At 32.2% G+C, this 57,104-nt stretch carries 72 protein-coding genes, 2 pseudogenes and 1 riboswitch (2 of these 75 cut by a window edge); of the genes and pseudogenes, 28 read left to right on the forward strand and 46 right to left on the reverse strand.

Going from position 1 to position 57,104, the window contains the following annotated elements; all coding sequences use genetic code 11:
* From mnhD1 to M1D64_RS09730, 5 genes and pseudogenes are all read left to right on the forward strand, one after another.
* Positions 1-765, forward strand: the 3' portion of a protein-coding gene (gene mnhD1 / locus M1D64_RS09710) for a Na+/H+ antiporter Mnh1 subunit D (RefSeq protein ID WP_002483803.1). 732 nt of this gene lie to the left of the window's left edge; only the last 765 of its 1,497 coding nucleotides appear in the window; the start codon falls outside the window, past its left edge; the stop codon is at positions 763-765.
* Position 766: 1 nt separating this feature from the next.
* Positions 767-1,249, forward strand: coding sequence for a Na+/H+ antiporter subunit E (locus M1D64_RS09715; protein ID WP_011303517.1), 483 nt, complete (start codon positions 767-769; stop codon positions 1,247-1,249).
* Positions 1,246-1,539 (forward strand): Na(+)/H(+) antiporter subunit F1, encoded by a 294-nt coding sequence (locus M1D64_RS09720; protein ID WP_002483805.1) that lies wholly within the window; start codon positions 1,246-1,248, stop codon positions 1,537-1,539. Before M1D64_RS09715 ends, M1D64_RS09720 begins: the two co-directional genes overlap by 4 nt.
* A complete protein-coding gene (locus tag M1D64_RS09725; protein WP_037538893.1) occupies positions 1,517-1,873 on the forward strand; it encodes a Na+/H+ antiporter subunit G1 in 357 nt (118 codons plus the stop codon). Before M1D64_RS09720 ends, M1D64_RS09725 begins: the two co-directional genes overlap by 23 nt.
* Positions 1,874-2,430: 557 nt before the next feature.
* Positions 2,431-3,589 (forward strand): annotated as a pseudogene (locus M1D64_RS09730) (NAD(P)-binding domain-containing protein).
* Positions 3,590-3,757: 168 nt separating this feature from the next.
* Here M1D64_RS09730 and M1D64_RS09735 read toward each other — a convergent pair.
* The 6 genes from M1D64_RS09735 to M1D64_RS09760 form a co-directional block, all read right to left on the reverse strand.
* On the reverse strand, positions 3,758-4,135 hold the full coding sequence (locus M1D64_RS09735) for a hotdog fold thioesterase (protein WP_002483808.1): 378 nt from the start codon (positions 4,133-4,135) through the stop codon (positions 3,758-3,760).
* 30 nt (positions 4,136-4,165) lie between these two features.
* Complete coding sequence (locus M1D64_RS09740) at positions 4,166-5,482, reverse strand: Na+/H+ antiporter family protein (RefSeq protein ID WP_069825763.1); 1,317 nt, start codon at positions 5,480-5,482, stop codon at positions 4,166-4,168.
* Between the two features lie 250 nt (positions 5,483-5,732).
* Positions 5,733-7,214, reverse strand: a complete 1,482-nt coding sequence (locus M1D64_RS09745; RefSeq protein ID WP_069825762.1) for a M17 family metallopeptidase — start codon at positions 7,212-7,214, stop codon at positions 5,733-5,735.
* Between the two features lie 241 nt (positions 7,215-7,455).
* Positions 7,456-8,664, reverse strand: coding sequence for an NAD(P)/FAD-dependent oxidoreductase (locus M1D64_RS09750; protein WP_037538897.1), 1,209 nt, complete (start codon positions 8,662-8,664; stop codon positions 7,456-7,458).
* Between the two features lie 234 nt (positions 8,665-8,898).
* Positions 8,899-9,258, reverse strand: coding sequence for a HesB/IscA family protein (locus M1D64_RS09755; RefSeq protein ID WP_011303524.1), 360 nt, complete (start codon positions 9,256-9,258; stop codon positions 8,899-8,901).
* A gap of 12 nt (positions 9,259-9,270) precedes the next feature.
* Complete coding sequence (locus tag M1D64_RS09760) at positions 9,271-9,507, reverse strand: YuzB family protein (RefSeq protein WP_002483813.1); 237 nt, start codon at positions 9,505-9,507, stop codon at positions 9,271-9,273.
* A 420-nt stretch (positions 9,508-9,927) separates the two neighbouring features.
* Here M1D64_RS09760 and M1D64_RS09765 point away from each other — a divergent pair, with 420 nt between their 5' ends.
* Positions 9,928-10,992 (forward strand): NAD(P)/FAD-dependent oxidoreductase, encoded by a 1,065-nt coding sequence (locus M1D64_RS09765; protein WP_002483814.1) that lies wholly within the window; start codon positions 9,928-9,930, stop codon positions 10,990-10,992.
* A 144-nt stretch (positions 10,993-11,136) separates the two neighbouring features.
* On the opposite strand, the gene M1D64_RS09770 is transcribed toward M1D64_RS09765, so the two are convergent.
* Positions 11,137-11,448, reverse strand: coding sequence for a YuzD family protein (locus tag M1D64_RS09770; RefSeq protein WP_002483815.1), 312 nt, complete (start codon positions 11,446-11,448; stop codon positions 11,137-11,139).
* A 107-nt stretch (positions 11,449-11,555) separates the two neighbouring features.
* Between M1D64_RS09770 and M1D64_RS09775 the strand changes: the two genes are divergently transcribed.
* On the forward strand, positions 11,556-11,798 hold the full coding sequence (locus M1D64_RS09775; protein WP_002483816.1) for a NifU family protein: 243 nt from the start codon (positions 11,556-11,558) through the stop codon (positions 11,796-11,798).
* 249 nt (positions 11,799-12,047) lie between these two features.
* On the opposite strand, the gene dltD is transcribed toward M1D64_RS09775, so the two are convergent.
* The 8 genes from dltD to M1D64_RS09815 all read right to left on the reverse strand — a co-directional run bounded on the left by dltD (position 12,048) and on the right by M1D64_RS09815 (position 18,847).
* On the reverse strand, positions 12,048-13,196 hold the full coding sequence (gene dltD, locus M1D64_RS09780; RefSeq protein WP_011303526.1) for a D-alanyl-lipoteichoic acid biosynthesis protein DltD: 1,149 nt from the start codon (positions 13,194-13,196) through the stop codon (positions 12,048-12,050).
* Positions 13,193-13,429, reverse strand: a complete 237-nt coding sequence (gene dltC, locus M1D64_RS09785; protein ID WP_002483818.1) for a D-alanine--poly(phosphoribitol) ligase subunit 2 — start codon at positions 13,427-13,429, stop codon at positions 13,193-13,195. Before dltC ends, dltD begins: the two co-directional genes overlap by 4 nt.
* Positions 13,430-13,448: 19 nt before the next feature.
* Positions 13,449-14,663 carry a D-alanyl-lipoteichoic acid biosynthesis protein DltB gene (gene dltB / locus M1D64_RS09790; protein ID WP_480977475.1) on the reverse strand — a complete coding sequence of 405 codons (1,215 nt, stop codon included), beginning with the start codon at positions 14,661-14,663 and terminating at the stop codon, positions 13,449-13,451.
* Positions 14,660-16,123, reverse strand: a complete 1,464-nt coding sequence (gene dltA, locus M1D64_RS09795) for a D-alanine--poly(phosphoribitol) ligase subunit DltA (protein ID WP_115338621.1) — start codon at positions 16,121-16,123, stop codon at positions 14,660-14,662. Before dltA ends, dltB begins: the two co-directional genes overlap by 4 nt.
* Positions 16,124-16,137: 14 nt before the next feature.
* Complete coding sequence (locus M1D64_RS09800) at positions 16,138-16,284, reverse strand: teichoic acid D-Ala incorporation-associated protein DltX (protein WP_011303529.1); 147 nt, start codon at positions 16,282-16,284, stop codon at positions 16,138-16,140.
* Positions 16,285-16,659: 375 nt separating this feature from the next.
* The gene (locus M1D64_RS09805) at positions 16,660-17,619 is read right to left on the reverse strand and encodes a 2-hydroxyacid dehydrogenase (RefSeq protein ID WP_002483822.1); all 960 of its coding nucleotides are present in this window, start codon (positions 17,617-17,619) and stop codon (positions 16,660-16,662) included.
* 10 nt (positions 17,620-17,629) lie between these two features.
* Positions 17,630-18,409, reverse strand: a complete 780-nt coding sequence (locus M1D64_RS09810) for a TIGR01457 family HAD-type hydrolase (protein ID WP_041079612.1) — start codon at positions 18,407-18,409, stop codon at positions 17,630-17,632.
* Positions 18,410-18,415: 6 nt separating this feature from the next.
* On the reverse strand, positions 18,416-18,847 hold the full coding sequence (locus tag M1D64_RS09815) for a DUF86 domain-containing protein (RefSeq protein ID WP_002483824.1): 432 nt from the start codon (positions 18,845-18,847) through the stop codon (positions 18,416-18,418).
* Positions 18,848-18,995: 148 nt separating this feature from the next.
* Here M1D64_RS09815 and M1D64_RS09820 point away from each other — a divergent pair, with 148 nt between their 5' ends.
* The gene (locus M1D64_RS09820; protein ID WP_002483825.1) at positions 18,996-19,262 is read left to right on the forward strand and encodes a DUF3055 domain-containing protein; all 267 of its coding nucleotides are present in this window, start codon (positions 18,996-18,998) and stop codon (positions 19,260-19,262) included.
* A 126-nt stretch (positions 19,263-19,388) separates the two neighbouring features.
* Here the strand turns inward: M1D64_RS09820 and M1D64_RS09825 are convergent, their stop codons facing one another.
* From M1D64_RS09825 to M1D64_RS09855, 7 genes are all read right to left on the reverse strand, one after another.
* Positions 19,389-19,778 carry a YutD family protein gene (locus M1D64_RS09825; RefSeq protein WP_037538900.1) on the reverse strand — a complete coding sequence of 130 codons (390 nt, stop codon included), beginning with the start codon at positions 19,776-19,778 and terminating at the stop codon, positions 19,389-19,391.
* A gap of 152 nt (positions 19,779-19,930) precedes the next feature.
* On the reverse strand, positions 19,931-20,872 hold the full coding sequence (gene lipA, locus M1D64_RS09830) for a lipoyl synthase (RefSeq protein WP_002483827.1): 942 nt from the start codon (positions 20,870-20,872) through the stop codon (positions 19,931-19,933).
* Positions 20,873-20,953: 81 nt separating this feature from the next.
* Entirely contained in the window at positions 20,954-22,273 is a 1,320-nt protein-coding gene (locus M1D64_RS09835) for a bifunctional metallophosphatase/5'-nucleotidase (protein WP_041079614.1), read from the reverse strand.
* 22 nt (positions 22,274-22,295) lie between these two features.
* On the reverse strand, positions 22,296-23,120 hold the full coding sequence (locus tag M1D64_RS09840; RefSeq protein ID WP_011303534.1) for a sulfite exporter TauE/SafE family protein: 825 nt from the start codon (positions 23,118-23,120) through the stop codon (positions 22,296-22,298).
* A gap of 10 nt (positions 23,121-23,130) precedes the next feature.
* A complete protein-coding gene (locus tag M1D64_RS09845; protein ID WP_480977476.1) occupies positions 23,131-23,979 on the reverse strand; it encodes a DUF72 domain-containing protein in 849 nt (282 codons plus the stop codon).
* 198 nt (positions 23,980-24,177) lie between these two features.
* Entirely contained in the window at positions 24,178-25,245 is a 1,068-nt protein-coding gene (locus M1D64_RS09850; protein WP_041079618.1) for an NAD(P)H-dependent flavin oxidoreductase, read from the reverse strand.
* Between the two features lie 116 nt (positions 25,246-25,361).
* Positions 25,362-26,381: a hemolysin family protein gene (locus M1D64_RS09855; RefSeq protein ID WP_041079620.1), complete on the reverse strand. Its 1,020-nt coding sequence runs from the start codon at positions 26,379-26,381 to the stop codon at positions 25,362-25,364.
* A gap of 265 nt (positions 26,382-26,646) precedes the next feature.
* On the opposite strand from M1D64_RS09855, the pseudogene M1D64_RS09860 reads away from it, so the two are divergent.
* Positions 26,647-26,799 (forward strand): annotated as a pseudogene (locus M1D64_RS09860) (zinc ribbon domain-containing protein); the annotation flags it as partial.
* Between the two features lie 286 nt (positions 26,800-27,085).
* Here the strand turns inward: M1D64_RS09860 and sufB are convergent.
* The 5 genes from sufB to sufC form a co-directional block, all read right to left on the reverse strand.
* Positions 27,086-28,483: a Fe-S cluster assembly protein SufB gene (sufB, locus tag M1D64_RS09865; RefSeq protein WP_002483834.1), complete on the reverse strand. Its 1,398-nt coding sequence runs from the start codon at positions 28,481-28,483 to the stop codon at positions 27,086-27,088.
* Positions 28,484-28,672: 189 nt separating this feature from the next.
* The gene (sufU, locus tag M1D64_RS09870) at positions 28,673-29,122 is read right to left on the reverse strand and encodes a Fe-S cluster assembly sulfur transfer protein SufU (RefSeq protein WP_011303539.1); all 450 of its coding nucleotides are present in this window, start codon (positions 29,120-29,122) and stop codon (positions 28,673-28,675) included.
* Complete coding sequence (locus M1D64_RS09875) at positions 29,112-30,350, reverse strand: cysteine desulfurase (RefSeq protein WP_037538939.1); 1,239 nt, start codon at positions 30,348-30,350, stop codon at positions 29,112-29,114. Before M1D64_RS09875 ends, sufU begins: the two co-directional genes overlap by 11 nt.
* A 158-nt stretch (positions 30,351-30,508) precedes the next feature.
* Positions 30,509-31,816: a Fe-S cluster assembly protein SufD gene (gene sufD, locus M1D64_RS09880; protein WP_002483837.1), complete on the reverse strand. Its 1,308-nt coding sequence runs from the start codon at positions 31,814-31,816 to the stop codon at positions 30,509-30,511.
* 101 nt (positions 31,817-31,917) lie between these two features.
* Positions 31,918-32,679, reverse strand: a complete 762-nt coding sequence (sufC, locus tag M1D64_RS09885; RefSeq protein ID WP_002483838.1) for a Fe-S cluster assembly ATPase SufC — start codon at positions 32,677-32,679, stop codon at positions 31,918-31,920.
* 353 nt (positions 32,680-33,032) lie between these two features.
* Between sufC and popT the strand changes: the two genes are divergently transcribed.
* The 3 genes from popT to M1D64_RS09900 all read left to right on the forward strand — a co-directional run bounded on the left by popT (position 33,033) and on the right by M1D64_RS09900 (position 35,600).
* A complete protein-coding gene (gene popT, locus M1D64_RS09890) occupies positions 33,033-33,878 on the forward strand; it encodes a polyprenyl-phosphate transporter PopT (RefSeq protein ID WP_037538904.1) in 846 nt (281 codons plus the stop codon).
* A gap of 143 nt (positions 33,879-34,021) precedes the next feature.
* The gene (locus M1D64_RS09895; RefSeq protein WP_002483840.1) at positions 34,022-35,044 is read left to right on the forward strand and encodes a hemolysin family protein; all 1,023 of its coding nucleotides are present in this window, start codon (positions 34,022-34,024) and stop codon (positions 35,042-35,044) included.
* A gap of 133 nt (positions 35,045-35,177) precedes the next feature.
* Positions 35,178-35,600, forward strand: coding sequence for a hypothetical protein (locus M1D64_RS09900; protein ID WP_052463669.1), 423 nt, complete (start codon positions 35,178-35,180; stop codon positions 35,598-35,600).
* A gap of 368 nt (positions 35,601-35,968) precedes the next feature.
* On the opposite strand, the gene M1D64_RS09905 is transcribed toward M1D64_RS09900, so the two are convergent.
* The 7 genes from M1D64_RS09905 to M1D64_RS09935 all read right to left on the reverse strand — a co-directional run bounded on the left by M1D64_RS09905 (position 35,969) and on the right by M1D64_RS09935 (position 40,636).
* On the reverse strand, positions 35,969-36,784 hold the full coding sequence (locus tag M1D64_RS09905) for a MetQ/NlpA family ABC transporter substrate-binding protein (RefSeq protein WP_002483842.1): 816 nt from the start codon (positions 36,782-36,784) through the stop codon (positions 35,969-35,971).
* Between the two features lie 23 nt (positions 36,785-36,807).
* Positions 36,808-37,503 (reverse strand): methionine ABC transporter permease, encoded by a 696-nt coding sequence (locus M1D64_RS09910; protein ID WP_037538908.1) that lies wholly within the window; start codon positions 37,501-37,503, stop codon positions 36,808-36,810.
* Complete coding sequence (locus tag M1D64_RS09915; protein WP_041079624.1) at positions 37,496-38,521, reverse strand: methionine ABC transporter ATP-binding protein; 1,026 nt, start codon at positions 38,519-38,521, stop codon at positions 37,496-37,498. Before M1D64_RS09915 ends, M1D64_RS09910 begins: the two co-directional genes overlap by 8 nt.
* Before the next feature lie 89 nt (positions 38,522-38,610).
* A riboswitch (SAM riboswitch) is annotated at positions 38,611-38,718 on the reverse strand.
* 54 nt (positions 38,719-38,772) lie between these two features.
* Positions 38,773-39,072 (reverse strand): thioredoxin family protein, encoded by a 300-nt coding sequence (locus tag M1D64_RS09920; protein WP_037538911.1) that lies wholly within the window; start codon positions 39,070-39,072, stop codon positions 38,773-38,775.
* Positions 39,069-39,461, reverse strand: a complete 393-nt coding sequence (locus tag M1D64_RS09925; RefSeq protein WP_011303546.1) for a toprim domain-containing protein — start codon at positions 39,459-39,461, stop codon at positions 39,069-39,071. The genes M1D64_RS09920 and M1D64_RS09925 overlap by 4 nt, the downstream gene beginning before the upstream one ends.
* Before the next feature lie 265 nt (positions 39,462-39,726).
* A complete protein-coding gene (gene gcvH / locus M1D64_RS09930; protein WP_002483847.1) occupies positions 39,727-40,107 on the reverse strand; it encodes a glycine cleavage system protein GcvH in 381 nt (126 codons plus the stop codon).
* Between the two features lie 172 nt (positions 40,108-40,279).
* Complete coding sequence (locus M1D64_RS09935) at positions 40,280-40,636, reverse strand: arsenate reductase family protein (RefSeq protein WP_011303548.1); 357 nt, start codon at positions 40,634-40,636, stop codon at positions 40,280-40,282.
* 142 nt (positions 40,637-40,778) lie between these two features.
* Here M1D64_RS09935 and M1D64_RS09940 point away from each other — a divergent pair, with 142 nt between their 5' ends.
* Positions 40,779-41,099 carry a thioredoxin family protein gene (locus tag M1D64_RS09940; RefSeq protein ID WP_011303549.1) on the forward strand — a complete coding sequence of 107 codons (321 nt, stop codon included), beginning with the start codon at positions 40,779-40,781 and terminating at the stop codon, positions 41,097-41,099.
* Positions 41,100-41,198: 99 nt separating this feature from the next.
* Here M1D64_RS09940 and M1D64_RS09945 read toward each other — a convergent pair whose 3' ends face one another.
* Together M1D64_RS09945 and aroD are read right to left on the reverse strand one after the other, a co-directional pair.
* Positions 41,199-41,738: a nitroreductase family protein gene (locus M1D64_RS09945; protein WP_002483850.1), complete on the reverse strand. Its 540-nt coding sequence runs from the start codon at positions 41,736-41,738 to the stop codon at positions 41,199-41,201.
* A gap of 66 nt (positions 41,739-41,804) precedes the next feature.
* The gene (gene aroD, locus M1D64_RS09950; protein ID WP_041079626.1) at positions 41,805-42,524 is read right to left on the reverse strand and encodes a type I 3-dehydroquinate dehydratase; all 720 of its coding nucleotides are present in this window, start codon (positions 42,522-42,524) and stop codon (positions 41,805-41,807) included.
* 158 nt (positions 42,525-42,682) lie between these two features.
* Here aroD and M1D64_RS09955 point away from each other — a divergent pair, with 158 nt between their 5' ends.
* The 5 genes from M1D64_RS09955 to M1D64_RS09975 all read left to right on the forward strand — a co-directional run bounded on the left by M1D64_RS09955 (position 42,683) and on the right by M1D64_RS09975 (position 46,872).
* Positions 42,683-43,108, forward strand: coding sequence for an organic hydroperoxide resistance protein (locus M1D64_RS09955; RefSeq protein ID WP_011303551.1), 426 nt, complete (start codon positions 42,683-42,685; stop codon positions 43,106-43,108).
* Between the two features lie 476 nt (positions 43,109-43,584).
* A complete protein-coding gene (locus tag M1D64_RS09960; protein WP_041079628.1) occupies positions 43,585-44,121 on the forward strand; it encodes a GNAT family N-acetyltransferase in 537 nt (178 codons plus the stop codon).
* A gap of 231 nt (positions 44,122-44,352) precedes the next feature.
* On the forward strand, positions 44,353-44,619 hold the full coding sequence (locus tag M1D64_RS09965) for a hypothetical protein (protein ID WP_041079630.1): 267 nt from the start codon (positions 44,353-44,355) through the stop codon (positions 44,617-44,619).
* Between the two features lie 182 nt (positions 44,620-44,801).
* Positions 44,802-46,097: a CitMHS family transporter gene (locus M1D64_RS09970; RefSeq protein WP_480977477.1), complete on the forward strand. Its 1,296-nt coding sequence runs from the start codon at positions 44,802-44,804 to the stop codon at positions 46,095-46,097.
* A 538-nt stretch (positions 46,098-46,635) separates the two neighbouring features.
* Positions 46,636-46,872, forward strand: a complete 237-nt coding sequence (locus tag M1D64_RS09975) for a hypothetical protein (RefSeq protein ID WP_011303554.1) — start codon at positions 46,636-46,638, stop codon at positions 46,870-46,872.
* A 12-nt stretch (positions 46,873-46,884) separates the two neighbouring features.
* On the opposite strand, the gene M1D64_RS09980 is transcribed toward M1D64_RS09975, so the two are convergent.
* From M1D64_RS09980 to M1D64_RS09990, 3 genes are all read right to left on the reverse strand, one after another.
* Positions 46,885-47,100 carry a YozE family protein gene (locus M1D64_RS09980; protein WP_037538918.1) on the reverse strand — a complete coding sequence of 72 codons (216 nt, stop codon included), beginning with the start codon at positions 47,098-47,100 and terminating at the stop codon, positions 46,885-46,887.
* A gap of 367 nt (positions 47,101-47,467) precedes the next feature.
* Complete coding sequence (locus M1D64_RS09985; protein WP_002483856.1) at positions 47,468-47,674, reverse strand: TM2 domain-containing protein; 207 nt, start codon at positions 47,672-47,674, stop codon at positions 47,468-47,470.
* Positions 47,675-47,742: 68 nt separating this feature from the next.
* Positions 47,743-48,240 (reverse strand): hypothetical protein, encoded by a 498-nt coding sequence (locus tag M1D64_RS09990; protein WP_041079634.1) that lies wholly within the window; start codon positions 48,238-48,240, stop codon positions 47,743-47,745.
* A 255-nt stretch (positions 48,241-48,495) separates the two neighbouring features.
* On the opposite strand from M1D64_RS09990, the gene tsaT reads away from it, so the two are divergent.
* From tsaT to M1D64_RS10020, 6 genes are all read left to right on the forward strand, one after another.
* A complete protein-coding gene (gene tsaT, locus M1D64_RS09995) occupies positions 48,496-48,678 on the forward strand; it encodes a type II toxin-antitoxin system toxin TsaT (RefSeq protein ID WP_011303557.1) in 183 nt (60 codons plus the stop codon).
* Between the two features lie 575 nt (positions 48,679-49,253).
* Complete coding sequence (locus M1D64_RS10000) at positions 49,254-49,502, forward strand: hypothetical protein (protein ID WP_041079636.1); 249 nt, start codon at positions 49,254-49,256, stop codon at positions 49,500-49,502.
* Between the two features lie 121 nt (positions 49,503-49,623).
* Positions 49,624-49,758, forward strand: a complete 135-nt coding sequence (locus tag M1D64_RS10005; RefSeq protein ID WP_011303560.1) for a hypothetical protein — start codon at positions 49,624-49,626, stop codon at positions 49,756-49,758.
* 116 nt (positions 49,759-49,874) lie between these two features.
* Complete coding sequence (locus M1D64_RS10010) at positions 49,875-50,840, forward strand: arsenic resistance protein (protein WP_041079638.1); 966 nt, start codon at positions 49,875-49,877, stop codon at positions 50,838-50,840.
* A gap of 195 nt (positions 50,841-51,035) precedes the next feature.
* The gene (locus tag M1D64_RS10015; protein WP_002483862.1) at positions 51,036-51,179 is read left to right on the forward strand and encodes a hypothetical protein; all 144 of its coding nucleotides are present in this window, start codon (positions 51,036-51,038) and stop codon (positions 51,177-51,179) included.
* Positions 51,180-51,412: 233 nt separating this feature from the next.
* Positions 51,413-51,589 carry a hypothetical protein gene (locus M1D64_RS10020; protein ID WP_162835591.1) on the forward strand — a complete coding sequence of 59 codons (177 nt, stop codon included), beginning with the start codon at positions 51,413-51,415 and terminating at the stop codon, positions 51,587-51,589.
* 76 nt (positions 51,590-51,665) lie between these two features.
* Here the strand turns inward: M1D64_RS10020 and M1D64_RS10025 are convergent, their stop codons facing one another.
* Complete coding sequence (locus tag M1D64_RS10025) at positions 51,666-51,896, reverse strand: hypothetical protein (protein ID WP_011303563.1); 231 nt, start codon at positions 51,894-51,896, stop codon at positions 51,666-51,668.
* 408 nt (positions 51,897-52,304) lie between these two features.
* On the opposite strand from M1D64_RS10025, the gene vraX reads away from it, so the two are divergent.
* Positions 52,305-52,469 (forward strand): C1q-binding complement inhibitor VraX, encoded by a 165-nt coding sequence (gene vraX / locus M1D64_RS10030; protein ID WP_002483865.1) that lies wholly within the window; start codon positions 52,305-52,307, stop codon positions 52,467-52,469.
* A gap of 227 nt (positions 52,470-52,696) precedes the next feature.
* On the opposite strand, the gene M1D64_RS10035 is transcribed toward vraX, so the two are convergent.
* Positions 52,697-53,137: a GNAT family N-acetyltransferase gene (locus M1D64_RS10035; protein WP_041079640.1), complete on the reverse strand. Its 441-nt coding sequence runs from the start codon at positions 53,135-53,137 to the stop codon at positions 52,697-52,699.
* A gap of 80 nt (positions 53,138-53,217) precedes the next feature.
* Positions 53,218-53,604, reverse strand: a complete 387-nt coding sequence (locus M1D64_RS10040; protein WP_069825756.1) for a VOC family protein — start codon at positions 53,602-53,604, stop codon at positions 53,218-53,220.
* A 213-nt stretch (positions 53,605-53,817) separates the two neighbouring features.
* Between M1D64_RS10040 and M1D64_RS10045 the strand changes: the two genes are divergently transcribed.
* The gene (locus M1D64_RS10045) at positions 53,818-54,018 is read left to right on the forward strand and encodes a helix-turn-helix domain-containing protein (protein WP_011303566.1); all 201 of its coding nucleotides are present in this window, start codon (positions 53,818-53,820) and stop codon (positions 54,016-54,018) included.
* Between the two features lie 70 nt (positions 54,019-54,088).
* On the opposite strand, the gene M1D64_RS10050 is transcribed toward M1D64_RS10045, so the two are convergent.
* Both M1D64_RS10050 and M1D64_RS10055 read right to left on the reverse strand, forming a co-directional pair.
* Positions 54,089-54,271, reverse strand: a complete 183-nt coding sequence (locus tag M1D64_RS10050; RefSeq protein WP_041079644.1) for a hypothetical protein — start codon at positions 54,269-54,271, stop codon at positions 54,089-54,091.
* A gap of 107 nt (positions 54,272-54,378) precedes the next feature.
* Entirely contained in the window at positions 54,379-55,194 is an 816-nt protein-coding gene (locus tag M1D64_RS10055) for an alpha/beta hydrolase (protein ID WP_011303567.1), read from the reverse strand.
* Between the two features lie 153 nt (positions 55,195-55,347).
* Here M1D64_RS10055 and M1D64_RS10060 point away from each other — a divergent pair, with 153 nt between their 5' ends.
* Positions 55,348-55,845 carry a MepB family protein gene (locus tag M1D64_RS10060; protein WP_041079646.1) on the forward strand — a complete coding sequence of 166 codons (498 nt, stop codon included), beginning with the start codon at positions 55,348-55,350 and terminating at the stop codon, positions 55,843-55,845.
* A 103-nt stretch (positions 55,846-55,948) separates the two neighbouring features.
* The gene (locus M1D64_RS10065; RefSeq protein ID WP_041079648.1) at positions 55,949-56,221 is read left to right on the forward strand and encodes a hypothetical protein; all 273 of its coding nucleotides are present in this window, start codon (positions 55,949-55,951) and stop codon (positions 56,219-56,221) included.
* Between the two features lie 247 nt (positions 56,222-56,468).
* Here M1D64_RS10065 and M1D64_RS10070 read toward each other — a convergent pair whose 3' ends face one another.
* Positions 56,469-56,681, reverse strand: a complete 213-nt coding sequence (locus tag M1D64_RS10070) for a helix-turn-helix domain-containing protein (RefSeq protein ID WP_037538931.1) — start codon at positions 56,679-56,681, stop codon at positions 56,469-56,471.
* An 11-nt stretch (positions 56,682-56,692) separates the two neighbouring features.
* Positions 56,693-57,104 carry the 3' portion of a DUF2975 domain-containing protein gene (locus M1D64_RS10075; RefSeq protein ID WP_100217403.1) on the reverse strand. It continues 230 nt past the right edge of the window, so only the last 412 of its 642 coding nucleotides appear in the window; the start codon falls outside the window, past its right edge; its stop codon occupies positions 56,693-56,695.

Consider the following 57,104-nt stretch of genomic DNA (forward strand, 5'->3'; position numbering starts at 1 on the left):
ATTGCCTTCTTCGGTGCCTTATTAACTAAAGTAGGCATATATGCCATTGCTAGAACTGCCAGCCTATTTTTTAGAGATACATCGAACTTTTCATTCTATACTATACTGTTTCTCGCCCTACTCACAATCATCTTTGGTTGTGTTGGCGCCATAAGTTACTTTGATACTAAAAAAATCATACTCTATAATATCATGATTGCTGTAGGTGTCATTCTTGTCGGTGTAGCGATGATGAATCAAACTGGTATGATGGGTGCGATTTACTATACGCTACATGATATGTTAATCAAAGCAGCCTTATTTTTCCTAATTGGTGTCATGTATAAAATTACAAAAACACATGACTTACGTAAATATGGCGGTCTTATTAAAGACTACCCAGTGCTAGGTTGGACTTTCTTTATAGCAGCACTTAGTCTAGCTGGTATTCCCCCTCTTAGTGGATTTTATGGTAAGTACTATATCGTTCAAGCTACTTTTGAAAAAGGATTTTATTTAAGTGGTATTGTAGTCTTACTTTCAAGTCTGGTTGTACTTTATTCTGTGATACGAATCTTTTTACAAGGGTTCTTCGGTAAATCAGAAGGTTATCAAGTAAATCCTAAATTACAATATAAAGGGATTCTTACTGTATCCATTGTTGCTGTCGTTATTTCTGTAATATTTGGACTTTCTGCAGATTGGTTACAACCAATCATTAAAGATGCAGCAGAAACGTTTTACAATCCAAGTGTATACACTGACAGTGTATTGGGGGGAAAATAAAATGGCGATTCAAATATTAGTGAATTTAATTTTGTCTGTATTTTGGTTATTTGTTACAGGTAGTTATAATTTTAATAACTTCATTTTAGGCTATTTATTCGCATTACTTTTAGTTTATATTATGCGTGGTGTATTACCGGGTAGATTTTATCTCATTACAGTATATAAAATCATAAAACTTTTCCTTGTATTTTTAATAGAACTCATCAAAGCCAATATCGATGTCATACGTATTGTCGTTAAACCTAACATTGATAATGAACCTGCATTCTTTACTTACAACACAGATTTAAAAAAAGATTGGCAAATTGTATTACTGTCCAATTTAATTACACTAACGCCTGGTACAATTGTTTTAGGAATTAGTGATGATCGGACAAAAATTTATATTCATAGTATCGATTTCAGTACGAAAGAAGAAGAAGTTGAAAGCATCAAGTCTTCCCTTGAAAAAGTGGTCAGAGAGGTAGGAGAAAATGAATGAACTATAATATCATATTAGTAATTGCATTAGTTATCGTTGCGTTGTCAATGCTAGGCATGTTAGTTCGTGTAATTATCGGCCCTTCTCTAGCTGATAGGGTTGTTGCACTCGATGCGATGGGTATTCAATTAATGGCCATTGTCGCCTTATTTAGTATTTTCTTAGGTACTAAATATATGATGGTTGCTATTTTATTAATAGGTATACTTGCATTCCTTGGTACAGCAGTATTTGCTAAGTATATGGATAAAGGTAAGGTGATTGAACATGATAACAACGATCGTCATTAGCATAGCGCTTATCTTGGTTATAATAGGTTCACTCATCAGTGCTCTTGCTGCCATTGGTATCTTACGTCTGGATGATGTCTATGCTAGAGCGCACGCGGCAGGTAAAGCTGCAACATTAGGCGCAATGTTATTAATCAGTGGTGTGTTCTTATTCTTTATTGGACGTGAAGGGTACGTTAATATGCAATTAATCATCGGTATCTTGTTTATTTTAATTACCGGACCATTAGCCAGTCACCTTATTATTAAATCTGCATATAATTTAAATACACCCGCTTCAAAAAGAACGAAGCACGATGAAATCAAAAAAGATTTAAAAAATACAAAATTATAATACAGGGTATTTTTAGAACTTGGAATATACCTATTCTTAAAATTGAGGAGTCTGGGACATAAATAGTTGTCTCAGACTCTTTTTCGTTTAGGCAGTATATGACTGAATTGAAAATGTAAAGTCTCACTGCTTTAAAGAATTACTTATTTTATGAAAATGAGTAGTTCTTATACAAAAGTATATGAGGTATGTCACATAAAAATGCTAGTGAGACTTATACATGAGCGTTAGCTCAGGTAAACCTTTATCCTAATCATACTTGCCTTGATTGCATAGGTGGGACTACGAAATCTCTATTAAAAAATTTGATTTCTGTCCCACTCCCCTCTTTGTTTTTAAAATCTTATGCACTTGACCACGCATCGCATGGTTATCAAAGTTATGTATCGAACTAAAATGCTCGTGCTCAAATTACGCGTCTATGCATCGACACTTTGTCTAGTCGTAATAAGATGCATGTAAATGTTCAAAAATGTTTATAACATACTATTGTCATCGTTAGCAGTCCATGATATATTAAATCGTAATTATTACGATTAAAAAAGGAGTGTTTTTATTTGTCATCATGGACAATTATCGGCGGTGGCATCCACGCCGTGACAATTGCAATCAAATTAAGATCGCTTGGTCTAGATTGCACAAAGTTAACAATTATAGACCCACATACCAATTTGTGTGAGCAATTTGATCATTTCACAAAAAGCATTGATATGCCTTATTTACGCTCACCATGTGTACATCATGTACATCCCGACCCTTTTCACTTAAAACAGTATGGTAAGAAAAAACAATACACCCATGCTTCATATGGTCCATATAAGAGACCGAATCGCGACATCTTTATGGAACATACACACGATTTAATACATAGCTACAATTTAAATGATTGTCACGTTCAGGGTACTGTTTCTCAAATTAAACGCGTACAATCGCAATGGCACATACTGTGTCATAATCAATGGATCAAATCAACACATTTAGTTATCGCATTTGGTTGCAATCATGACCCCTTTATACCTGAATTATTCCATAATCAACCAGATGTTACGTATATATTTCAAAACGAGCATTGTTTGACCCATCATGCATCTCACATTATAGGTAGTGGCATTTCTGCTGCACACCTTACATTAAAATTATTAAAAAAGAATAACACTGAACCAATACATTTATGGATGAAAAAAAGACATTACCATACATGACTTTGATGCTGATCCAGGCTGGTTAGGCCCCAAAAATATGAAATACTTTAGCCAAATGACATCTTCAAAGGCGCGCTTTAATTTGATTAAACAAGAAAGACACAAAGGCTCTATGCCAAAAGAACTGGAACTAAGATTAAAAAAATATATTGCACAAGGTCGCTTAATCATTCATAAAAATGAAATCACAGATATAGCCAACCATGCTATACATACGAAACAATATTGTATGTATTATGACCATTTACTACTTGCTACGGGTTTTAAAGAAAGTATCATGCAACAGCCAGTGATCAAACAACTTGTCGATAGTTACCAAGCCCCCATTACTCACTGTGGTTTGCCATCCATTAATGCTAATTTAGAATGGCTGCCAAATCTTTTTGTCAGTGGCGGCTTAGCTGATTTGGAATTAGGTCCATTTGCTAGAAATATTATGGGCGGACGAGAAGCTGCTTTACGTATTTCAGAAGTCTATGAAAAGACAACTTCAAACGACGCCACATTTATCTAAAACATAAAACTATGTCATCTAAATATATTGATTTACTTGAATCCTGAAATATAAAAAAGCGTCCAAGACATGTATTTTGTCTCGGACGCTTTCATTATTATTGCTATGATTTGATTAGAAAATAAAATGATTTGTGTTTGTTTTTCAATTTTTATTGTAAAATATCTTTTAGCGTTTAAGCGGTTTAATCGCAATCGTTCCACGCATCACACAAATCAATCTATCTGTGTCATCTTTAATATCTATATTCCAAACTTGTGTTGTTTTTCCTTCATGAATAATTGTTGCTGTCGCATATATGGTTCCCTCGGTTGTTGAACCAATATGGTTACCATTCATTTCCAATCCAAGGGGAACATACTTTTCAGTATCGATTAAATAAGCAGCTCCCATAGAACAAGCAGATTCTCCGAGCGCAAGACTCGCACCACCGTGTAAATAGCCAAAAGGTTGTTTCACCTTATCTGTTACCGGCATTGACATCACCATTAATCCACGTTCTTGCTTTTCTACTTTAATATCTAAAGCATCTAGCATATTTTCCATAACGTACACCTCATTTGCATAGAATTAATACTATAATATCATAGCTGCAATTGTTCCAAAAATAATCAATGGTATATTATAGAACACAAAATTAGGTATACATGTATCTCTAATATGATCATGCTGTCCATCAATATCTAAACCTGCTGTCGGTCCAAGTGTTGAATCACTCGCTGGTGACCCTGAATCACCTAAGGCACTCGCAGTACCTATTAATGCAATAAGCGCCATCGTACTTAAACCTAATGACTCTCCTAGTGGCACAAACAATGTGGCAATGATCGGTATTGTGGCAAATGAAGAACCTATACCTAATGTGACCACTAATCCAATAATATACATAACAATAATGCTCAATAATTTATTGTCTCCTACAACACCACTTAGACTATCCACTAATTTGCTGATATCCCCTGTTTCATTCATTACACCTGCAAAACCATTTGCAGATAATATGACTACGCCGATAAATGACATAATTTTGATTCCATCAACAAACTGTTTATCCAATTCCGTCCATTTATACGCTCTTGAAACAAAGAATACAAGCACACCTGCGAGCGCGCCAAATATCATTGAATCCGTAACGAGTTGTACTAAAAAAGTAGCTAAGATTGAAATCACAGTTACTATAAGTACGTAAGGTTTGATGACAATTGAATCATTATTTTTAATTTTTTTATGTTGGATATATTTTCTTGGTTTTCTATAATAATAAATACCTAATATCAACCCAACAATATAACCTAACGATGGGATAATCATAGCCTTCCAAATCATACCCATCTCAATTGGGTGATGTGCTTTGGTAAAGCCATTTTGTATGATTTGGTGGAAAATTTGACCAAAACCAAAAGGTAATAATACATAAGGCCAACACAAACCAAAACCAATGATAATAGCGATTTGTCTTCTGTCCACATTAAGTTCATTAAATAAACTAATTAATGGAGGTATGACAATTGGAATAAATGCAATATGTACGGGAATTAAATTCTGACTCATTATGCTCATGACAAGTAAAGCAATGATAATAATGATTTTCACTTTAATTCGTGACATCTTACTGTTTTCTGCATGAATTCCATCTATAATTTTATTCACTAAGAAGTCAGTAATACCACTATAAGAAATCAATGCTGCAAACCCACCAAGCAATGCATAACTAAGTGCCACCTCTGCACCATCTACTATATTTTTACCAAATACGGATACAATTTCAGAAACACTCATACCCGCTATTAATCCACCTACAAGTGCACTGACAAATAAACTAATAACTACATTTAATCTACATAAACATAAGACAATCATCAGTACAACGGCTATAACAACTGCATTTATCACAAAGCATAACTCCTTTATCACGTTATCGAACTAAAGTATCATGTGATTTATAATATCAATAACGATAGTACTTGTCAAACACATTATTAACTTTAATATTATTATTTAAAAGACTATGTAAACTTGGTTTATAAATCTATCTTTAAGTCATTGTCTTTTATAGACATTAATAACAAAAAAATGGACAACCATTAACGTTAATTACATCATGTTGCCCATTTTTTATAGTATTAAAATATTACAAATCTTACTATTTCAGATGACGCATCCATTCTACAATAGTAGGAACAAGATAACCTGTCGGCCCTTTAGGACCTTTATGTGTATGTTTATTTATCGTTGCTGGACCAGCTATATCAAAGTGCATATGTGGCGTTTCTCCCGCAAAATGATTAATAAATGTTGCCGCAAATAATGCCTTTCCTTGACCATTCGTATGGTTAACGAGGTCTGCAACATCACTATTTCTAATTAATTTTTGCTCTGTTGAAGTCATTGGTAATTCAAAAACAAATTCATCCATTTGACGTGCGCAGTTTAGTATATGTTGTAAAGTTTCATCTGCATTATGATTAAACACAGCCGCTTTATCATCGCCTAATGCCGCTACTGCAGCACCAGTTAATGTTGCAAAATCAAGAATCAATTTAGGTTGGAATTGATTCGCATAAAATACTGCATCTCCTAATACTAAACGACCTTCAGCATCCGTATTTAATACTTCAACCGATTCACCACTCAATGCAGTATATACATCATCCGGTTTCATCGCGATTTCATTAACCATATTTTCAGCAGCAGCAATAACACCAACAATATTAATCTTTAGTTCAAGTTTACGTGCTGCGTCAATCATGGCTACGACATTTGCAGAGCCACACATGTCATATTTCATAGTTTGCATACCTATTTTAGATTTAATAGAATAACCGCCAGAATCATATGTAATACCTTTTCCAACCAATGCAATCGGAGCATCATTTACGTTGCCACCGTTATATGACAAAGTAATGACTCTAGGACCATGCTTAGAGCCTTTTCCAACAGCATGTATTAAGCCAAATCCTTCTTCTTGAAGTGTTTTACTATCTTTTATATCAACGCTAACCTCAGTATGATTGAAATGTTTCTGTATCATTTCAGCATAAAAGCTTGGTGTCAATATATTAGGGGGTATATTACTATAATCTCTAGCAATATTGATGGCTGATGCAATAGCTTGTCCATGTTCAATTGCAGCTTCTATACCCCCTTCTTTGGAAGTACTGATATCTAAATCGATTTGATATGGTGCAGATTTATCGGTTTTATAATTATCAAATTCATAAATTGATTGCATACTTTGTTGACCTAATATTTCAGCAATTGTTTCTCTTGGTAACTCATGCGCTTGAAATGTATCAAACAATAATGAAACATGACTAATTCTGTTTTTCTTTAAATATTGAAATAAATGACCAAATACTTTTAAATAATCACTGTGATGGGTTGATTTTACATTACCTAAGCCAACCGTAATTAATTTTACAAATTTATCATTTAAATTGATCATTGTTGTAGAAATAGCAGCAATATTTGTACTTATAATTTGATGTTGCTTTAATGTTTTAAGCTTGTCATTTAAGTTTTCATTTCCAACGACTACTGTTTCTAGTTGATTTAAATGCTCAGGTACTCCGATTACTAATGTATCCGTGTCACTTTCTTGATGATTACTAATATTAAATTTCATAATAGTTTCTCCTCTTTTCTGCTTAATTAATATCTTATATTGTTTATGTAATTTTCAAAATTTCTATTTTCTGTAGATTAAAAACAGAAATTATATTTGTCTAAAGTAATTTCTTGATACTGCTTATGTAATTCAAATAAAAACATCTATATGCTTAATGAGGCCGGAACATAATGATATGTCCCGGCCTCATTGCATCTCATACGACACATTCAAAAATGTATCTCAATGGATTTATTTATTAAAATTTACCTTTTTTAAACGCTAAACCAATACCGCCAAGTTTGAATACCGCACGTGTATCGATTACTTTCTTCATGAAGGCAGCTTTTTTACCTTGAATATCTCTACCATAAACAACACCAACGCCATCATGAGCGCCTAATGAACATACAGTACCGCGATCAACGTATTCAAATTCGTTTGTAGGTTGACCTTCTAAAATGTTTTTAACATTTTTAGCTGTGTGTTCACCTTGTTGCATAGCAATTTGTGCTGTAGTTGGTAATGGACGTTCTTCTCCTGCAGGAATAAACGCAGAACAATCACCAATAACAAAGATATCATCGTATCCTTCAATTGTTAAATCTTGTTTAGTAACAATACGTCCACGTTTAACGCCTTCAAATGACTCTTCCATTAATTTGCTACCACGCACACCAGCAGCCCATACTACTGTATTAGCTTCTAATTGTTGTTCTTCATCATTTACTTTTACTACGAAACCTTTTTCGTTAGCAGCAACGATTGGTGTACCAATTTTAAATTCTACACCTTTGTTTTCTAAGTAATTTACCGCATGATTAACTAATTCATCAGAGAACATTGGTAACATTTTTGGTGCTGCTTCAACACAAGTGATTTTCACTTTGCTTTGTTCTACACCATATTTGTTACATAATTCAGGAATACGGTCTGTTAATTCACCTAAGAATTCCACACCAGTAAATCCAGCACCACCAACAATAATAGCTAAATCTTTATCATCTTTTTGTTTTGAAGATGCATAATTAGCAAACTTGTCTTCAATGTGACGAGATAATTTACGTGCAGTTAATACATTTTCAATTTGGAAAGCATAATCTTTCATACCTTTGATACCAAATGTTTCACTTTCGAAACCTAATGAAACTACTAAAATATCAAAATCAAAGATTCCAGCGTCAGTTTCAACTTTTTTAGCATTGCGATCAATTTTAGTTACTTCTGCTTTTACAAAGTTAACTTTATCTTTGTTAACAACACTTTCAACTGGATATAGTAAATCTTCATAGCTAATTGTACCTGCTGAAGCTTCATGTAACCAAGTTGCTTCATAGTGGTAGTCATTTTTATTAATTAAGGTAACCTCAGCCTCATCTGCTGAAATTTGCTTTTGTAATTTTGTAATAGTTTGTAAACCAGCGTAACCAGCGCCTAGAACTAATACTTTTTTACGATCTTGAGCCATTTCATTCACCTAAGCTTTCATAATTTTTTTGTTGCAATCGTCTTTTATTTACCCAATCTTTAAAAAGTAATTCACAAAAAAGACAATTTTCATCCAATACCAATTTTATAGTTTTTATCGTTGATTTTCAAGCGCTAACGACCATATTGTTTATTATTTCACATAAACGTACAAAAGACTATAGTTTACACTTATTGTTTAAGTGAACCATAGCCTTTTTATCAATTTATTTAATTAGCAATCTTCAGGCGTCCCAGCCACTTTAGCAGTTCTAAACGAACTACCGCAACCACATGCTGCAATGGCATTCGGGTTATCTATTTGGAAGCCGCCTCCCATTAAAGATTGTTTAAAATCGATTGTCGTACCATCTAATACTGGTTTATCGTACTTATCAACTAATACTTTCAAACCATAAAATTCGAATATTTCATCGTTCTCGCCAGGTTCTTCTTCAGCAGACATGCCATAAGTTAGGCCTGTACAGCCACCACCATTTACTTTCACTTTTAAATAGCCATCAGGCATATCGTTCTGTTGTAACATGTCTTTAACTTCATAAGCTGCTGACTCTGTCATATTAATCACTGTCATAACAATTACCTCCTAAAAAATCCATGTTTCTTCTATATGTGCGTATATTTTTTGTAATAAATCATCTGGAGATTCACCTTCAACGATATCACCATTCACTAATGCATACAAGCCGCTAGAACATATACCACAATTTTGTAAACACCCATATTCTAAAACATCTATGCCTGGATCATTTTCAAGCTGATTGTATACATAATCTCCGCCCTTCGCTAAATTCGAAATGCAGAACTCAACTATTGGATTCATATTACACCCTCTCATTAATTATCAGTTAAACAATTATAACAAAAACACTGGGGCTATATCTACATACTAGCTTACAGAAATTTTGATTAACGCTTCAATTGATCATTAAGTTGACCTTTATCAATGTATGCCCAGTCTCAATCACATTTGATTATTTGATTTTCAAAGTTAATATTTACTTATCTAAAAATTTTGTAATGACAAATTAGAATGCGTCTACTTTATTTGTAGTAGTAAACAAAAAAGCATATAATATATCTAAGTAAGCTGATTATAGAAAATTGGTATATCGATGCAGAATAAAACATGATTTAATCACATTTTATTTACATTGAAGTGCAATGGACATGTTCTACAATGATTTAAAAATTTATCATATCTTTTCTGCTCAATACAATTTTTATTAGAGGGGTATCACAAATGAAAAACTTAGTATTACTAGGTGGTGGCTATGGTAATATGCGCATCATGTCTCATATTTTACCATCAGCACTTCCAGAAAATTATTCAATTACATTAATTGATCGCATGCCATACCATGGTTTAAAACCAGAATTTTATGAATTAGCTGCGGGAACAAAATCTGACAAAGATATCCGCATGAGTTTTCCTGATTCAGATAGAATCAATAACGTTTATGGCGAAATTACTGATATTAATTTGGATGACCAAATCGTATCTGTAGGGCACACCAAGGTTGATTATGATGAACTTGTTATCGGACTTGGTTGTGAAGATAAATATCATAATGTGCCAGGTGCAGAAGAATACACACATAGTATTCAAACACTTTCTAAATCGCGTGAAACATTCCATCATATTAGTGAACTTCCAAATGGTGCTAAAGTAGGTATTGTAGGTGCAGGTTTAAGCGGTATCGAATTAGCTAGTGAATTACGTGAAAGTCGCAGTGATTTACAAATTTTCCTGTATGATAGAGGAGAACGTATTTTACGTCGTTTCCCTGAAAAATTAAGTAAATATATAGAGAAATGGTTCAAAAAACATGATGTCACAGTTGTACCAAACTCTGATATCAACCGTGTTGAACCCGGTTGTATTTACAATAATGACGTACCAGAAGAACTTGATTTAATCGTGTGGACTGCAGGTATCCAACCAGTAGAATTAGTTAGAAACCTACCTATTGATATCAGTAAAGGCGGGCGCGTCATTTTAAATCAATATCATCAGGTGCCTACTTACAAAAATGTTTACGTGGTCGGCGATTGTGCAGATTTACCTCATGCACCAAGCGCGCAATTGGCGGAAGCTCAAGGTGATCAAATTGCTGATGTGATGAAATTACAATGGCAAAACAAACCACTTCCTGAAAAAATGCCAGAAATTAAAATTCAAGGTTTCCTTGGATCACTTGGTGATAAAAAAGGGTTCGCATACATTATGGACCGCACCGTTACTGGTCGTCTAGCTTCTATCTTAAAATCAGGCGTCCTATGGATGTATAAATACCATAACGGTTAAATCGTTTTGAAGCTCCAAACTAAGCCTTTTATCTTGGCTTAGTTTTTTATCAAATATGCTAATGATCACTGAGATCAATATATTTACAGCTAATTTTAGAGGCGTCTAGGACACATCATCAAATGACCTAGACGCCTTCTTTTTTTACTGTAATTCCATAAATTTAGTAATATCTTTTAACTGAACATAACCATCTGAAACATATTCGTCATTCATCGTAACTAAGGGATAAAATAATTCATCCTCTTGGATGCGTTCAATATATTGTTGATCATGATCTGTTAGATTTTCTACATCTTTTTCTATATCGATATACGTAAATTCAAATTGTTTGTCCGGATATTTACGTTTTAATAAAGGCTGTAACCAATCAAATGTGTTACGAGAAGTAGGTGCATTGACACAACTCGCACATACAACATCTGCTCCATAAACAACGACGCTCACTTTATCCATATATCTTTCTCCCCTTTTGTTTTGATTTATAGATTTTTCCCTATTTTTCTATTATAATAAAAAGATAAGTAGAAAATGAAATAATTTACTTGAAAGGAGGCATTTTTATGCCAACTGAAAACGTAACGATGTTTGATCAAGTAGCAGAAGTTATCGAAAAACTACGTCCCTTCCTATTACGCGATGGTGGCGACTGTTCACTTGTAGATGTAGAGGATGGTATTGTTAAATTACAATTACATGGCGCATGTGGTACATGCCCAAGTTCAACTATCACATTAAAAGCAGGTATCGAACGTGCTTTGCATGAAGAAGTACCAGGAGTAATCGAAGTAGAACAAGTATTCTAATTGATAGACTTACTATATATATAATAACATCAAAAATTGAATGGCTTTCGAACACTTTTTAACCTAGAACACGAAAACTGTGTACTAGGTTTTTTAATTTTAATATTTCACCATCCATTTTAAACTAAATGTTTTATACACTTATAATATGACATTATTTAGCTTATTTTACGTTTTAAACCCATTAAATAATCCTTTCAAAAATTCACATAAACTGTGAAATTTGAAAGGATTGTTTAATTTTATACGTTATTTTTTATGCATGTGTTGTTCAATACGTTCTGCGATATCAACCCAGCCTTTCCAGCCAATATGCACCGCATCACTTACCACATATGGTTCATAATCTTTATCGGTCATATTATAGGTATGTCCACCATGATCAATAATCGTATTGTCAATCTTGTCATATATTTTTTGACGTCTCTCTTGTTTGATTCCGATGTGATCATACCATTTACCATTAGAAGGTAAAATCACATATTCAACATCTGCGCCACCTTCACGTAACGTATCTACAAGTAATTTTAAATCATTAAATTCAGGAGAATTTTGTCTGAATTCGTAATTTCGGTTAATTTTACGTTTATGCTGTTTGATTAAACCCCAATATTCATCTCGAATACCAAATTGATTTGACTTGGTACGCGCTTCACCGTATGATTCCGCTGCTGACTCAATGTTATGCCACGAACTATTTTTATGTGTAACAGGATCGATATGTGATAAAGGAGACGTTCTTAATGGATATATTGATTTAATTGCTTCAATTTTTTTCAATTGATTATCTTGAAATTTTGAAAGATATTGAGTTTCTTTTGGCATATGGCCTGCTGCTACTTTTTCTAAATAAGGTCTGTTTTCAACATCTTTGAACTGTAATAAACGTTTCGCATAACGTTGTTTCAACTTAGGGCTTAATTGATTTTGATTAAATAATCTATTTAATTGTCCCTTTGAAATTCGTGCTTTGAAATTATCATGTGTTAATCCATGTTTTGTAAACCACTGTGGTGACACAATAAAGGCCATCTTTTTGCCTCTTAAGTTTTCATATTGCGAACCAAGTTCCACGGCATTGACTAAGTCGGTTGATCCACCTGTCCCAATTAAAAACGGTTGCTTCGGAACATCTTTTCTACCATTTAGTAAAAACGCCGGGTTAAATGGATCATCTTTTTCTAATTCACTGGACCCATAAATAGGATAATATGCATTGGATTGATACATTTTATCTTGTATTAAAGTACCTTTTAATACTTGATCAGTCAGAGCAACACGTTGCGTAGCTAATGTTTTGGAATTGATTAAACCAGTAAACCAACTCGCTGGCAACATTACAAAGATGCCAAATAGCACAAGACTTACAATGATTGGTATAAATGGTTTTAGTTTCATCGTAATTCTTCTAATACCGCTACAATCTTATTAGGTGTCGCCCACTCATCTCTGTCAAAATCCATAATTGAAACTTCAATATCTAATTTATTTTGAATTTCTAGTAATAACCCTACCGTTTGGAATGAATCAATAATACCTTCCTCGAATAATTCCACATCAGGATTTTCCTTAATCACATTAGTCTCAGCTACTTCAGTTAATAAATCTAATACTTGATCTCTAAATTCCATAATATTTTCCTCCTAAATTTTAAAACAATTTCCCAGAAAAGATGAAAAAGCCAAATGTTACAAAATGGAATGTAACGATAATACTTAATAGTGCCGTAAATTGATTTGACCATTTTGGCGGATGTTTTTTACGCCATTTTTCATAATAACCATAACCAATAAATAAAACTGCATGATATAAGCCATACAAAATATAATAAACTTCAATGCCATGCCAAATTCCCATTATTAAAAAGTTTAATGAAAAGGCAATATTAGACATCGTGAACTGACTTTTTAACAATCTCTTTTTCGACATAAAGAATAACGATCTCATATAAATACAATCTCTAAACCAGAATGACAATGACATATGCCATCTATTCCAAAAATCTTTAATATTCTTTGCTTTAAAGGGTTGTTTAAAGTTTTGCGGTGTTTGTATTCCATATAAATAACTAAAGGCCATAGCAAATAAAGAATAACCAGCAAAGTCAAAAAATAAATACAGACTATACGCATACATATAAAGCCATTTAGCAGTAAAACTATTAAAATCCAACAACAGTGGGTTTATAGCATAAACTTGAATTAAATAGGCAATGATATATTTATATAAAAATCCAAGCATAATATAATGAATTGCCTTATGTAATAATTCTTGATATTGGTCACTGGATGGAATCTTTGCTTCATCTTTAACAAATCGTTTATAACGATCTATCGGACCTGATGAAATGGTTGGAAAGAACGATATAAATTGAAATACTTTCGATACTTTAACTTCTTTAATCGAACCATCTCGTATTTCCATTAATAGTTGTACACTTTTGAACGTGACGTATGAAATACCTAAAAAACCAATAAATTCAATAACTTTATTTTCATGTAATTTCAATTGTGCTGCACCAAACCACGAGCTTTGCATGACTTTGACAACCACTAACGGCAATATCGATAAAACAATAACGACAAAAAATTTACTGAATGTATTATTTTTTTCACGTGATTTCCAGTAAAACATGATAATGGCTACTTGCCAGAGAATGTATAAGATAAAATTAATTAACTGTACACTTAAAAATGATAGTCCAAAAAGATTGTGTTTTTCTGAAGAAAAAATGACAACAATCATCACCATGGTACTGATACCATTATAAATTCGACTTCTCTTGCCAACTAACCCCATGATAATGACAGGTAATAGTACAATGAACGCTATGAGAAAAAATGTAAATGTGCCATATGGAATCATGCTTGTATATCCTCAGCGATTTGTTTTCTATCTAGTTTTCCATTTGCCGTTAATGGAAATTTATCTTTAAATATTATTTTTTTAGGAATCATATAATCTGGAATTGATTTTTTAAGCGCTTGTTTAATGTTATGTATCATAGCTTGTTCAGCATCGATATCTACTTCCTCATTTAAAATGACTACACCTTGCAATTGCACAACTTTACTATTTTTATAAATTGGAACAACAACCGCTTCTTTTATTACATTAACCTGTCGTAATTGAAATTCAATCTCTTCTAATTCCATACGGTAACCATTAAGTTTAACTTGAAAATCTATGCGACCATTGATAAACCATTGCTCATGCTTCTTCGTCGCTTTGTCACCTGTGTAATAACTTGGCTGTCCATTGGATGTTTTAAATACCGCCTTAGTGCGCATTTCATCTTTAACGTATCCAGCACTCACACATTGACCAGTTATCACTAACTCGTCATTCTCAGCTAAAGACAATATTGTGCCTGGTCTCGGTACGCCAACAGGTAATGGATTATATTGATTTATGATATCTTCAGTAATCCGTATGCTTGTAACTGCAACCGTTGCTTCAGTAGGCCCGTATGTATTGTAAATATACGCAGATGGGAATCGCTGTAATAACGTTTTTGCCGTTCTATGTGGCAAAATTTCACCACAGAAGAAAAATTCTTTCAAACTATCATATTGATTTTCTGAAAGATTTGGTAACATTAAACACATTTCCATAAATGAAGGCGTTGAGACCCATACATTAATGCGTGTTACTTCTAGCATTTGGTTTAATAGTTTAGGCTTATTAATCATTGCTTTGTCTACTAAATTTAACGTGCCTGCCGTAGCTAAACATGGATAAATCGCCATTACTGATAAATCAAATGAAAAAGGCGCTTGATTTAACCACTGTTGGTTTTCACCTAATTGATTGAGGTCGACCATCCACTGCGTAAACTGATTTAAACTATCATAACGAATTTGTACACCTTTAGGTTCACCTGTTGAACCAGAAGTAAAAATCGTATAAGCAATATTTTTATCTTCAATCAGCGCATTAAATTTAATAGATGTATCCATGTCATTAAATATATTCAAATCAAAAATATGATTATGTTTTATGTCTAATAAACTTTCTGTCGTATTTAAAATATAGTCAGGTTCTACTTTTTCAATAATAGAACTAATTCGATCTTCAGGCATTGAAACATCTATGGGTACATAACCACAACCTGCTTTTAAACTTGCAAGCATCCCTACAATCATATAAGGCGACATATGTCCATATACGATCAATGGACTTTGACTGTCTTTTATTAATTCTGCTAGTCCATTCGTATATTGATTAAGTTCTCGATAATTGATTGTTTCATCATTATGTCTTATTGCAATTTGGTCGGGGTAATTCTTTTCATTTTCAATTAATGAATATACAATATCTTTCATAATTTTCTCCTCGATTAAAATTCATTATAAATAAAGTTATTATGCGTATCTCCAGAACCGTAAATTAAGTATAAGGCTATAAAAATAGCAAGATATAATAATGTTAATAACCATGGCTTCATTTTTTGATAGGTAGGTTTTTTATTCATTTCTTTACTCATCATCCACCTCTTTTATTATTTATACTATTATTTTTTTATTACATAATAATATTTTTTGATTGTAAGGCTATTTACAATATTTTAACATTTTACCAACTTATTATACATTTTTTATGATGGTCTGACAATCGAATAAAGTATTTTATATATAACAAAAATGTTAGATGGTTTAAAATATTAAAATGCTCAAAATACAATTATATTTAATGCACTTATAATCAGTGAAACTAAACGGTTTAAAAATCAGTTATCTTTATACATCAGTTTTTTGCTATCAAAAAAAGAGCCCGCAAACATCCATAGATGTTCGCAGACTCTTTTTAATTGGGACGTATGTATTGAAAGTCCCAATCCCTAAATACAAGATACTTTTTATTATTTTATTGGTGTTTTAGGATGTAAATTGTTTAATACTAATCGAATATTATCAACGCATAGTTGAATCATACGATTTCTTGTTATTACAGACGCACTACCAATATGAGGTACAATCACGGCATTAGCCATCGCTAAGAGTGGATGTTTCATATCTATCGGTTCTTCACGTAGAACATCTAAACCACAAGCTGCGATGTCACCATTTTCTAAAGCAGCGATTAGTGCTTGTTCATCGACAACTGCGCCGCGTCCTATGTTGATAAAAATCGCATCGTTTTTCATTTTTTTAAATGCTGTAGCATTAAATTTATTTTGAGTTTCCTTTGTGAGTGGTGCTGTACATATTATAAAATCGCTATGTTCTAATAATGTATCAAATGGTACATACAATGCCCCTAACTCTTTTTCGGCATCTTCATGTCTAGAGCGATTATGATACATGATTTTAGTATTAAAGCCCTTTAATCTTCTAGCAAAAGCTTTACCAATATCACCCATGCCATAAATACCCACATTCGCATTAATCAAGTCTTTGCCCGCAAACAAATATGGGCCCCAACTTTGCCACTCGCCATTTTGAACATATTTCTCAGCTTCTACAATTCGTCTTGCTACTGCCAACATTAATGTGAATCCTAATTCTGCAGTCGTTTCAGTTAAGACACTCGGTGTATTCGTTGCGATAATACCTTTATTATTTACGAGATCAATATCAATATTGTCAAAACCAACTGCCATATTTGCAATAATTTTCAGGTTAGGTGCTGCTTCCAGGGCTTCTTCATCTATTTTTTCACTCAAAGTTATAAAGCAAGCCGTTGCATCTTTGATGGCATCTAAAAATTGCGCTCTAGGCATCGGAATAAGTGACTCATCCCACATTTCTACTTGTCCAAGCGCTTCTAATTGTTCTATAAAAGGTTGCGGAATTTTTCGAGTAACAATGATTTTATCCATACGAACACTCCTATTTTTCAAGTTCTTTAATCACTTCATTTAAATCCTTAAAAGTATAAGTCGGTGGTACTGATTTTTTCTCTATTTCTTCTTTAGTTGTGACACCAGTTTGTACATGAATCGTGTCTATATCAACATTAATACCAGACATAATATCTGTATCATATAAATCTCCTACCATCGCTACATCTGAACGGTCTAAGTCTAAAATTTCTAAGGCTTTATTCATAATAATCGGCTCTGGTTTGCCAATAAATACGGGTTGGACACCTGTCGAAACTGACACGACACTTGTAATCGCTCCATTACCTGGTAAAAATCCTCTCTCTTTTGGTATAGAGACATCTTGGTTTGTTGAGATAAACTTAGCACCATTTCGCACACCTAACGTTGCAGTTGAAAGCTTTTCGTAGGTAACTTGCTCATCTAAACCAACCACTACGTAATCCACGAATTCATCGTCTTTGAGTACCAATCCTTGTGCAGTTAAAGCATTGGATAACCCGCTTCCACCTAACATGTATACAGTTGCTCCAGGTGATTCTTCTGCGATAAATTCTGCGGTTGCCAAAGCTGATGTAACAACTTCATCAGCTTGTGCGACAATACCCATTGTATTTAATTTTGATACTACTTCTTCTGGTTCTTTCGTTGAATTATTTGTCACGTATAAATGTGGAATATCTTGATTATTTAAGTAAGAAATAAATTTGGCTGCTCCATCAATTTCTTCATTCCCTTTATACATCGTTCCATCTAAATCGATTAAATACGCTTTATAATTTTTCATTATGACTTATTCTCCTTTTTTACCAAAAGCTGTGATTGGAACATTTTCATTTTTTAAAAACTGAATTACTTCATCAATATAACTTTGATAAAATGGCACTGCTTCATCAAAGATGGGTATCAATGTCGTCGTATTAAGTTCATCATAATAATGAACAAATTGCTTTCTTACATCAACGGTTTGATTAATTTGATGTTGTGTATCTTTAGATATCACTTTTTCTAACGCTAAAATATCTATAACATCCTTATAATTACCAGGATCTCTAAGTATAAAGCCGTCTATAATCATATTACCAATGTCTACCGCTGATTCAATAAACATTTGCGCAATACGTTCAAATGCATAATGATTATCTTTATGGCTAGGATAATCTTGAATTAATTGTTGTAAATAATTTAATTTAGTATTCAATTGTTCTTTATTAACAAAATACATTTTAGTCACCCCTATCCATCTCATCATACCATAACTTTGCAGACAAATTCATTTATGGTTATACTGTAAATCAAGACTTTTAGTAAGATCAAAATTGCTTTAAATAAGCTAATTTAAACTAAATACTTATATTGTTAGGAGCCTAAACATGATTGATATGTATCTATATGATGATGATGAATCTGCACAAGCCCAATTTGTTGGTTTTGTTGGTGAACACAGCCGTTATGATTTAATGCTAGTTCAAACCAACCGCCATTTTGGGAAAACAATCGTCCTTAATATGCAAACAAATAAATTTGGCATTATTGGCACAGATGACTTAGAAGAAGAAGGCTATATCGCACATATTCTTGGTGTGTCTGAAATCGAAGGTAACGAGATTACAGCATATTTAAATGAAGTCATTCAATAACATGATGCCATAGTACTTGCACTATGCCTCAAAATATTAATCAATAAAAACAAACCAAAAGCGTATAATCGCCTTTGGTTTGTTTTGTTAAAATGGAAATATCTATTCACTGTTTGCCAGCTTATATTATTTCTCTGATTGTTGGATACTGGGCTGAATTTTAACATCATGCAGTTTATCTTCTTCAAGTATCGCGTCACTTTCTGTTGTTTCGCTTTCATCTAACTGTGTCTTAATTTCACTTTCTGGAATACGTCTTAAAATAAAGTAAGGACAGCCAAAATTACAATACTCTAATAGATAATCTTGTATTGTTGAGAATCGTTTACTTAACTCTGCCTTTTTATTATTATCATTATAAAACCCTTTTAATCTCAATTGGTCATATCCAAAATCACCAACAATGAAATCATACTTATCCAAAATATCTGAGTATCTGTTGGCAAATGTTTCTTCTTCAAAACACGCTCTATATTCCTCTATTATCTCAAAGTATTGTCCATTTACTTTTATCATATCATTCACCTAATCTATGTCATTTCATAAACTCAATTATAAATAATAAAATATTAAAATGACTCACATATTTATATCATATTTCTAATAAAGACTTAGTTCATATAGTGCGATACACGCAATCATCTAAAATGAACTAAGCCTTATTTTAATTAGTTATTCGTATCTGTACCAATTTCATTACCAAGTTTTTCTTCTCCGATGCGGTGTCTTTCTTTTGCAGCTTCATTTACTTGTTCATCTGCATGATAAGAACTTCTTACAAGTGGACCAGCTTGGCAATGTTTAAAACCTTTATCCATTGCTACTTTTCTTAATTTACCAAATTCTAAAGGTGTGTAATATTTTTCAACTTTTAAGTGTTTACGTGAAGGTTGTAAATATTGACCTATTGTCAAAATATCCACATCATTAGCACGAAGGTCATCCATTGTTTCATAAATTTCCTCGTGTGTTTCACCTAATCCCACCATTAAACTTGATTTTGTAGGAATATCAGGTTGTAATTCTTTAGAACGTCTCAAGAACTCTAATGTACGATCGTAAGTCGCTCTAGCACGAACTCTCGGTGTCAAACGGCGAACTGTCTCGATGTTATGGTTTAAGATATCCGGTTTTGATGCCATTAATGTTTCTAATGCATCATAATCTCCGCCCATATCTGAAGGTAAGATTTCAATTGATGTAAATGGATTACGTTCACGTACTTTACGCACTGTTTCAGCGTATACATTTGAACCTGCATCTCTTAAATCATCACGCGCAACTGCAGTAATAACAACATGTTTTAAATTCATTAACTCTACAGATTCTGCCACGCGTTCTGGCTCATCTAAATCTAATTCGTTAGGTAAACCAGTCTTAACTGCACAGAAACGACAAGCTCGTGTACAAACTGCACCAAGAATCATAAATGTTGCAGTACGACGCTCACCCCAACACTCGTGTATATTAGGACACTTTGCTTCTTCACAAACTGTATGTAAATTCTTTTCGCGCATCATTTTCTTAAGACCAGTATAATTTTCGTTAGTATTTAGTTTTATTTTTAACCAATCTGGTTTACGTAAAATTTCTTCATTTTTAGTAGCCATAACATGACAATCCTCCCGATTTGAAATCTCTAATCATTATAACGAAATTTCCAACAAATTAAAACGTATTATTACAACAATTTAATATTCTAACAATTTTTCCTTGAAAATATCTCGTAAAAACTCTGGCATTAAGTAATCTATGGCTTGGTCTTTTAACATTGGGAAATATCTACCAAATGTATACATATCAACTGTTCCTAAGATATACGTGCCATCATTATCTATTTCTTCACCATTGATAAAATAACGTGATTCCGATTCGATAAATCCAAGGTTATATAAAATATAACCGCCAAAAATATCACCCCTAAAACCCAAACCTTGCGCATGTTCATTCAAATATTCTTGCTTTTGACTTTTAATAATTACTTGCTTTAATTCTTGACCACTTAATTTAATACGCACTGCGTTAATTGGATGCGGTAACATTTGATGAATATCATATTCTGTAATTTGATTACCATCAATTCCTTGTACAATTAAACCAGCATTAATAATCGTACAATCTGCATTCGTAAATTCAAACAAACTCTCTGCTAGCATATAAGATGTTTGTGAAATCATGTTCGTTCTTCTAGGTAATTGGATGGGATAATCTATGACAGCGTCACTAAGGAGTGCCTTGCCTTCCGCTTCAAAATGTGTTTCTACTTCAGGCAGCTTTTCTATAGGGTGAATCGTTGCTTCTTTATGCACTACAACATTATCTTCAATCTCTAAAGTAACCTCTCCTAAGAAATAACCATATTTACCTGCAGCTGCCATAAGCACGCCATGATTAAATTCACCATTTTCGAAATAATGATGCGTATGACTTCCTAAAATCAAATCAATTTCAGGTATTTCTTGACATAACTTTTCGTCAAAAAAGACCCCTACATGACTCATAATAATTAATAAATCATAAGCACCTTCATTAGCACTTATCTCGTCTTTAATTGCTTCTAATGGATTCGTCACAACCCAGTCTAGCGCTCTATAAAAAGGCGTAAATGGAGCTGTAGCAGCCACAAATAATATACGCACACCATCTATTACCTTAATAAATGATGAAGAGATATTATTTGGTAATTGACCGCGTTCATCAAAAACATTGGCACAAGTCACATCAAATTTTGCATTATCGTATAATGTGTTTAATGCATCATGAGATATCGTCATACCTTCGTTATTACCAATCGTAGCCAAATCACAATGTGCATCATTTAATAATTCAACATTTTTGATACCCATCGTTGCCTCAGTCACAGGCGCTGACAAATCAACGTGATCACCTATATCTAAGTAGAGCGAGGGATGATTCAATTTAGGTCTCTCTTGAGCTAAATACTCAGTGATACGTGCGTATTCATGTAGATGACTGTGTATATCATTCGTATGATAAATTGTTAATTTCATCTATGTTTTCCCTCCTCTTATTTTATAAAAATGATTTAATGATTAGATATATACCCATTATGAGCATGACTGCACGCAATAATGTAACGACAGTATTCGATTGAATGGATCGATTAATTTTGACACCTAATTTAGCACCAAAATAACTTGCTATAATTAAGATGATTGCATAACCCCAGGCTACGTGACCTTGTACGATATGACCTGCTGAACTGACAACACTTGAAAAGAAAATCATCATCATACTCGTACCTACCGCAACATGCGGTGGGAATCTAAATACAATGAGCATTAGTGGTGTCATTAAAGCACCGCCACCAATACCAAAGAGTCCTGTTAAAATACCAATAAATAATGTAGCCACAAATGCAACCAATGGTGGTACGTGATAGTGATATGTTTCCCCATGACCATCCACATAGGTTTTTTCATATTGTGGTTTCGCAAATACTTTTAAAGGCTTAATTTTATTTCTCACCATCAATAGGATGGCAACTAAGATTAAAAATATACCAAAATATAAATTAAATGATTCTAATGTCAGATAACGACTTATGATTGAACCAATTAATGAACCTGGTAGTAAGCCAAATAAAAATATCGATCCATTCTTAACATCAACTTGTTTTGTCTTAAGATAACCAAGTGTGGAAGATAAGCCGGTTACAATTAATATAACAGAAGATGTTCCGATAGCAATTTGAGGTGTTATGCCGTGTAACAAATCATTATCCACACCTAAGTATACAATTGTCGGAACTATTATTATGCCGCCACCAATACCTACTAAAGAGCCTATGACCGCTGACAAACCACCAATTAAAATCAATAATATAATTGTTAACATCTTATCGCTCCTAGAATAATTTTAATTGCTGTGGTGCTAATCCTTCGTAATCTATGCTCAACAAGCGTTGGTATGTTTTAGCATTTTGTGCTGCATGACCACCAGAATTATTATTAAATACAACATAAATTTTTTTGGCTTTATGTTCTAATACTTTAACTTTATTCACTAAATCTTGTAGTTCAGATTCACTGTAATCATATAGATATCTCACGTCGCGCCATGCCTCGTCGGTCATGTCCTTTTTCGTCCACCCGTGAACATTCCGACCATGATAACGTACAAATGCTTTTTCATGCGTGATTCTATTGACGAGCGGTATAGACCCTTGACCTGCTTGTGGTTCATCACAAACAGCATGGATGATGCGTTGTTGCGTTAAAAACGCCAATGTTTCTTCTTTAAATTGATCATTAAACCACGATTGATGCCTAAACTCGACACATATCGGAAAGTCTTTTAATTGTTCTCGCACGTATCTTATATATGTAATATTCGGTACGGTACAATCAAACCATGGTGGAAATTGAACTAATATCATAGCGAGTTTACTTTCATCTATTAGCGGTTGTAACATATCCTTAAATTGATCAAAAAGGCTTTGTCTTGTTTCTGCATAATCATGAAAATCAGCATGAAGTGTTAGTGCTTGATGTATTTTAACAATAAATTCAAAGCGTTCTGGTGTTTCTTTAATCCACTTTCTTATATTCCTTTCAGGTTGTATGGCATAATAAGTTGCATCAAGTTCCACTATTGGAAAGTGACTTGCGTATGTAATTAATTTATCTGTTTTTCGTTGCAAATCCTCATATAATGTATCGTGGTCGCCCCAACCTGTTAATCCAATATTTATCATATCTATCACCAAATTAATGATACCACAGATGATTTATGATATTCACTTGATTAAATTCAATTTACGATAACTTTAAAAAACTAAAGATTTTTATTTCAAATGATTTACTATGTATCATAAAAAATGAGACTAGCAACTTAATAATTCATTAAGCCTTCTAGTCTCGTCTTTGATAATTTTTCATATATGGCGTTGCAGTTATCGATTCATTATTTCATTTGCTTGTTTAACCACATTTTCTATTAGTGCCCAAGCCGACATATGTTGTACAAGCCTTGGACTTTGACCACTCCATAAATGTGTCCACTGCGCATTACCTTTATTTGCGGCTTCTTTGCGCAATGCATTTGTCAGTTGATTTTGTATCGGATAATCTGGAATTTCATCATCATATTCATTCATTTTATGAATAAATTCATTATCTATGCCTCTTGCTGGTTTACCAGTAATAACATTAGTGACAACTGTATCCGTTTCTTTACTTTGACTAATTGCATGCTTATATAGTTGACTTGCACCACTTTCATCTGATGTTAAAAATGCTGTGCCCATTTGAACACCTTCTGCGCCTAATACCATACTAGCCACTAATCCTCTACCATCCATAATCCCGCCTGCTGCTACGACTGGGATATTGATTTGATCAACCATTTGAGGAACTAAAGACATGGTGCCAATAAGCGGTGTAAGTTGGCTTGCAGTTTCAGAAAACGCGCCTCTATGACCACCTGCTTCACTACCTTGCGCAATGACCATATCCATTCCTGCAGATTCATTGGCTATTGCCTCTTCAACACTTGTTGCTGTGCCAATTAATTTAATATGACGTTCTTTTAATTTTTCAATAACTGTTTGTTCCGGAATACCAAATGTAAATGAAACCGCAGGCACACCTTTTTCAATAACTAGGTCAATCGCATCTTCAAATTGCTGTTTTTCAGTCATATTGATTACAGGCTCTTCTATATTAAATGCACGTCTATAGGGCTTTAACCATGCATTCATATGTTCCACTTTTTCAGGGATGTATAATTTATCACTTGGTACGAATAAATTGACTGCATAAGGTAAATCCGTTAATTCTTGAACATAAGTAATTTCTTGTTCTAATCTATCTGATCTAAAATATCCAGCTCCAATTGTACCTAATCCACCAGCATTACTCACAGTTGCAACTAATTCAGGTGTCGTTGAACCAGCCATGCCCGCTTGAATAATTGGATATTTTACATTCAATAACCCAGTAACTCTTGTAGATAATTTCATACCAACATACTCCTTTAATACACGTCTAAGGCAAGTCGAGACGCAGACTACCTTATCCGTTTTGATTTGATCAGCAACCAACTCAAATTCACACTAGATAGATACTTCCTCAAAAACTATTTTTCACTATATGCTTTTTTCTGTAATTCTAATTTTTCCTTTTCTTCTTCGTCCATTTCATCTTCAATTTCCATTCCGAGCATCTCTTCAATCAGATCTTCATGAGAAACAATCGCATCGGTGCCACCATATTCATCTAACACAATCGCTAAATGCTTTCTTGAAACTGTCATTTTTCTTAACACCCACTCGGCTCTATTGTGCTCATTCACAAATAAAGGTTCAGATGTATAGTTTAAAATATCATTATCTGGTTCACGACTCCATGCAAGTAAGTATTTAGAATGGAAAATACCTATCACATCATCTATATCTTCATCATAGACTGGATATCTAGTGTAAGGCTTTGATACGACTGTCTCATATGCATCTTCGTATGAAACATCTGATGGAAAAGCTGTAACATTGATGCGTGGTGTTGTATCTATATCTGTAATCTTTAATTGCTCAAAATCCATGACACCTTGTATGCGATTTCGTTCTATTTCATTAAACGCACCTTCACTGCCTGCAATCGTCACCATCTGTCTAATTTCTTCTTTAGAAAAGCGCTTTGTCTCATCTGTACCATTTGATAGTGCTTTATTTATCAAATCTGTTAATGCATTTAATATCTTAGTGATTGGTTTAAAAATAAATACAAAAAATGAAATTGGTGTATAAATCAAACGCGACATTCTGTCAGGATAAGTGGCAGCGATAGATTTGGGTATAACTTCCGAAATAATGATAATTGCTATCGTAGTTACTGCTGTAGCTAACCCAACATTAATCCCCATATCAACTGCAAGAATTGTTACAAGTGTCGGTAAAATAATATTTGCAATATTATTACCTATTAAAATCGTAGTTATAAATTCGCTCGGTTTACTTAATAACTTTGCGAGTTTTCCGGCTTTTTTGTTTCCGTGTTGTGCATCTGTTTGTATCTTCATCCTGTTTGCAGCAGTTAAAGCTGTTTCACTTCCTGAAAAGAAAAATGAAGCAAACAAAAGTATGATTATAGCAATAATCATCAGTGCAAGACTCCTTTAGCAATCATTATTAAAAAACTTTATATTTTGATATTTTATTCCCTAATCCTATATATGATAAACACGCTTCCACTTGATAAATTAAATGATATAGCATATATCTAAAACCGAAATAAAGTTTATACGGTGTAGCTTCACTTTTTCATCATCCTCATGTTAAAGTACTTTATCACCATAATTTGCTCTACAAATTTAAATAACAGACAAGAGTATTTCTATGGCCAAAGTTCAATAATGCCAAAGTTGTGGTATGCCACTTGATAAAAAAACACCAGTTGGTACAGAAAGTGATGGTATTTTATCGAAAAAATACTGTCTTCATTGTTACCAAGATGGTGCTTTTACAATGAACCTAGATTTTGATGCAATGTACGCATATAACCTGAAAAGATTCCAATAATCCGATATGAATAAAGTTCAAAAATTCTTTTTAAACAAAATGTACACAAAAAAATTCATGGCAAAATTAGATCGTTGGCGTAAATGACACTAAGTTTATACACTATGTAATATGGCAAGCAATGTATATGATTACTTCCAACATTGAACCTGTATGTTTACACTGAAATCATATCAAAAAAACACGAGTATACACTATAGTTAAAGTATCACTTGATGCACACTTTAACCATAGGTATTACTCGTGTTTTATTATTTTATAAAAGAAAGTTAGAGATTAGAAAATCTTAACCAATACTTCCTTCCATTTCGAATTTAATTAAACGGTTCATTTCAACAGCATATTCCATTGGAAGTTCTTTCGTGAATGGTTCAATGAAGCCCATTACGATCATTTCTGTAGCTTCTTCTTCAGAAATACCACGACTCATCAAGTAGAATAATTGTTCTTCAGAAACTTTTGAAACTTTCGCTTCATGCTCTAAAGAAATATTATCATTGAATACTTCATTATAAGGAATTGTATCTGAAGTTGACTCATTATCTAAAATTAAAGTATCACATTCGATGTTTGAACGCGCACCTTTCGCTTTACGACCAAAATGAACGATACCACGATAAACAACTTTACCGCCATCTTTAGAAATAGATTTAGAGACAATCGTTGAAGAAGTATTAGGTGCTTTATGAATCATTTTAGCGCCTGCATCTTGAACTTGTCCTTTACCAGCAAATGCAATCGATAATGTGCTACCTTTAGCGCCTTCGCCCATTAGTACACAGTTTGGATATTTCATAGTTAATTTAGAACCTAAGTTACCATCAACCCATTCCATGTTACCATTTTCGTATACTAATGTACGTTTCGTTACTAAGTTATAAACATTGTTTGCCCAGTTTTGGATTGTTGTATAACGCACGTGTGCATCTTTATGAACAATAATTTCAACAACAGCTGAGTGTAATGAGCTTGTTGAGTAAACAGGGGCAGTACAACCTTCAACATAGTTCACTGAAGCACCTTCATCTGCAATGATTAAAGTACGTTCGAATTGTCCCATATTTTCTGAGTTAATACGGAAATAAGCTTGTAATGGTGTATCTAATTTAATATTTTTAGGTACGTAGATGAATGAACCACCTGACCATACAGCTGAGTTTAACGCTGAGAATTTGTTATCTGCAGCTGGCACAACCGTTGAGAAATACTGCTTAAATAACTCTTCGTTTTCTCTTAAAGCACTGTCTGTATCTTTAAAGATAATGCCTTTATCTTCAAGTTCTTTTTCCATATTATGGTAAACAACTTCTGACTCATATTGTGCTGAAACACCAGCAAGATATTTTTGCTCTGCTTCTGGAATACCAAGTTTATCAAATGTACGTTTGATTTCTTCTGGCACTTCATCCCAAGAACGTTCAGTGTTCTCTGATGGCTTAACATAGTAAGTGATATCATCAAAATCCAATTCTGATAAATCCCCACCCCATTGTGGCATAGGCATTTTATAAAATTGTTTTAATGATTTCAATCTATAATTTAGCATCCATTCTGGTTCTTCTTTCATATTTGAAATTTCACGGACAATATTTTCCGTCAAACCGCGTTCTGATCTAAAAATGGAAACATCTTCATCGTGGAAACCATATTGATAATTCCCAACATCAGGTGCTTTTTTAGCCATTTAAATCACTCCTTTTATATATTAAAAAACGACTAACGTGCTAATTGATTTGTCTGTTATTTGCATTTTTTACTTTATCTCATAGAGACTGTTATTCTATCTATACATATTCACGTTTATTTATCTTGTTGTTCTTTCCAGTTTGAATGGAATTTTACACAATGTCAACGTATCAATTCGAATGAATCTTTACTCTTCTGTATTGCCTTCCTTTTCAACTGTACCCTTTTCAAGTGCTTTCCAAGCTAATGTGGCACATTTAATTCTTGCTGGAAATTGCGCAACACCTTGTAACGCTTCAATGTCGCCCATATCTTCGCTAATTTCATATTCTTCACCAAGCATCATTTTTGAAAATTCTTGGCTCATTTTCATAGCGTCAGCCAATGTGTGACCTTTGACCGCTTCTGTCATCATAGAAGCGCTCGACATAGAAATAGAACAACCTTCACCATCAAATTTAGCATCTTTAATGAAACCATCTTCGATGTCAAACGTTAGATGAATGCGATCCCCACAAGTTGGATTGTTCATGTCTACCGTCATAGAACCATTGTCTAAAGTACCTTTATTTCTAGGACTTTTATAATGATCCATTATAACTGAACGATACAACTGATTTAAATTATTAAAATTCATATGAGAAAAACTCCTTCGTTTGTTTCAATGCTTCAACGAATTGGTCAATATCTTCTTTCGTGTTATAAATGTAAAAACTTGCACGCGCTGTAGAAGATTGATTTAACCATTTCATAAGTGGTTGTGCACAATGATGCCCTGCTCTTACTGCTACGCCTTCAGTATCTACTGCAGTCGCAACGTCATGTGCATGAACATCAACCATATTAAAAGTAATGACACCTGCACGTTTGTCTTTGGCAGGTCCATAAATTTCAATACCATCTACTTCTGACATTTTATCATAAGCGTATGCAGTTAATTCTGATTCATGTTGATGAATCGCTTCGAAGCCAATATTTTGTAAATATCTAATTGCTTCGGCCAAACCAATTGCCTGTGCAATTAATGGTGTACCAGCTTCAAATTTAGTCGGTAAATCTGCCCATGAAGCATCGTACTTACTTACAAAATCTATCATGTCACCGCCGAATTCGGTAGGCTCCATTTTATTAAGTAGCGTACGTTTACCATACAGAACACCAATACCTGTTGGCCCTAGCATTTTATGGCCACTAAAGCTATAGAAATCGACATCTAACGCTTGCATATCTAGTGCCATATGAGGCGCAGCTTGTGCACCATCAACACTGATAATTGCACCGTGTTGGTGTGCGATTTCAGTAATTGCTTTAATATCATTAATCGTACCTAAGACATTAGAAACATGTGCAATCGCAACAATTTTAGTATTATCATTGATTGTTGCCTTAACATCTTCTAACGCTAATTGCCCATCTTCAGTCATTGGTATAAATTTCAAATGTGCATTTTTACGTTTAGCTAATTGTTGCCACGGCACAATATTTGCATGATGTTCCATTTCAGTAACAACAATCTCATCACCTTCAGAAACATGTGCGTCACCATAACTATGTGCAACAATATTAATAGAAGCCGTTGTACCTCTTGTAAAAATGACTTCCTCAAAATATTTAGCATTAATGAAACGTCTGACCGTTTCACGTGCACTCTCGTAACCATCTGTTGCTAATGAACCAAGTGTGTGAACACCACGATGCACATTTGAGTTATAACGTTTGTAATAATCCGCCATAACATCAATCACTTGAACAGGCGTTTGGCTAGTGGCCGTTGTATCTAAATACGCTAATCTTTTGCCATTCACTTGTTGGTTGAGAATCGGAAAATCTTTTATAATTTCAGTAACATTTAATGTATCAGTCAAATTATTCACAGGCCTTCCTTAATTAAGAATCAATAATCAGACCTTAGTAAAGGTTCAATCATAACTTGTAAAACGTATTTAATAACCATTTACATACGTTCAAATTTTGACATCACAATTTAATTACTACTGTCCTTGACTACATTTATTTTTGTTAATTATTTGTTTACTTTAAGTTCAATTACTTCACGTAATTGGCGTTTTACATCTTCGATAGGTAATTCACGTACTACTGGATCTAAGAAGCCGTGAATAACTAAACGTTCAGCTTCTTGACGAGAAATACCACGACTCATTAAGTAATAAAGTTGTTCTGGGTCTACACGACCAACAGAAGCTGCATGTCCAGCCTCTACATCGTCTTCATCAATTAATAAGATTGGGTTAGCATCTCCTCGAGCATTTTCAGATAGCATTAATACACGAGATTCTTGGTTTGCATTTGATTTCGTACCACCATGTTTAATATAACCAATACCATTAAATACAGTTGAAGCACTTTCAAGCATAACACCGTGTTTTAAAATATAACCAATCGTTTCTTTACCATATTGAACAATTTTAGAAGTTAAATTGATTTTTTGACTTCCAGTTCCAACTACCACGGACTTCAATTCACTTTCAGAACGATCACCGATTAAGTTAGTTGTATTATCAATAATTTGACTACCTTCATTCATTAGACCTAAAGCCCAATTAATCTTCGCATCAGCATCTGCTGTACCACGACGAATGATATGACCCGTAAAGCCTTTATCTAAATAATCAACTGATCCGTAAGTGATTTTTGAGTTAGCACCAGCAATTACTTCTGAAATAATGTTTAGTTGATTGCCTTCACCGTCTGCATTTGATAAATAGTTTTCTACGTATGTTACTTCTGCACTTTCTTCAGCAGCAATAATAACATGATTGTAAAAACTTGCTTGGTTGTCATCATGTAACACAACATATTGAATAGGGTGCTCCACGACAACGTTTTTAGGTACGTAAACAAACATACCACCGTTTAATAACGCTGTGTGTAACGCAGTCAATCTATGCTCATCTACAACTACTGCTTCTTTCATGAAATATTGTTTCACTAAATCTGGGTGATTTACTAACGCATCTGCTAAGCCTTCTACAATGACACCGTCATTTTTTGCAGAGTCAGAAACTTTAGAAAAAGCAAGTGTATTATTATGTTGGATAATTAAATTTTCTGAGTTCTCAATATCAATAATCTCTTTAACAGCTTCTGGCAATGCTTCTAATGATTGATATACATCGCCTGTCGTTTCATGTTGTTTAAATGAGTCAAAATCCCATCTATTAATTTTTGTTTTATCTGGTTTTGGCATTTCTAAAGTTTCAGTTAATTTCAACGCTTCTTTACGTAATTCTGTTAACCAAGCTGGCTCATTATGGGCTTGTGAATACTCAACAAGTTGCGCTTCAGAAATGTTCAAAGTTTCAGTCGTCATACTATTTTCCTCCCATTTGATGATTATATGATTTAATTCATCGGCTTAAATCAAGACCTTAAATCTTCATCTAAATTAATATATTTAATATGAGTTGAGACTTATTCTGCAGCACCGAACTCTTCTTTAACCCATTCGTAACCTTCTTCTTCAAGGCGTTTCGCTAATTCAGGACCGCCTGAAGTAACTACTTTACCACCATACATTACATGAACGTGATCAGGTGTGATGTAGTTTAATAGACGTTGATAGTGCGTAATGATTAATGAACCGAACTCTTTACCACGCATTTGGTTGATACCTTTAGAAACAACTTTTAGCGCATCGATATCTAAACCAGAGTCAATTTCATCTAAAATAGCAAATTTAGGTTCTAACATCATTAATTGTAAAATCTCATTACGTTTTTTCTCTCCGCCTGAGAAACCTTCATTTAAATAACGTTGAGCCATATCTTGATCTATATCTAAATAGTCCATTTCTTTATCAAGTTTCTTAATGAATTGCATTAAGTTAATTTCTTCGCCTTCTTCACGCTTTGCATTAATTGCTGAACGCATGAAATCTGCATTAGTTACACCAGTGATTTCTGATGGATATTGCATTGCTAAGAAAAGACCTGCTTTCGCACGTTCGTCAACTTCTAATTCTAAGATGTTGACGCCATCTAAGATAACTTCCCCTTGAGTTACTTCAAAGCTAGGGTGTCCCATGATTGCAGATGATAATGTTGATTTACCCGTACCATTTGGCCCCATAATTGCGTGTATTTCACCAGTGTTAATTGTTAAGTTAACACCTTTTAAGATTTCTTTATCTTCTATAGACACATGTAGGTCTTTAATTTCTAATGTTGATGGCATACATATTCCCTCCGTATTATATGATATGTTTTCCTATCTAGTTTATAATAATTTTAATCTACAGTCAAAAGACTGAGCCCTTGTTACATCATCTCATTATAACGTAGTTATAGGTGAATATAAACCTTTTCAAGTGCTAAATTAAAATCGTTATTAAAACACAATCATTTTCGATAATAATAGTAAGTATTTCTTAACTGATAAAAAACGATATCATGTTCTCAATGGTAATTTTCCGCAATATAATCAAAAATATATTTTTTACATCCTTTTTATTTTACGTGTTTCATTATTGTAATAGGCCATATTATGCTATTATCATTAATACATTTTATTTAAGAAAGGAATTGAATATGTCAAAAATCAAATGGTCAAATCTTTGGAAAGGTTTTGCGATGGGAACGACAGATCTCGTACCTGGTGTTAGTGGCGGTACAATCGCGCTCTTACTGGGTATATACGATGATTTTATACGTTCTATCAGTGGTCTTTTTTCAAAACGTTTTTGGGAAAGTTTAAAGTTTTTACTGCCTATCGGTATCGGCATGGTAGTTGCAATCGGTTTACTTAGTAAACTAATCAACTATTTACTTAATACGCATACTGTTCCAACAATGTTCTTTTTTGTAGGTTTAATTGGTGGTATCATCCCCTATTTATTGAAAACTTCTCGTTTTAAACACACTTTTACAACACCGCATTATTTATTATTAGTTGTAGGCATTATCATCATAGTAATGATGACTGTGATGAATAGTGGTGATAAGCATGCGGGAGAAACACTATCACTTTCAACAGGACTTATATTAAAATATTTTATTGCTGGCGCATGTGCTTCTAGTGCAATGTTATTACCAGGCATTTCAGGTTCATTTATGTTACTCGTATTCGGTGTTTACGGTACAATCATGTATGCTATTTCTGAATTTGTTTCACTTAACTTTGCAGCTTTACCTATTTTAATTACTGTCGGTTGTGGCGTATTATTCGGATTCTTGTGTTCTAGTAAATTAATCCAATATTTATTGTCTTATTATACTTATTTAACATACGCATTAATCATAGGATTTGTAATCGGTTCACTATATGCTGTATTCCCCGGTTTACCAAGTACAATAATGATTTGGATTATATCAATCGTTACACTGTTATTAGGTTTTGTGATCAGTTATAGATTAGGTAGGGTGACCGCCGATTAACCGTTTCAACCTAAATTATAATCATGCTTCAAAAAATCACTCAGTGTAATACGTTACACTAGCCATGAATTCTTAATTTTTATATAATAGAATATCAATCGGTATAGATTGAATAACAAATCAATGGAGGAATTAATTAATTTTTGGGAACCCTTATTAGTTTAATCACATTTATAGTATTACTTGCATTAACTGCATTCTTTGTTGCGACAGAATTCGCAATCGTCAAAGTACGTTCATCTCGTATCAATTCACTTGCTAGTGGAAATAATAAAAATGCGATTGCCGCTAAAAAAGTCGTAACGCATTTAGATGAATACCTAGCTGCTTGTCAATTAGGTATCACAATTACCGCTCTAGGAATAGGTATGGTCGGTGAATCCACTTTCGAATTTTTATTACATCCCTTATTTAGTAGTATTGGACTTTCTGAAACAATGATCCATATATTCACCTTAATCAGTGCTTTTGTTATTGCGACTTACTTACACGTTGTTGTTGGAGAAATGGCACCTAAGACCATTGCAATTCAAAAAGCTGAACAAATCACATTAATCATTGCCAAACCAATCATTATGTTTTACAAAATATTTTATCCATTTATATATATCCTTAACGGTTCGGCGCGTTTAATTTTAAAAATGTTCGGCATGCAACCTGCTAAAGAAAGTGAATTGTATCATTCAGAAGAAGAGTTAAAGCTATTAATTAAAGAAAGTCACGAAGGTGGAGAGATCTCTGAAAACGAATTAACTCATATTAATCGTGCCTTCGCTTTTGATGAAATGAAAATAAAAGACGGTTATCTACCTTTAGAAAAAGTTTCTGTTATCGATATAAATAGCGATATAAATGAAACAAAATCTTATGTAAACAATGCAAACTATACTAGATTTCCGGTAATCAAAGATAATCCAACGAACATTGTTGGCTACATTCATTCAAAAGATTTATTAAATGACAGTGTCACTTCAGTTCAGGAAATCACACACGATATCCTTAAAATTAAATTGACTACAAAATATCATCAGGTACTTGAACAAATGAAATCGCAACAAATTCATATCGCCCTTGTTGAAGATGAAAATCAACAAGCTATAGGTATCATTACAATGGAAAACATTTTAGAAAATATCGTCGGCGATATTAAAGATGAACACGATTAACATAAAATAATAAAACATAGGCGCAATAGGCACATATCATAAGACGTGACCTATTGCGCTTTTTTGTAAATTTAATTCTATATGACAAAATAACTTATGCAGAGGAGCGATCAATATTCAATACATTAAACATTTGCCTGGAAAATGGAAGATTATTGCGTCAACGTTTAATATGTGGACTTCTGGCAAAAAAGCAAATCCTTCTATCTCTTATTCAATAATAGAAAAGGAACCATTAATATTGCTAGACAAAGTACAGTATCAAACAAAATACAAAACAAAATCTATCTTAGGTTATGATAAATTAAAGGACGATCAATTTACTTGGACAGGCAAAGGATTGTTACGATGTTTCTCTAGCAAGTGGCGTATTATTTATTTAGATTCCGATATACTTATTATTCAATTTTCTTCCACTTTAGTAACAAAAGCGGGTATGGACATGCTAATCAAAGAAGAAGATGCAGGCAAATTATATAAAAAACGATTAAAGCATCAACCGAACTCATTTAATTTAAGTAAAGACATTATACAAAGTTTCCAATGGTTAATTTGATTTAAAAATTGAAAAACTAAAGTGTTTTTAATTTGTATTTAAATTTTAGGAATTAATGAACATTACAGAGCAAAATTTAATATTAGTTTCCAAACATCAAATTTTTTGAAAGACATTAAAATTAAATTTAGCGATTCATTTGAACTTTTCTGTATCGCAAATACAACAAACTATAGCGCGTTTAGTAATAATAACGAAAAACAAACGTATAGTAACTATACTTCTTTTACATGTGTAACGTAAAAAATAACTATCACTCGTCTTTTACTTTGTAGTTTTAGTTTTAAATAATGCCGTTTCACAATATTCCAAACATAAAAACAACCCTCTAACTATTTGAGTTAAAGGGTTTGTTAATATATTCAATATTATTTTGCTGGTACAACTGCACCATCGTAATGATCGTTGATGTAATCTTTAATTTCTTTAGATTGTAATACATCCATTAAAGCTTTGATTTTTTTATCGTTTTTATGTCCATCTTTAACTGCAATTAGGTTTGCATATGGATTATCTTTCGCTTTTTCTAAGACAATAGAATCATCTTTAGGGCTTAATTTTTGATCAATAGCAAAGTTAGAGTTAATGATGACGGCATCCGCATCTTCATTTTGATAAATTTTTGGTAAATATTCTGCTGATTGTTTGTTGTTAAATTTGATATCTTTTTTATTTTCTACAATATCATCAAATTTAGCATCTTCAATTTTAACACCTTTTTTAATTTTAATAAGTCCAGCGTCTTGGAAGAATTTTAAGAAACGACCTTCTTCAGCAGGATTATTTGAAACATAGACAGTAGCACCTTTAGGTAAATCTTTTAAACTTTTATATTTTTTAGAATATACGGCCATAGGTTCTAAATGAACATTACCTGCAGATTCAATCTTATAGCCTTTATCTTTTTTCTCAGTGTTTAAGTAAGGTGTATGTTGGAAGAAATTTGCGTCAATTTCTCCTTTATCTAATAATTTATTAGGTGTTGTATAATCATTGATTGTTTTAATCTTTAAATCATAACCTTTATCTTTTAATAACGGTTTTGCTTTTTCAAGAATTTCAGCGTGTGGCGCTGGTGAAGCACCGACAGTAATCGTCTTATCTTTACCGCCACCACCATTACCACATGCTGCTAGAACAAGTGCAAGCACAACGACCGAAGCTAAACTTAATAACTTTTTCATATAAAAATCTCCCCTTTATGAATTTATCTTTTATCAATTTTATTTGTTGCCCAATCACCAATAAATTGAATAATGAACACAATAATAAGTATTAAAATAGTTGAAACAAATATGACATCATTTTGATTACGTGTGAATCCTGTTAAATAAGCTAAGTTACCTAAACCACCTGCACCGATGACACCTGCAACTGCTGTAGAACCAACTAATGCGATGGCTGTCACTGTGATGCCAGATACTAATGCTGGCATTGCTTCTGGTAAAAGTACTTTTCTCACTACAGTCCAAGTACTCGCTCCCATTGACCAAGCCGCTTCGATTACACCTTTATCAATTTCTTTAAATGCGATTTCCACTAATCTTGCATAGAATGGTGCTGCACTGATGATTAATGCTGGCAATGCACCTGTAGGACCACTGATTGTGCCTAATACTAAACTTGTAAATGGAATTAACAATAAGATTAAAATGATAAACGGAATCGCTCTGAATAAATTCACAATGAATGAAACAATGCTATAAAATACTCTAGCGACTGGCGACTTACTTTTAGCTGATAAAAAGAGCAAGACACCTAAAATAATTCCTAAAACAAATGCAAATATTGTTGCTATTACCGTCATATAGATGGTTTCATATGTTGCAACCCAAACTTCTTCCCAGCTTACGTTTGGCATTGTAAACATTTCTCGGAGGATATCGCTTAATGAATTACCCATGTCTAACCACCTCCACAGATACATGTTGTGCCTCTAAATCATTCTTGAATTTTTCAAATTTTTCTGAATTTGCAACGGCAAATTGTATGATTAAAAATCCGATAGAACCGTCTTTTGTATGTTTAATATTAGCTTCCAAAATATTGACATCTAAATTGTGTGTCTTCGTTATGTATGACACTAATGGTTCCGTTGCGTTGTTCCCAGTAAAATTCAAACGCACAACGTAATCATTTTCATTAAGTGACACGAGTTCACTAATTGATTCGTCGAAGTCATCATTTAAGTCATCCTTCACAAAGCGTTTTGTCACATCGTGTTGTGGATTTTCGAATACACTTGAAACTTTGCCTTGTTCTATCACTTTACCATTTTCCATTACTGCAACTTCATCGCAAATACGTCTAATGACATGCATTTCATGTGTAATAATAACGATGGTTAAGTTTCTTTCTTCTTTTATTTTCAATAATAGTTCTAATATTTCATCTGTTGTCTGTGGATCTAATGCACTTGTCGCTTCATCACATAATAATACAGATGGTTCGTTAGCTAATGCTCTCGCAATACCCACACGTTGTTTTTGCCCACCTGATAATTCTGAAGGATAAGCATCTTCTCTCCCTTTCAATCCGACCAATTCCACTAACTCAAGCGCACGTTGCTTGGCTTCTTGTCGTGAAATCCCTGCGATTTCTAATGGGAATGTAATATTGTTTAATACAGTACGTGACCATAATAAATTGAAATGTTGAAAAATCATACTCACTTTTTGACGTTTTTTTCTTAAGTCCGATTTTGATAGCTTACCTATAGTGTCACCATCTATAATAACGTCTCCTGATGTTGGTTGCTCAAGATGATTTAAAAGTCTTATTAATGTACTTTTCCCCGCACCTGAAAAACCAACAACACCAAAAATTGAGCCTGATTGAATACTTAAATCAACATGATCTACAGCAAGTACGTCCTGTTTTTTCGTTTTGTACCTTTTGACTATTTGATTTAACTCAATCATTCTGTTGCCTCCTCGTATTGCTTTGTTTCAATTAAATAAAAAATGCTTTCCCTATGTTCATTGAAGAATAGAGAAAGCAACGTTTGCTTCTCTCATCTTCTAAAGTTTCTATGAACTTTATGTGAATTGGCACCATTTCTGTTACAGACGGTTGCCGGGCTTCAAAGGGCACATCCCTCCACCTCTCGTGATAAGAGTTTCGTTATTTAATTATTTTTAATCCTACCATCGCACTAATGATTCGTCAATAATTATTTTAAATTTTCTAACAAATTAGGGACGGATTGAAATGCGTAAATTCTTTTTTGCTCTTCACCTTTTGACATCAACATCAACACAGGTACAGATTGTATTTCATGTTCCTGACTAAAATCTGGATGAAAATTCAAATCGATTTTAGTAATTGGTAATTTTAATATTTCATTAGCAATGTCTAACATTCTTTCAGAAACTTTACAGGTACCACATGTCGGTGTGTATCCAAATATAAGATATTTTTCCTGATTTATATGTTCATCTATATTGACGCGTTGTTGATTTGTTAACTTCATGTTAATAAACTTACCCTTTCAGCTATATAATCCAATTTCGCTTTAGCTACTTTTTCTTCATCCTTTACCGTAAACCCATGCTTTTCAAGCACTCTGGATAAATATCGTTTAGGACAACGTGCAACCTCACAATATTGTTTATCTATTCTTATATGTCTACTTTCACTTAAATATCGTTTAAACCATTTTCGAATTTTTTCACCTTCATCATCGGCATCGACAAGTATATACACTTGTTTATCGTATAATGTATCAATCATTTCATCAATTTTATCGACACCCATCGTACCATTAGTACAAATAATATCGATTGGTTGATCGATTACTTGTTTTACCCGCTTTTTGTCTGACTTTCCTTCTACAATAATTACTTGGTTTAGTATCGCCATGACATCCACCCTCTAAATGTTGATAGTAAATTTCTCTATTTAGTTCTTCACAATACTGAGTGACCATAAACATCCTTTACAGTTTTCTAATTTCATCTTATTATGGCAATCCATTTTTGTCAGCTAAATACACTTACCTACAACAAATGACAACGTCTGCATTTACAAAGTCTTAACAATTTTTTGATTAGTCTCATTTGAATATAGATAAAAAAAGGTAAAATAAAAACTCCAAGATAGTTATATCATGGAGTTCTATGTAATATTATTCACCAATCATTTCAGAATATTGTTCTGCTGACATTAATTCATCTAATTGACTTTCGTCACTTAATTCAACTTTTACCATCCAAGCTTTTTCGTAAGGTGATTCATTTACGAATTCTGGACTGTCTTCTAGTTCTTCATTAGATTCTAAAACTTTACCTGATACTGGCGCATAAAGTTCTGAAACTGTTTTTACGGACTCAACACTACCAAACGTGTCGCCTTCATTAATTTCATCATCAACTTCTGGTAATTCAACGAATACGATATCGCCAAGTTCACCTTGTGCATATTCAGTGATACCAATTGTTACTGTATTACCTTCAACTTTTACCCACTCATGTTCTTTAGAATATTTTAATTCACTCGGTACTGCCACGAGAATCCCCTCCTAAATGTTTTTACATATTAATGATGCCATATGAATAGCATACAATCAACTATTTAATGGCATCTTTAAATTATTATAATGTTTTCGAAAAACACCGGTAAAGCGTTTTCATTATTTTGTCAAAATAATAGTCCAACGTAATTTAATCGCCTTTATTATTTTATGACAACCAAGTTGCTTTATATTCGTCTTCTTTAAATCCAACAGTTACTTTGTCACCTGAAATCGCTAGCGGTCTTTTAACCAACATGCCATTGGCAGATAATAAATCTAACTTTTCATCATCTGTTAAATCTTTAAGTTTATCTTTTAAACCTAATTCACGATATTTAGCGCCATGCGTATTGAACAATTTATTAATATCGATATCAGTTACTTCTAGTATTTCTTTAAACTCATTTTTAGTTGGTGTATGCTGTACGATATCTATGGGTTCAAAACTCACACCGTAATCTTGTAAAAATTTAGCTGCTTTTTTACAAGTTGTACAATTAGGATACTGGTAAAATTTTATCATGATTCTGTACCTCCTATAACTAGTTATCACTAATATATCAAATTTGTTACAAAAACGCTCTAATTAATAAGCTGATTTTTTTTATAACATACAATCGTCCGTTATAATGGTATTACTAATATCAAAAAAAGGAGCAAAATCAATGAAACCTATTAACACAAATGATGCATTTAAAGAAACAATTCAAAGCGATAATCCAGTGATTGTAAAATTCGAAGCTGGTTGGTGCCCTGATTGTAAAGCAATGGATATGTGGATTGATCCAATTCAAGAAAAATACAATGATTATGGTTGGTTCACTGTTAACCGTGATGAATTAGAAGATGTTGCAGCAGAAAATGACGTTATGGGCATCCCTAGTTTACTCGTATTCAAAAATGGTGAAAAATTAGCACACCTACATTCTGCTAATGCGAAATCACCAGATCAAGTTGAATCATTTTTAGAAGAAACGTTTAAATAATCACTTAATTTTTAAACAATAAAAGGAAGCTGAAACATCTTTAGTTATGTTTCAGCTTCCTTTTTAATATGATGCAATGCATCACAGTACTTATAGCAATTAAAATTTTTCTATTATTTCATTAAAGTGACGCTCTCTATGAGGTAACTCGTCTTCTAAATCTGTTAAATATAACAACCCCACTAATTTTTCATCATCTTTAACCCCAAAGAGTTCTCTAATTTCTGGTGTAAAAATATATGCAGGTGATTTCCAACATGTACCTATACCTGCTTCGTGTAATAAGAGCATTAAATTTTGAGCAAATGCACCAAAAGCCATATGATTTTCCAAGTTTTCTTTTTGTCTAGGATCTTCTTTGACAATTAAAGCAAGCATACCACCTAAATGTGTGGCTACTTCATAATGGTTTTGCTGTTTTTTCTGTAAATTAGGAAATGCTATTTCTGATAATTGTTTACTCATATCTCCTAATCTATCTTTTGCAATATGAACTACTCTCCAAGGTTCTCTTAGACCATGGTTAGGCGCATCTGTAGCCTGTTTGATTGCTTTGTATAAAGCGTCGTCATCTATAGTCATATCTCTTTTAAAAATTTTAACACTTCTACGATTCGCAATTGCTTCTTGTAGTTCCATTATATATCGCCCTTTCGTCAATGATAACTATTTTCAATTATAAGACAGGTACAATATATTTTCAAATTACTCGTACATACTAAGTTGCTTTTTTAACGTGGAAACATGTATTTGTCCCGGCGCTTTGGGTGTGTCTAAACAGCCATATGAAATCGACCCTCCAAATACACCCTGTGCTGTTCTTGATATTAAACCAATCTTAGACATGGCAATGCCCACTACATGTTGCGTAACAACATCTGCAGTATCAGACATTGCATTCAATAGGTTTAGTACATCCTGTTTACCATGAGGCATCACAGCAACTTTTATATAATCCGAATCAAGCTGCTGCATTTTATAAAATAAATGCTTTAACGCTTCAAGCTTTGGTGTTTCCTTAAAATTATGGTGAGACAGTACGACTTGAACTTGATTTTTATGAGCTAGTTCAATCAGTTCTTGTAAAATATTGAGTGATCTAGTTTGATCAAATTCTATATCTAACATATCTATATTTTGGCAATTAGAAATTTTCCTTAGAATTTGTATATAGTCATCCTCCCCAAAATCACCTAAACCACCTTGATTTGAAGTTCGATACGTCACTAATAGCTTTTTATTTAGTTTTAAACTTTGAAGATCTTCAACAACTTTTTCGATAGCAATTTCGTTTAGATTTGTCCATTGATCGATTCGTAATTCAATAATATCAATTGAATCTTGAAACTGTATTAAATCATCTATCGTTGATTGTGAGAGTTCTTGTTCTGGTGCAATGGTTACAGCAACTTTTACTTCAGTCATTTAAAAACGCCCTCTTTTTAATAATATTTATAATTGTATAACAACTTCGAAAAAAATTACAAATAATCCTTAAATTATATTTTCTTGATATCTTAGAATGATTTAAATTTTATTTGTTGGGTAAAGAATAAATATGAAAATTTTAGGAGGTAATAAGTATGGCAGTAAATTATGAAACAAAAGCGACAAATACAGGTGGACGTAATGGACACGTTCAAACTGATGATAAAGCAATTGATGTAGCGATTGTACCACCAGCTCAAGCCGATGCTGAAAAAGGTACGAACCCAGAGCAATTGTTCGCAGCAGGTTACGCTTCATGCTTTAATGGTGCTTTCGATTTAATCTTAAAACAAAATAAAGTAAGAGGCGCTGAGCCAGAAGTTACTTTGACTGTTCGTTTAGAAGATGATCCAGAAGCAGAGAGCCCTAAATTAAGTGTTTCTATTGATGCAAAAGTTAAAAACGTATTATCTCAAGAAGAAGCAGAGAAATATTTACAAGATGCGCATGAGTTTTGTCCTTATTCAAAAGCGACACGTGGTAATATAGAAGTTGACTTAAATGTAGCAGTTGTAGATTAATATTAATATGTAATTCCCCCGAAATTCTAAATTGAATTTCGGGGGTTTTCTTTGCTATTCAGTTCTTGTTGCTTGTTCTTGAAGTCTCATGTTTTAAATACTTTTAATTGTCTTTATATTGGTTATACAGACATACAATTAATATTGAAAAAGAAATAAGAATAAGCACGATTAAAGAAACTATGATTGTTACTAAAGCCCCCATAATTTATGCCTCCGCTTTCATTTATATAACTCACCATATTATAGCATAATTATCCTATTTAATTTCGTTACTTAAAAATTATATTAAGGAATGGTTTAAACTTTATAAAAATATATTTTTTTATAACTTGAACTCTAAATTTATACATATCTTTACAAAAAATTAAATATAGTATTGCTCAAATAAATTTTTTCCTTTAGTATTATATATAAATCGCTTAACTACAGTACTTATACTTAATAATTTAGTTTTCTGGATAAGGAGGGAATAAATGACTCATATTCGTTATTTAACAATTGAAGATCTTCCTATATATCACGCGCTTTTACTACAAGGTATTGATAAGAAACTTGAGGTTATGGCATGGAAACTGCAAAATAAAAAATGTCTTGAAGAGGCAAATATTTCTAGAATCCTATCACCGGAGACTACGGACTACAATATTATCGGTGCATTTGATGGTGAGGAATTAATTGGTGCTGTCACATTAATTCATACAAATCGATATAGTATAGCGCATAAAGCTACATTGGAAAACATGTGTGTAAAAGGTGAAAATCACAACGCACGAGCATCTATATCAAACTTGTTAATGCGTAAAGTCTTCGAAATATGTAATGAAAAACAAATTGAGATTTTAATGACTTCTCTTGTTTCAAATAATATTAGTGGCAAAGTATTTTTCAGCAATCTCAATTTTGAGACACTGGTTTTGGAACAACACGCTAGAAAATATGAAGACTATTACGTAGATGAACATTGGCTCATTTACTACTTTAACAAGCAAGATATCGAGTTATTCGAATAAATCATACCGTTGATACCTATTAATTAAAATACGCCATATATTGGTGAATAAAGCGTTTGTATTAATGATTGACTGTGTTTCATTTAACATGAATATATCATTCTACCTCTTAATATTTTAAAATAACCTGCAATCCTACGCATAAGCAAATATTATTTTTAAGTAAGTACAAAACAGTTTTAATTTTTTTAAATTGATATCATTTTAAAATACAAGAGAGGACTGAATACTTTGAAATATGCTACAACCTTATTGTCACTATTCTTGTCGTTAATTACGTTAGCAACACCTTTACTTGCAATTGGAAAAGTTTTAGAAGGTAACCTACCTATTTTAACAGGTGGCTTATTTATCTTAGGTGTCTTATTAATTAACATTTACGCTTGTCTACGTGGCGATCGTATTGCGAACATTTTTGCAATGTGCGTATCTATTTTTTCATTTATTTTATTAAGTTATCCAATATGGACAGCTTATATTTCTGGATTTATAGCTTAATCTCTTACATATCAATTCAATATAATATTTAAACCTCTATAATTCTAAAGTTATTTAGTTAATTATAGAGGCTTTTTTATTTTCAAATTATATGCCCTATTAATTAATATAAAGTTTTTTCATATTTTAATTTTACAAATCTTCTGAAAGCGCTATAATATAAAAAATAGGGGGGATTACAAATGAATTTAGCTATATTAGGTTTTATCATGATTATTATATTCATGGTATTAATTATGACACGTAAAATGTCAGCCTTAACTGCGTTAATTGTTATACCAACAATTTTTGCATTGATTGGTGGTTTTTATGCAGGTCTCGGTAAATTTATGCTAGATGGTATTGAAACCGTTGCACCAACAGGAATTATGCTTACTTTCGCAATACTCTATTTTGGTGTGATGATTGACGCGGGATTATTCGAACCTGTCATTAATCAAATTATAAAAGTCGTTAAAGGGGACCCAGTTAAAATCACTTTTGGTACTGTTATCTTAGCATCAATGGTAGCATTAGATGGCGATGGGACAACGACTTTCATTATCACTGTTACTGCAATGATGCCACTTTATAAAAAAATCGGCATGAGTTTATATACACTATCGACGCTGGCACTACTATCCATAGGTGTTATGAATATGTTACCTTGGGGTGGCCCGACGGCACGAGCAATTTCTTCACTGCAAGTCACTACTGAAGAAGTATTCGTACCAATTATTCCTGCTATGATTGCCGGAATTGTTTTTGCTTTTGGCGTTGCATACATATTAGGTAAACGTGCCAAAAAACATATCACATCTTATACAGATATTGACTTAGATGATATTAAACCTACAGATACAAAAGAAGAATCATTACTTAAAAGACCTAAAATGCTTATACCAAATGCCTTGCTTACCATTTCGTTGATCATATGTTTGGTCATTAGTATCATGCCTATTCCAGTTATGTTTATGCTTTGGTTTGGCGTTGCAATTTTACTCAATTATCCAAATCTCAGTATTCAAAATTCAGTTGTAAAAAAACACGCTGGCGATGTACTATCCGTTATTAGTTTAGTATTTGCCTCTGGTATCTTTACTGGTGTAATGAATGGTACTAAGATGGTCAATGAAATGGCTAACGCCTTGGTACACATTATTCCTGATGCAATGGGCAACCATTTTGCTTTAATCACTGCGATACTTAGTGGCCCATTCACCTACTTTATGGCAAATGATCCATTTTATTATGGTGTATTACCAATACTTGCTGAATCAGCGCAACAATTTGGTATCTCTAAAGTTGACATGGCAAGAGCTTCGGTATTAGGACAACCGCTTCATGTATTAAGTCCACTATATGCTGCAGGTTACTTACTTGTCGGTATGTTAGATATTGAATACGGACAAAACCAAAGAATCGTCATAAAATGGGCTATTGGTTCCAGTTTATTTATGATTATTGTAGCCTGTGTCCTCGGTATTATACCTTGGTAAAGCATACACAGTAGCAAAAAAATAGATTTTAAATACCTACGACTATTATGATAGCGTAGGTTAGGATATAGACAAATCTACCACATTAATTTGTGGAAGATTTGTCTATTTTTTATATTTATTCATATATGTAGATCGTGCAGGACATATTTTTCCTATTGCATTGGCAGTCATTTGACCCAATTTCCATGGAAACAGCGCTAGCCGAAATCTACAAACTAAGACAGTGATTGCGTAAAGAGTGCGTAAAAACTGCCAACAAAGCCAAGACTTTGCCGACAGTTTGAATTACAACTATTAAGATGTCGAAATTTTTCGGGTCATTTTTTTATAATAAGTTCACAAAATGAGTTATATTTAAGCTTATATTTCTTTAAACCGCAACAGCACTATTCTATAAAATACTTTCAAATTTATATATGCTTTATGAATGATTCAAAAAATGACATAATAATAATTTATTTTTTGAATATCGTTTCATTTTCAACATACATGGGTAAAAGTTAACGTCGGATTTACAATATTAAGGAGTGTTTTTATGAATCAACTTAATGAATGTAATTACGTTAATCCATCTAAAGTTTCACTTGATTGGGAATGCTTTGTTGTAAGTAAAAGTGATATGGAACTAGATGGTTTACCTAAGGAACTCATTAACTCATGGATGGCTCAAAATATAATTGAACCTTTCTCGATCAGAAATAACGAAATAAATTTTAAAACTCAAGACATTAGAGACGCTTTGAGAAAACAAAATTGGTATTACGATAAGTAAACTTCTTTTTAATTATCTAAGTTCAATATTATTAAGGTATAAACTCAATGCTCTTTTTGCGGATGCTAATACTTCGTGATCAAAATAATGACTATAAAAATACGAGTTTAACTTAATAGAACTTGTTTCATATCTAGGGAAATTTTTATCTCTCATGATATTATGTGCAAGTTGCCCTAACGGTGTATCGTCTTCAATAAAACCAATTACAAAATCATAAAATGTCATAAGCGTTACCTCGACCATCTTTATTTTATTCGTTACACTGTTAATCTTTTTCAAATCTTTATTTAATCATAACAAATAATAACTATTTGTCTATTACGATACATTTTAAAATTTAAAAGTTTTTTAATTGTTTACTGTCGCCACAAGATTTAATTAAGAATTGTAAATTTTATAAAGTTTTTTTAATTATATGTTAATCTCTAACAATATATTTTAAAGCTGAGTGAAATATGCGTATCAGCCCACTTTTTATTGTCATATATTAATATATTAACAAAACAAACCCTACGCATTCATATGCGTAGGGTTTACTTGTATCCAAAAACTAAATTTCATTTCGTTTTACTCAGCCTAAATTGTATTGGTTTTAGACTAAGACATTACCGTTTTGATCTGCTGGTTTGAATAATGTTAAAATTGCGCCAATAATCGCTAAAATTTGTGGAATCCCTGTCCAACAAAATACTAGGAAAAGAATACCCATACCTGTTTTTCTTGCGTAAAATTTGTGAATACCAAAACTACCCAAGAAAACGGCTAAAACAATGTAAATTACTTTATTTACTTCATTCATCGTTCTATCTCCTATCTTCATTATATTACTCATATTATACATTAATCAGCTACTTAATTTAAAGTATATTACTTTTCACTATATCGTAACTCAAAGAATCTTTTTTCTAATCTCAAAATTTCTGTATAATTATCTGGCATGATTTCTTCACTTAATTCTATTAACTTATCTAAGATAAAATCCATTAATCTGGCATTATCTTTTGAATGTTCAAAATGTATTTTCACTTGTTCAATCATTGTATTTTCTACTAAAAGTACAAGTGCACGTCCATATGCTTTATCTACCTTCCCTCTTTGAAAAGCAGGTTCTAAATAATTCAGAATTTCATCTACCTTTTCAAACTCACTAAAGCCAGTCTTAATATGTTTGTTTAGCTTATTTGCAATATCCTTAATTCGTTCATCTTCTTGATTATTATCAGGCATTAATGAATTTCTTACCTCAACTTTTTGTTGTACAATTTCAGATTCAACTTTTTCGAATGATTCTTGATATTCATCAATATTTTTGGATTGTAGTGATTCGATGCTTTGTATCAATTGTTTTAAATTATTATCTTCCATTGAATTCGATATCCCCCTATAAAAGCTTGTCACAGTTTTAAATTACCTATTTTCCCTTTTTTCAAACTTCACTATAATTTGTATTATTGCTGCTTACACTTAAATATAAAACAGTAATTTCAATATTTTCCCTATTGCTGTTTGTTAATTAGTGATAAGATGATAAGGCTATGAGATATAACAAAACTTGTTCAATGATTTAATTTTATTGAACTCACTATAAACATTTAAACATATTAAAGGAGGTGTAGTGATTTGAATCTACATTTCATGATTGTTTTTTGGCTATCTCTTGTCTTTTTAATTTGTGGTATCGTTTCACTTATCACATACAAATTAAGAGGTTCTGAACAAGCAAAAGAATCATTACTAGGCGTTACAGTAATGTTGCTTATTTTTGGTGTTGTAGGTATCCTATTTGCACTCATATTTAGTTAAATATTGTACCAAAGAATCTCTAATTTAATACGGATGCGCCCTTCAAAGTAGACATTTACTAAATGAAAACGACTTTGCAGGGCTTTTTTATAATCTAGCATAGTTAAATTATTTAAAAATATACTTTCTATAGCATGACTTTTGCTAGTTTAACTTAAGCATCCAGCTATAATTCATACGTTCATCCTATATTTTAATCTTTAATCAGTTAAAAAAGTGTAAATTAACAAAATCACTATTGCTAAAATAAAAAAGTAAACAAAGCGTTTAACTGCTCGCACCCTCTCATGTTGAACCTCATCTTTTGAGTGATTAGTATTTTCATGCAACCTGGTATTAATAAATAAGAATGGCATCGTTGCTAAAAATGCAAAAATGAGGCTAAGTATTACAATAATAAGAAAATTCATAACATCACCTCTAATGATTTTTATTTTCACTATGTTATTCCCTTAAAAATTCAATTTAACTGCGCTATTGTAAATCTCTTGAAATTGTATATTCATTGATACATTTAGTTTATAATATAATCAATACAATTTAACCATTTAGATTCACCTTAGGGAGTGTTATTTATGAAATTAACTTATTTACCTGAATGGCAGCTAATCAATCAAAGTAAACAAGCATTTGCTATTCAAGAAGATGAAAATTCAATTTCCTTAGTCAGTCCAATTAACGACTATGCTATGGGCATTTTAAGCCAAGTATTTTTTACTATTAAAAATGACGAAGTTACTGATACGTCAGTTGAAAACAATAGTCAATCCCTTGTTGCCGAAGTCAAAAAAGCCAATAAACAAATTGTTATTAAGGATATTTAAACGCCTTTATAATTACTAAAAACGGGTATATATTTAATAATCGTTATAACTTTATAGTTGTGGTACCTCATGTCATGAAACAGTGCGTAACTCAGTTTAATAAGATAGGTGTGTGATGGGAATGAAATTATTCAAAAATCTATTACTATTGCTAACTGGTGTACTTGTCGTTCGCGCTTTATTATTGAGTGTCGACAATTCAAATGAAGATAAAATTGAAAATAAAGTAAATGTGCAAGCGGAACAAAAATCATAACCTGTAACACTAAATAAACCTCATTCTTTCGTTCAATCAACTTTAGAATTGTGAGGTTTATTTTAATCTATGTCCATTCATATTTTCAATCATATATACAGTAAAGTGAGGTTACTATGCAACATTTCAAAACAAAAATTGAACACTTTCAAATCTATATTTATTTTTCTGCAATAATACTTGGCATACTGATAGGGACCAATTTCCCAGGTATATCTGGCATTTTAGAAACTTTTGTAGCTATATGTATCGCAATACTTATGTTTAGTATGTTTTCACAGATCCCCTTTTTCGAATTACAAAAGCGTGTCCTAAACTTAAAATTTGTGACAGCACTTATCATTGCTAATTTTGTCATTCTACCTATTTTCGTTTACTTTTTAATTTCTATTTTCAATATAAGCTCATCTGCAATATTAATTGGGCTATTTCTAGTACTATTAACACCATGTATTGATTACGTCATTGTTTTCACTGCTTTAGGTAAAGGCAACGCTCAATATATGCTTATCTCAACACCCATTTTATTTGTTTTACAAATTTTATTATTACCACTGTATTTAACAATGTTTTTAGATAAATCTATACTTACAATAATTGATATAGAGCCGTTTATACATTCTTTTTTCACATTTATAATTATTCCATTACTACTCGTATTGACTTTACAATTATTGAGTAAAAAATATTATGTGATGTCACAGACTTTAAAGGCCACTTCTTGGCTACCTGAACTCTTTATGTCACTGGTATTATTTACCGTGGTAGGTTCACAAATTAATAAAATCGCTAATGACTTATCGGTTGTTGTCAAAGTAGCGCCTATATATATTATCTTTATGCTAATCGCTCCTTTTATCGGATATTTCACGGGTAAACTTTTCCATTTAAAACCATCCATTTTACGGACATTAGCCTTTAGTACAAGCACTAGAAATGCCTTAGTCGTACTTCCCCTAGCATTATCATTACCAGATCAGTGGGTTACAATAACCACAACAGTGATCATCACACAGACTTTAATTGAATTGATAGGTGAACTTTTTTATATAAAAATGATACCTTCGCTGATTAAATCGTAATACATTGATTCCTGCTTATTCTCTTAGCACCAAAATTAAAATAAAGCGTATATTTTTTTATTATTATATAATTTAACATGATACAACTAAATTATTTGGTATAATTGATATGAATCGTAAAATGTTACTTTATAATATAAAATGACATATAAGCGCTATGTTTTTCATTTTCAAATACTTAAATTAACTTAGGAGATGAGCATGATGAAAAAAATTATTTTAGTATTATTGGGGATTGTTAGTCTGAGTTTTTTGATTAAGCCACTATTAAACATTGTCATTGATGACGAATTAGAAGAAGATGTCGTTGATGAAGATAGAACAACGAGTCAGTTTTAATACATTTTCACTTAGTATATACATACCAAAAGACAAGACATCCGTTGAAGCCTTGTCTTTTTAATGAGAACTTGTTTATATCGTCGCCATAACAATATCGAAGTAATGATCCACGTCACTGTTCTCATTTGATAATTCAATTTATTTCTTTTTATACGCTAATGATTTAAAATAATCATATATTTACTTTTTACACTTATGTGACCTCGCAAATTTTACCCTGAGGTGATGATATGAAAACTTTAAGAAAAATAAACGAAAATAACTTCATTATTTATCATATACAGACAGATTTAGGACTTATCATTAAAGTAAAAACAGATGCTAGCTTATCCCAATATCAAACAAATAACCTATTACAAAGCGTATCTAAAGAAATGGACGATAAACTTAGACAAAATGTTGAATGACTTCGATAATGATATAAAGCAGCAATGCTAAAATATACTTTTTAAAGTTATTTTAGTGTTGCTGCTTAGTTTTTTATTAATTTATTATGACAATAATAAATCCTATAAATAATACAAACGTTGATAATCTTGGTTTACTTTTCCCTAACAATCCACTAAGTAAGACCAGAGACAAACCTACTATTAATAATTGATTATTAAATGTTGTGATACCTAAAGCATCTCCGACCATCATAACGACACCATAAATAATAATCATACCGATGAATATACTGCAAATAAGCGAAAATATATTTAATAATTTCATATGTTACATCCCTTTTTAAAATTAAAACACGCCACTTCGAAAAGTGGCGTCAACCTCGAAAATATAATCGGCACTAGAGTTTGGAGGACTTCTTGTGCTTAGTTATATATACCCACTTTTATTAAATAAAAACACAAATAACTAATAATATCAAAATAACTACAATTTATTTTTTGCTACTTTGAAAACATTTAACTTTCAATACTTAATAATGGCAGTTGATAATAAATTAATTTTAATAAAATCAATCATACTGTTGGAAAACAATTTAATAAAAAGTTATCCTATAGATAAAGCATTAATAAAAAAACAGATTAATTATCTAGTTGAATTTAGTATTAGATATCATACATTTCGATAAATTATGGATATTTGCATTGAAATGTTTTTATAAAAAAGGGTGATGGAATGGAAGTATTACGTAAAGTTTATAAGGATGGCGAACCTGTTTATCATGTCAAAACAGATAAAGGCTTAGTTATTAGAATCAAAGGATCTGATGATTTAACAGATTCAGAAACCGAGGAACTACTATTACTCGTTTCGCAAGATGTTGACAAAATGAAAAAATAATCGCAAAACAATTAACATTTCAATGTTGTCACCAACCTCAAAATCAAGGGGCTTCAATTTTAATTCAATATAGAACACTGCGTCTATTTAATCCAATTAATTATTAGCGCCAACTAGAAAATGATTTTTCTTAGTTGGCGTTTTGTTTTGTAGATTATATGATTATAATAAAAATTCAAAGTAGATTTTTAAATATAACGATTATTACATCACTACCCATATTATATTTAAATTTGTGTACGCATTTTAAACGCAATATGTGGTATACCATCTTCCATATATGTATCCGAAACACTGTGAAAACCAAATGATTCATAAAATGGCTTTAAATGTGCTTGCCCTGAAATTTTTATTGTCGTGTTTTGATACAATTCATTTATTTTATTGATTGTCTCATTGATTATTTTGCGTCCATAGCCTTGATTTCTATAATTTTCGGAAACCAAAACTCTTCCAAAACTTACATGCTGTTCAAACGTTATAATTCTTGTATAAGCCACAATGTCATTCTCGTTGCTCAATATGACATGAATTGCATCTAGATCATAATCATCAACCTCTTGATATATACATTTTTGTTCTACGACAAACACGCGAATCCGAGCTTGATAAATTTGTATAAGTTCTTGACTAGTTACATCCCTCGTATGTTTTATATTTAATTCCATTATTTACCTCCCAAAAGCACACGTACACAAACCATAACCTTAGTAATTATTTATAGCAGTAATGTATCACTTATTTATATTTATTGCTCAACGATTTGAATCAAATTACCACATGTATCATCAAAAATAGCATATCTTATACCTTCAACTTCTTTTGGTTCAGTGTGAAATGTAATACCTTTATCAATCAATGCTTGATGTTCACCATCCAAGTTATCCACGCCGAACATTGTGACAGGAATCCCTGCCGCATATAGTCCTTCTTGATAGTCTTTAGATATAGGACTGACATTAGGCTCTAATACGATTTCAACGGGGTTAGTCGAATCTTTTTCTGTAACTGTTACCCATCTAAAACCACCGCCAATTTCAATATTATGTTTTGTCTTAAGCCCTAGTTTTTCAGTATAAAATTGTTGCGCCTTGTCTTGATCATCTACAAAATTGCTTGTCGCTATAATTCTCATTTATTTTCTCCTTATCTATGAAATCATTTTTACATCAAATATATGGTTTACATCTAAAATAACAACTTTTTGTTTGTATACACAATAAAATCAAAAAAACATTATATGATACGGTGGGATTTTTCAATAAAATATAAGTTTGTATTACAGAAATATATATACTACAATGGCACATGGATGTTGATTATCTATTTCTTTTAGGAGTGACTCGTTATGAAAAACCTTATGGAATTGCGCGAAAAATCTAATTTAAGTATTTCAAAACTAGCAATTAATTTAAACGCGAACTATAATACAGATATTAGAATTTGCCAAATTTGGGACTGGGAAAATGGCTATCGCAATGTTTCAAATAAAAACGCATCAATTTTAGCTGATTACTTTAATGTTTCTGAAAAAGAATTCATGCATTAATTTTAAGGGAACTTAATTATTTATATATTTAAGTGGGAAACGCATGTCCGTTCCCCACTTTTTATTATGCTTAATTTTTAAAGATAACTGTTATGATATAGTCTATACCTTCAACACTGTTCGTGACAGATGGTGTCACACTTACTAATTCCCAGTGTTGCTTATCATTGACGTATTGTAAAAATTCATTGACACGTTTATCAAAATCACTAAAACTTTCTTCATATTCCATATGCAATGTTTTTATTTCCATATTAATCACTCCTCTATTTTATTTATTATAAATTCTTCATTTTTCTAAAACAAATCAAACAAAATCACATCAGTTTTATTTAATTCAATTGTTGTAACCTTACTTTTTTAATTTTTATTTAATTCATTTTCAAGCCATTCAACGATTTCTTCAAAAATAAATTTATTTTGAGATTTTTCATTAAATATTTCATGTTGTAAGCGATCGTAGATATGTAATGACTTATGTACTGAACCTATTTCTTGAAAAAATTGTATAGAATCTTGATAACTTACTAAACCATCTTCTTTTCCATGTAAAATTAATACATTATCTGTAAAATTTTGAGCATGCGCTTTTAGGTATTCAATACCATCCATTAATGAAAAGATAAGCCCCATTGAAATTTGCTTCGCATTTAAGTCATCAAGTTCATATTTTTCCATTACTTCTTTTTCTGAACATACCCCTTCACCTAAACTATTTTCTAAATAAGTGTCCGGTGAGATGTTTTTATCAGGATTACCAAAAAGTTCATTATTATAACGTGTTAACGCACCTGAAGTTATCACGCCATCTACTTTATTTGGATGTTGTGTTCCATATAACGCAACGGTATAACCGCCCATACTATGTCCAATTAGATATACTTTACCGTCCATATGTGTCTTAACATCATTTGTGACCGCTTCTAAATCTTCAACAATTTCATCACTATTGCTGTAAAATGTTTGTTTTCCTTCTGAACGCCCGTGCCCTCTTTGATCATATCTTATGACATTAAAACCATTGTCATTTAAATAGCCTGTAATCTCATCATAGCGATCTAAATGTTCTGCTACTCCATGCACGATAATAATATTTGCTTTTGCTTCTTGAACATCATTCACTTTCATATAGAGTTTCGTATTATCTTTAGACTTCACATATTTAATATAATTCATATTAATCACTCCATTTTATTGAAATTATTCATACGTTACTTATTACCCTTTTTTCAAATAATTCATACGTTAAACATATATAGCATTTACTTATATATCATCTATTTGAATGCTATACTTATTTATACAAAATACATATTCCAAAGGATAACCATGTATAAATCAATCACATTAGTGCGTACATTATTTAATTCATTAAATATAAGTGCTTTAGATCACTTAACATACGAAACCTATAATGCAGAATACGAAAGCTATTGTTTTCAAATTAATCATTGTAGCTATAGACACAGATTAGCTAAAAAAACACCAACAAAATCTGGTTACTTTGTTGTTTTCTGGACTAAAGACTACGATAACAACAATAGGCCATTTACATATCAAGAAGCTAAAGATATCTTAATCATTACGGTGCTTGATCATACACACAAAGGTCTCTTTATTATCCCCAAATCTGAATTACTTGCACAACGCTTACTATATTCGGAAAATAATAAAGGGAAAATGGCAATGCGCGTTTACCCACCTTGGGAGGTCAATTTAAACCCATCAGCTCAAAAATCTCAAAAATGGCAAACGCAATATTTCATTGATCTAACACACACCACTGACTTACATTTACTGAAAAAGTTAATGACTGTTGAAGATTAATTCTTTAATGAATCACTCTTGCAATGGAAATCGTTAAAATATCATAGTTCTCCCAACTTTTTAATATCGGTTAATGATATGCTTAAATAGGAGCGTGATATAGATGTCAAAATATATATTGTCTTATAATTTAAATTCCATTTCATACGGTTATGAAAAATTACCGTCTCAATTAAATAATTTAGGAAGTGCTTTATTTATATACAGAGGCTTATGGCTTTTAAAAAATAATTTAGACAAAACTACAATTTGTGAAAGCATCAAAACTTACTTTACTTCTACCGATGATTTTCTAATATTTGAAATTGAACAAAGTCCATTAGGTACGTTAAGTGAACAAAAGTATAACGAAATTCTGCAACTACTTGATGAGTAAAATAAAAAAGATTCCATATTAATGGAATCTTTCAGACTGTCGATAAAGTCTCCGACTTTGTTGTCAGTTTTTTTATGCACGCTTTCCGCGGGCACTGCCTTAGCCTGTAGTCTTCGGCTAGTGCTATTCCCGCAGGAGTCGGCATAAATCACTGCCAATATTACAAAAAAATATAATATATAAATTAAACACATAGTGGTGTTTATTATGTTGCATAAATCATATAAACTTGACGAAGATAAATATTCTATATGTCATTATCATCTACATATTCAATAATGTCTGCTGGCTGACAATCAAGCGCTTTACAAATAGCATCTAGCGTTGAAAATCTAATTGCCTTAACCTTTCCAGTTTTTAGATTGGATAAATTTGCAATAGTTATATCTATTTCATTTGCAAGTTCACTAAGTTTAACTTTTCTATCTGCTAATATCCTATCTAACCTAATAATTATCATAAAATGATCTCCTAAATCGTACTATCGTATTCATCTTGTAAAAACATTCCATATTTGAAAACTCTACCTATTATCCAAATAATGATTCCTGCAAATATAAATGCAAAATTAAAACTAAATATAAAATCTGACAATGATTCAACTTCATTATCCATTAAAGATAGTAGTTTACTATTACCGCTAACAATACTATACGATACGTAATAACGAGCCAATCCCAAAATAGCATTATAAATACCGATAACAATAAAGCAGTAAGCTATTTTTTCAATTAAATTTGCATTCTTTAAAGTAAATATTCTTTTTTGACTAATATTTTTCAACCATTTCCTCAAAAAGTAAATTCCAATTATATAAATACAAATTAAACCAATTAATAACGCTAATAAGATAATCACTGAGGGTTTATAAAAAGTGACATCA

The sequence above is a fragment of the Staphylococcus sp. Z5-21 genome (genome assembly GCF_056529615.1).

Coding starts and splice junctions, on each gene's coding strand:
- M1D64_RS09815 (WP_002483824.1), bottom strand. CDS start 18,847: ATGTATTTTGTTAATAAAGAACAATTGAATACTAAATTAAATTATTTA.
- M1D64_RS09765 (WP_002483814.1), top strand. CDS start 9,928: ATGAAAAACTTAGTATTACTAGGTGGTGGCTATGGTAATATGCGCATC.
- M1D64_RS10045 (WP_011303566.1), top strand. CDS start 53,818: ATGAAAAACCTTATGGAATTGCGCGAAAAATCTAATTTAAGTATTTCA.
- M1D64_RS09775 (WP_002483816.1), top strand. CDS start 11,556: ATGCCAACTGAAAACGTAACGATGTTTGATCAAGTAGCAGAAGTTATC.
- aroD (WP_041079626.1), bottom strand. CDS start 42,524: ATGACTGAAGTAAAAGTTGCTGTAACCATTGCACCAGAACAAGAACTC.
- M1D64_RS09805 (WP_002483822.1), bottom strand. CDS start 17,619: ATGGATAAAATCATTGTTACTCGAAAAATTCCGCAACCTTTTATAGAA.
- M1D64_RS09750 (WP_037538897.1), bottom strand. CDS start 8,664: ATGGCTCAAGATCGTAAAAAAGTATTAGTTCTAGGCGCTGGTTACGCT.
- M1D64_RS10050 (WP_041079644.1), bottom strand. CDS start 54,271: ATGGAAATAAAAACATTGCATATGGAATATGAAGAAAGTTTTAGTGAT.
- M1D64_RS09835 (WP_041079614.1), bottom strand. CDS start 22,273: ATGAAATTAACAATTTATCATACGAATGATATACACAGTCATCTACAT.
- M1D64_RS09715 (WP_011303517.1), top strand. CDS start 767: ATGGCGATTCAAATATTAGTGAATTTAATTTTGTCTGTATTTTGGTTA.
- M1D64_RS10055 (WP_011303567.1), bottom strand. CDS start 55,194: ATGAATTATATTAAATATGTGAAGTCTAAAGATAATACGAAACTCTAT.
- M1D64_RS09825 (WP_037538900.1), bottom strand. CDS start 19,778: ATGATAAAAGTAAATGGACAATACTTTGAGATAATAGAGGAATATAGA.
- M1D64_RS09990 (WP_041079634.1), bottom strand. CDS start 48,240: ATGGAAGATAATAATTTAAAACAATTGATACAAAGCATCGAATCACTA.
- sufB (WP_002483834.1), bottom strand. CDS start 28,483: ATGGCTAAAAAAGCACCTGATGTTGGGAATTATCAATATGGTTTCCAC.
- M1D64_RS09925 (WP_011303546.1), bottom strand. CDS start 39,461: ATGGCGATACTAAACCAAGTAATTATTGTAGAAGGAAAGTCAGACAAA.
- M1D64_RS10060 (WP_041079646.1), top strand. CDS start 55,348: ATGTATAAATCAATCACATTAGTGCGTACATTATTTAATTCATTAAAT.
- M1D64_RS09970 (WP_480977477.1), top strand. CDS start 44,802: ATGAATTTAGCTATATTAGGTTTTATCATGATTATTATATTCATGGTA.
- M1D64_RS09985 (WP_002483856.1), bottom strand. CDS start 47,674: ATGAATGAAGTAAATAAAGTAATTTACATTGTTTTAGCCGTTTTCTTG.
- vraX (WP_002483865.1), top strand. CDS start 52,305: ATGGAAGTATTACGTAAAGTTTATAAGGATGGCGAACCTGTTTATCAT.
- M1D64_RS10025 (WP_011303563.1), bottom strand. CDS start 51,896: ATGAAATTATTAAATATATTTTCGCTTATTTGCAGTATATTCATCGGT.
- M1D64_RS10000 (WP_041079636.1), top strand. CDS start 49,254: ATGAAATTAACTTATTTACCTGAATGGCAGCTAATCAATCAAAGTAAA.
- dltA (WP_115338621.1), bottom strand. CDS start 16,123: ATGAAAGATATTGTATATTCATTAATTGAAAATGAAAAGAATTACCCC.
- M1D64_RS09850 (WP_041079618.1), bottom strand. CDS start 25,245: ATGAAATTATCTACAAGAGTTACTGGGTTATTGAATGTAAAATATCCA.
- M1D64_RS09975 (WP_011303554.1), top strand. CDS start 46,636: ATGAATCAACTTAATGAATGTAATTACGTTAATCCATCTAAAGTTTCA.
- M1D64_RS09980 (WP_037538918.1), bottom strand. CDS start 47,100: ATGACATTTTATGATTTTGTAATTGGTTTTATTGAAGACGATACACCG.
- M1D64_RS10070 (WP_037538931.1), bottom strand. CDS start 56,681: ATGATAATTATTAGGTTAGATAGGATATTAGCAGATAGAAAAGTTAAA.
- dltB (WP_480977475.1), bottom strand. CDS start 14,663: ATGATTCCATATGGCACATTTACATTTTTTCTCATAGCGTTCATTGTA.
- M1D64_RS09820 (WP_002483825.1), top strand. CDS start 18,996: ATGATTGATATGTATCTATATGATGATGATGAATCTGCACAAGCCCAA.
- M1D64_RS10065 (WP_041079648.1), top strand. CDS start 55,949: ATGTCAAAATATATATTGTCTTATAATTTAAATTCCATTTCATACGGT.
- M1D64_RS09725 (WP_037538893.1), top strand. CDS start 1,517: ATGATAACAACGATCGTCATTAGCATAGCGCTTATCTTGGTTATAATA.
- M1D64_RS09770 (WP_002483815.1), bottom strand. CDS start 11,448: ATGGATAAAGTGAGCGTCGTTGTTTATGGAGCAGATGTTGTATGTGCG.
- M1D64_RS10005 (WP_011303560.1), top strand. CDS start 49,624: ATGAAATTATTCAAAAATCTATTACTATTGCTAACTGGTGTACTTGTC.
- dltD (WP_011303526.1), bottom strand. CDS start 13,196: ATGAAACTAAAACCATTTATACCAATCATTGTAAGTCTTGTGCTATTT.
- M1D64_RS09920 (WP_037538911.1), bottom strand. CDS start 39,072: ATGAAGTTAACAAATCAACAACGCGTCAATATAGATGAACATATAAAT.
- M1D64_RS09745 (WP_069825762.1), bottom strand. CDS start 7,214: ATGAAATTTAATATTAGTAATCATCAAGAAAGTGACACGGATACATTA.
- popT (WP_037538904.1), top strand. CDS start 33,033: ATGTCAAAAATCAAATGGTCAAATCTTTGGAAAGGTTTTGCGATGGGA.
- M1D64_RS09935 (WP_011303548.1), bottom strand. CDS start 40,636: ATGATAAAATTTTACCAGTATCCTAATTGTACAACTTGTAAAAAAGCA.
- M1D64_RS10040 (WP_069825756.1), bottom strand. CDS start 53,604: ATGAGAATTATAGCGACAAGCAATTTTGTAGATGATCAAGACAAGGCG.
- M1D64_RS09840 (WP_011303534.1), bottom strand. CDS start 23,120: ATGTTAACAATTATATTATTGATTTTAATTGGTGGTTTGTCAGCGGTC.
- M1D64_RS09810 (WP_041079612.1), bottom strand. CDS start 18,409: ATGAAAAATTATAAAGCGTATTTAATCGATTTAGATGGAACGATGTAT.
- M1D64_RS09945 (WP_002483850.1), bottom strand. CDS start 41,738: ATGGAACTACAAGAAGCAATTGCGAATCGTAGAAGTGTTAAAATTTTT.
- M1D64_RS09855 (WP_041079620.1), bottom strand. CDS start 26,381: ATGATTATTGCTATAATCATACTTTTGTTTGCTTCATTTTTCTTTTCA.
- M1D64_RS10035 (WP_041079640.1), bottom strand. CDS start 53,137: ATGGAATTAAATATAAAACATACGAGGGATGTAACTAGTCAAGAACTT.
- M1D64_RS10015 (WP_002483862.1), top strand. CDS start 51,036: ATGAGCATGATGAAAAAAATTATTTTAGTATTATTGGGGATTGTTAGT.
- dltC (WP_002483818.1), bottom strand. CDS start 13,429: ATGGAATTTAGAGATCAAGTATTAGATTTATTAACTGAAGTAGCTGAG.
- M1D64_RS09910 (WP_037538908.1), bottom strand. CDS start 37,503: ATGGGTAATTCATTAAGCGATATCCTCCGAGAAATGTTTACAATGCCA.
- M1D64_RS09960 (WP_041079628.1), top strand. CDS start 43,585: ATGACTCATATTCGTTATTTAACAATTGAAGATCTTCCTATATATCAC.
- M1D64_RS09800 (WP_011303529.1), bottom strand. CDS start 16,284: ATGAGTAAAGAAATGAATAAAAAACCTACCTATCAAAAAATGAAGCCA.
- M1D64_RS09845 (WP_480977476.1), bottom strand. CDS start 23,979: ATGATAAATATTGGATTAACAGGTTGGGGCGACCACGATACATTATAT.
- M1D64_RS09940 (WP_011303549.1), top strand. CDS start 40,779: ATGAAACCTATTAACACAAATGATGCATTTAAAGAAACAATTCAAAGC.
- M1D64_RS09915 (WP_041079624.1), bottom strand. CDS start 38,521: ATGATTGAGTTAAATCAAATAGTCAAAAGGTACAAAACGAAAAAACAG.
- sufD (WP_002483837.1), bottom strand. CDS start 31,816: ATGACGACTGAAACTTTGAACATTTCTGAAGCGCAACTTGTTGAGTAT.
- M1D64_RS09955 (WP_011303551.1), top strand. CDS start 42,683: ATGGCAGTAAATTATGAAACAAAAGCGACAAATACAGGTGGACGTAAT.
- M1D64_RS09735 (WP_002483808.1), bottom strand. CDS start 4,135: ATGGAAAATATGCTAGATGCTTTAGATATTAAAGTAGAAAAGCAAGAA.
- M1D64_RS10010 (WP_041079638.1), top strand. CDS start 49,875: ATGCAACATTTCAAAACAAAAATTGAACACTTTCAAATCTATATTTAT.
- sufC (WP_002483838.1), bottom strand. CDS start 32,679: ATGCCATCAACATTAGAAATTAAAGACCTACATGTGTCTATAGAAGAT.
- M1D64_RS09755 (WP_011303524.1), bottom strand. CDS start 9,258: ATGACAGTGATTAATATGACAGAGTCAGCAGCTTATGAAGTTAAAGAC.
- lipA (WP_002483827.1), bottom strand. CDS start 20,872: ATGGCTACTAAAAATGAAGAAATTTTACGTAAACCAGATTGGTTAAAA.
- sufU (WP_011303539.1), bottom strand. CDS start 29,122: ATGAATTTTAATAATTTAAATCAGTTGTATCGTTCAGTTATAATGGAT.
- M1D64_RS10020 (WP_162835591.1), top strand. CDS start 51,413: ATGAAAACTTTAAGAAAAATAAACGAAAATAACTTCATTATTTATCAT.
- M1D64_RS09905 (WP_002483842.1), bottom strand. CDS start 36,784: ATGAAAAAGTTATTAAGTTTAGCTTCGGTCGTTGTGCTTGCACTTGTT.
- M1D64_RS09760 (WP_002483813.1), bottom strand. CDS start 9,507: ATGAATCCAATAGTTGAGTTCTGCATTTCGAATTTAGCGAAGGGCGGA.
- M1D64_RS09720 (WP_002483805.1), top strand. CDS start 1,246: ATGAACTATAATATCATATTAGTAATTGCATTAGTTATCGTTGCGTTG.